This is a genomic window from Candidatus Poribacteria bacterium (assembly GCA_026706025.1).
In the GTDB taxonomy this organism is placed as follows: Bacteria; Poribacteria; WGA-4E; order WGA-4E; family WGA-3G; genus WGA-3G.
The window spans coordinates 57672-109285 of the sequence record JAPOZO010000093.1; the positions used below are offsets into that span (position 1 = coordinate 57672).

Below are 51614 nucleotides of genomic sequence, written 5' to 3' on the forward strand. Positions count from 1 at the left end.
AAGTTATTGCGGTAGAAGATGTGGTAACACCCGCGGGGTCATTTGAGAACTGCCTTAAAGTTCAGCTTGATTCAAGGACTGTCTCTACGTCGATAGGCCGTTCTACTTCTTACCAATGGCTGGCACCGAATGTTGGGATTGTTAAAGTCGAGACGGATCAAGAGCTTGTTTTTAATTTGATACGCTCCAATTTGGTTCCTGGCGCTTCCCCTTATGATGTAACGGGTGATGGCGTTGTCAATATATTAGACCTTGTCTTTGTTGCTTCCCGTCTTGGGGAGGTGGATACGGATGGGGATGTGAATGCGGACGGTGTTGTTAATATTTTGGATTTGGTGCTTGTCTCACAGAATTTGAGCGATTAACTTATCGCGAGCACAGCCTATCGCGAGCACAGCTCGCTCCTACAAGAGAAAAAAATTACATAGATAAAGTAAATATGTAAAACCAAATGCCCCTGTCTGGGGTGTGGAAAGAGATTCAAAACCTTCTGAAATGTGCAAAATCTGTCAGTAGCAACTTGGGTTACTTTAGAGGAACATCCTTCACACAGCGGAATCCGCGGAAGACGCTGGTGTAATTCTGTGGTCCCCAGTCCCGGTAGGCGACCCGCAGGAATAACCCGTTATCGCTCCAGCAGCCGCCCCTTAAAACGCGGTTCTTCTTCTTGATGACTTTGAAACTATTAATAACTTCTTGGCGTGTGCCATTAGAAACTGGGTTTTCTCGCGGGGAGGTTGCATAGAAATCAGGATCGTATTCATCAAGACACCATTCGGAGATATTTCCTGCCATATCGTATAAGCCGTAGCCGTTGGGTGGGTACTGCCCGACAGCGATCGGGGCATTGAAATGCCGTGCGTGGTTTGCGCGGGTTGCATCAATAGTATTGCCCCATGGATATGCCTCCCCAGCGAGGCCGCCGCGTGCGGCTTTTTCCCATTCTGCCTCTGTCGGTAACCGTTTGCCTGCCCATTCTGCGTAAGCCATCGCTGCGTACCAACTGACATAAATGGCCGGATGGTCCGCTTTGCCTTCGGGATAGGTGTTCCCGTCCCAGAGCCGGAGGTATACACCATCGTGATATTCCTCGGGAATGTTATCTTTTTGCCACTGCGGATTTGCATCGACGAAAATTTTGTATTGTGCGTTTGTTACCTCGTAGATGTCCATATAGAAGGCATCAAGATAGACGGTATGCACTGGACGTTCATTGTTTTTCCCGGTGTGGCTCCCCATTTCAAATTCGCCTGCAGGTATTAGCATCATACCGTCAGGGGTATCATCGGCAGAGGGGATGTGTTGTGTACCGTAGCCCCATAAAATGGTAAGGATTAGGAGGGACGTGATTCTTTTTTGCGTCATTATGTAAAACTTCCTTCGTATCTATTGGTTTATGGACGGATTAAGGCTGTCGATTCACAAGATAGATGCCCACTGCCACCAATCCAGTGCCTGCTAACAAGTCGAGTGTCAGTTCATCACCTAAAAATAGATGACTAAACAAAACGCCGGACAGGGGCATCAGGAAGGAAAAGACGACCAATTTACTCGCCTTGTATTTTCTGAGCGTCCATGTCAATCCTAAAAAGCAGAACCCTGTGATAATCCAGCCCTGATAGATGAGCCCAGCAGTGCTTGCCAGCGTCCATTCAACGGATTGCTCACGCTCAAAAATGTGGCTGAGAATGTAGAAGCAGGGAATGTTTAAAGCCAACAACCAGACGAGGAGTCGGTACGGGTAAATGTCCGGAACGAACACCTTTGTGAGTGTGATGCGGAGCCCTAAGAAACATGCGCTAAGAATGACGATGAGATCGCCGATGAGGTATCCTGTGACGCTCCCACCTTGCAGATTTGGCATGATGGCGAGAAAAACACCACCGAATGCCGCGATAATTCCGAGTGTTTTCGTCACAGTAAGTCGATCATTTGGAAGCCAAAAGTGTCCAAACAAGACTGTAAAAAGCGGATAGAGACTGAAAAAAATAGTTGAACGCGCGGCTGTTGTGTGTTGGGTGCCGATGTTCAGCGTGATTGTATGCAAGGTGTAAAGGGCGGCGATCAGGAGGAGCCGACGGAATTCCTCGAAGCGCATCCGCATTGACATCCCATAGTAGAACCCTGCGCCGCCAACAAAAATAACGCCCAATATACAGCGAAAGAGTGCCATTTTTAAGGGTGGAATGCCTTGGAGACCGAGTTTAACGGCGAATGCCCCGCCGCCTATGAGCGAAACAATGAGCAACATGAAGGCAATAATCTTGCCTGATGGGTCTTCGTTCCTAAATTCTTTTTCAAGCATAAATATAAATAAGCCCCGAAAAGAGGGACCAAGTTGTGATTTTGTGGTATATTTATTCTACGCTGTGGTGTAAAATGGATATTGATTTTCACTAAGGATACTACGTTTATCTTTGTTGGTCAAGGAAAAAGTCGTCATGATTTTTTGATATTTTTTTCGGACTTATGTGCTACCCTATTATAACTAAACGCGGATGGGACAGCAGTGTTATGAGGGTCTTCTATCTCATCATTTCATTATTTTCACCCAAGTTGTCACTTTTTTATTCACATAGCACTCCGCTGGAGTGCCGGGGTTTGACGACGCGATTTTCTATAGACATACCACCCCTACGGGGTGTGAAGAGATGCTTTTCATTAAAAAATCTGTGTTTATAGTAGATTTCAGAATTAAGAGGGCATTCTCAAACAATTCTTAGTGCTCTCATCGTCCTTGAAAGTGCCGCAGGAAACCAACGGTCTCTTATGCTACAGAGGCACACAGGCTAACAGCCTATGCTACGAAAACGTGACACAGGCTACCAGCCTATGCTACGAAAGCGTGCCACTATAAACACCCAAAACCTATTCGGCGGCAACTTGGGATATGTTACCAGAAACCGTCACCAGATTTAAAGTAAAAAAAGGAAAGCAGAAATTAAACATGAAAATGAAAAGAATCGTAATATTCGCATTTGCTTTAGCAAGCATTGCTTTGACTGTCGGACTTTTGAGTTGTGGTAGAGTCGTCTCGGTAGTATCTAATGGCGAAATGCCTCAGATGATGAGCGAAGAGATTCCCATCGGTGTTGTTGTAGCACTGACAGGACAGCACGCCGAACCGTATGGGTTTCCTATGCAACGCGGTTTTGAATTGGCACGCGAAGAGATTAACAGCCGTGGTGGTGTGAATCTCACGTTTATCACTGTGGACGATCATAGCACCCCGGAGGGTGCGAAGGCAGCCGTACAACATCTGGTTGATCAAGGTGTCCCTGCTATAGTCGGGCTTGCTATCTCGACGCACCTTAAAGCGGCTGCTCCAATTGCGCAGGAAAATCGGGTCATCGCTTTCAGTTCGGTTTCCTCCGCTGCAGGTTTGAGCGGGATTGGAAATTTTATTTTTCGCACCAGCCTTGCCACAAATATAAGCATTCCGAGTGGGGTAATGGTGACGCAGCAGAAACTCGGCTATCAAAAAGTCGCGACGATCTATGATGAGATTGATGTCTACGCCAGAAGTAGCAACGAAGTGTTAGAGACAGTACTTGCGGCAAACGGGGTTGAGATACTCACGCAGGAAACCTTTAAAACCGGCGATACCGATTTTTCTCAGCAATTAATGAATATAATGGCGGTGGAGCCGGATGCGCTCTTTATCTCCGCCCTCTCACAAGAAATAGCGCAGATTGTTGGACAAACATCCGAGGTAGGTTTTCCAGATACGCTTCGCGTAATTGCGCCTGATTTAACCATGGATGAAGTCCAAAAGGCGGGCGATGGTGCTGAAGGGACGATAGGTTTTATCGGATGGTCTACTACATCTGATGCCCCCGGAAACCAAACCTTTATTGAGAATTATCGGGCGAAATACGGTATTGAACCTGAACCGTGGGCGGCACAATCGTATGTGACGCTCCATGTTCTCGCCAATGCGATTAAGATAGCACAATCGGCGGATTCGACCGCCATTCGGGACGCGCTTGCAGAGACGAAGGATTTCTCCACGATTTTAGGCGACTTCTCTTTTAACCCTGACGGAGATGCCCTGTATGACCAGATTGTTCTGGTTGTTAAGGATGGAGAATTTCAGGTGCTTGAATGATCTTCAGCGTTGAGTCAAGATATAGCAATCGCGAGTAAAACTCGCTCCTACAAGATCAACCAGAGAGAAATCGCGAGTAAAACTCGCTCCTACAAGATAATCCGCCGACAGCGTGGCATCGAGACGCGCGCTAAATACTTTCTACCCATTATCTTCTCTTGAATTGGCTCCACATTGTGGTTAATTTGACTTCTGGGGTGACGTTTAGTCCGGAGATGGTGAAGGTATCTGCCCATGCCTCGCCGACCCACTGGTTTGCGATATTAAGACCTTCCATGACAAAACCGAGAATCTCAATTTTATCAAAGTTCACGTCTTGGAATGCGGTGCGGAATTCGCCGTCCGCAAACAGCAGAAAATATCCCGAATGAAAGTACAATTCCATCTCTGTGAGGACATCCGTCTCCCAGCGGATGCGTGGCTCTCTGGAGAGTCGGTATCGGAAGGGTTGACTGCTCCCTTTGCCATCAAAACGGCGTGCTCTGATTTCATCGGGGAAAAAGACGTAAAAGAAGGGATCTTCGCCGGGTGTATCGGCAAAATGCCGTCCGACACAAAACCCGAAACGCGTTTTGTCGCCGCCGAAATCCGTTATCTTGATTACAAAATCTCTGTAGGGTGCTGGAATTGCGGTGAATTGGTAGAGTTCGTATTGCACGTTCCAATCGCGGTTCACCTCTGCGCGTAGAAATCCGTCGTTTATTTTCCAGACAGCATCGTTTCCGACGATGTTCCACGCTTGCGGGTTTTCGGTATCGAAATCGTCGTGCCAGACCTCGGCGGATACGGAGAGGGTGCAGCTGACGAATATGTAGAGGAGTATGAAGGTGCTTAGGTTTTTGTGTGGCATAGAAAGATATTTTGGTTAAGCGAGATTGGAAACCTCGCTAGCGAAGATGGCTCAATCGGGCGACGGGCGATGAATCGCCCTACTACAAACCCGCATACTACGACGGGCGATGAATCGCCCTACTACGAACCGATGTGTTGACGAGGTTCCCGTTATATGGCTTAAGGTGTCAGTCCTGTTCCAAAGCGCACCTACCGGACCTGGTGATGCACAGATTAATTGATTTTTATGCAGTCGTACCAGCGTTGTGTTTTCTTTCCTCTTCGGCTCAAGACCCCGGGTTTGCGTTCGACAGGGGGTCCGAAGTCTCCGTCGTTCTGTTTCAAAACGTCCCAATCGGGTGGGAACCAAGTTCTGAGGGTTTTACAGTTAACTTCAAGGGGTTCACCTTCCCATCCGCCGACTTTGTAATACATCGGGCAGACCCATCGTTCCACGCCGCGTGCATAGCGTCGCCACCCGATGACGAAGGTTTGGGCGTGGATAATATCGCCGTCGCGCCAGTGTCGCTCAACGCCGCTCCATGGGTAGCCTGTTGTGCCGCCACCGACACTAATTTCACTCCATCCCAAATCGTCGCGGAGGGTAATGTAGGAGTAGTTTGTGCCCCAGGGTGTGTCGTCTGTAGCAAAACGCCACTGCTGTCCGCGGTACCAATGGAGGGCACCTCGGATACTTGAACGGGAGACCGCTGCACTCTCAATGGTTTCTACGATGTCAAATTGCCCTCTATTGTTGTAAAGGTTATGGACCCCTTCGCAGAGCGTGAGGGAGTTAAGCTCAGGTCCGAACCATTTTCCGTTTACACCGGGGGTTCTATAGTAGGCACCTGAACTGGCGGGTTGGGCGCGCTCACCGGGATTCAAGCGTGCTCTGGCGTAAGTGCTCCAAAACCCGATGGCGAGGACTGTTATGAGTAAAAGTGCGTTGAAGATGAGGTCTAAATTTTTTCGGAGCATTTATTAATAGTTATCAGTTGTCAGTAAGATAGTGATTAGCCGTCAGCGATCAGCGGTCAGAACTGGTTTTCAGATGTGCCCATGTTGTTGCTAATTTTCGTATGGGTGAAACTGCGAGTCCGTCAATTGTAAAAGTGTCTACCCATGCGGTGCCGACATTGAGGTCTTCCGTGACAAATCCAGCAAGCACAAAAGCGATGGTATCAATGTGATCGAAGTTTGCGTCGGTAAAGTCGATACGGGATTCGCCATCAGCGGAGAGTTGGAATCTGCCGTCATTAAAGTGTAATTCCATCTGTTGGAGTTCGTCGGTATTCCAACGCTGTCCGGGTTCGATGAATAGGTTGTCGTCTCTTGATGTATACATATCGTTTGTGAAAAAGAGGTAGTAGCCGTGTTCTTCTATTTCAGTCACAGGATCATAGAAATGCTTTGCGAGAGCGATGCCGAATCTGGCATGCGTTGCGCCGACGGTTTCGAGCGTAATCGTAAAGCCGTTATAGGGGCCTGGGTAAGCGATGAATTGGTAGCGTTCAAATATCATGCTCCACTGTTCTCGCGCTTGAATTTTTGTCTTTAAAAACCCGTCCTCAACCGTCCAGACGGAATCGTTTCCGGTGTGCTGCCAATCCGCTTTTGCTTCTTGGTCAAAATGGTCTTCCCAAAGGACGGCATCCGCGCGCCACGGTGGCAGAAAAAAGACGCAAATGATTATGATTGCTATTAGAATGTGTGCGATGTTTTTCATAAGGTCTTTAGTTTTCATAAGGTCTTTAGAAAGAGTGAACGGCACGCGGAGCGTGCCTACTACTTTGCAAAAGGGGTACCGTCTCGTTTTCCCAGATAGATACGGCATGCAGTGTTAGGAGCCGGAATTGTGATCTGTTTGTGAATGCGCGTCCGTTGATAACGTTCTGTGGTATCCTCAAATACCGCGCGAACAGCACGGATGTGTAGTTGATAGTGCGTTTCGGTAAGATTCCGGAACTTAAACTTGCCGTGCGCGTCTGTCTCTACCTCAAATCGATCCAGTGTCATTGACATATCGGACGGATGCAATTCCCAGGGATACCACGCCCGCGAAACAACAGCATTGCGGACAGGTTCGCCAGTATCCGCCCAGAGCACTTGACCCTGCAGCGTTGCAGTGGGTCGATCCGCTATGATAAGGAGCTCTTCAGGATTCGTTGATGCGTCCACATCAATACGTGTTGCCGAGATACCGTCTCCGCTGATATAGAGGGTGTATTCTTCTGCAAACAGTCCGTCAATGTGGAAAGCGGATTCTGTTACAGGAAAATATCTTGATAAGAGCGGTTTATGTAACGCCAGCGGATTCAGGCTCGGTTCGATCTGTGTATCCAGGGGCTGTGTATCGGCGTGGAACACTCTTACGGTGAACTGTGCATCCGCGGGGAGTGCCTCTGGCAGGATAACGCGTCCTTTAACGGTAACTCCTTTTTCAAGTCGAACAACCGACGGCATCTTTTCGATATCCACGTTCTCGTAGATTCTGGAAAAGTAGCCCCTCTTGCTTATCTCAAGCGATAGAAACTGCGATTTGGTTTCTACGACTTGCATCTGAAAGTTGCCAGCGTCGTCTGTCTGCGCTGCTGCGAGAATAGCACTGTGTCCGTGTGGTGTTTCGGCGTGGCGCGTTGCGTAAATCAACGCGTTTGCTATCGGATGTGCCCGTCCGTCAACAACTGTCCCGCGTAATGTCTCCAGTTTCGGTAAGCGAATAGAAACCTCTGCTTGTTTTTCTGGGTTAATAGATTCTACGTAGGCTATAATAACATCGTTTCGGGAAATTGTCAAGGTGTACGCAATCGGATAGAGTTCAGCGAAGTGGAAATTGCCCGTGGTGTCAGTTTTCGCTCCGTGTTCAATTGGTGCGGCGGCACGAAAGAAGTCCGCCGACTTGGCGTGCATTTTTAGGTTCACGATAAGTCCAGCGAGATTCTTTTCTCCAGAAATACTGCCTTTCAGGGATAACGTGTGTTTCAGTGCGATTTTTCCTAAATCATATTTCCTTTTTCCGGGGGACATCTCCTGCCGCAAGCGTTTCGCCTGATACTTCGGATGAAGTGCCATGAGTGAGAAGGCGTAGTAGGTCTGTGGGTCATTCGGGATCGTTAGTGAAAAAGTGCCATTAGCACGGGTTGCTGTTGCGTGCTCAAAATCTCGGTCGGGATAGACACTTGCGATCTTTTCAGCATCGGCACGGACAAGGACATCGGGAATCGGTTGCCCGTTTTCGGCATCAACGCATGTGCCGTGGAGGGATGCGCCGTCTGGTGTTTGGCAGATGCCAACGGCGGTAGTAAAAAAGAGCAGTAGCAAAATCAAATAGATAGTATTATTCATACAATATATTCGCTTGAAGGGTTTGATGAACAATTGTAGCATGAAATGGGGAAAAATGGTAATTAGTTGTCAGTTATCAGTTATCAGTTGTCGGTAAAGAGTCCCCTCGTATAGGCGCGCGTTATCTTAATAGCAAATTACAGCATGGTTCCTTTTTTGATGTAACCTTTTTTTGGGATTTGCATTCTTAACTTATGATGAAGTTCCAAAATCGGGGTTACAAACCCTTCTGACAGTGTTGACCTCAACAGAGGATGTAATGGCAATGGATGAGTCACGCGACGAAGAATTGGTGTATCAAAGTTTAGACGATGAGAATGCGGATGCTTTTGAAATCCTCTATCACCGCTATGAGATGTCGCTTCTGAATTTTTTCTACAGACGCGTTGGGAGCTGGGAAACCGCGCAAGATCTGATGCAAGAGACGTTTATCAGAGTGCACAAACACCTCGGAACCCTGCGGGATCGTAAAAAGTTTTCAAGTTGGATGTTTAGCATCGCGAAACAACTCATTGCCACACACATCCGAGAGAGTCGGAGAAGCGTTGAGACGGATCCAGTTGATGAAATCTTTGAAACCTACACAATAGCACCTGCGCACCGCTCGCCTATAGCGTCAATAATTGCCGAAGAGCAATTAGAAATCGTCCGTATGTTGGCGCAGCGGCTGCCGGAGTCAGAGCGTAGGGCGTTTGAATTAAGACTTGATAACATGACGCTTGAAGAAATCGCGAAAACATTAGACATTAGTTCATCGGCGACAAAGGTGCGGTTGCATCGGGCAAAACAGAAGTTAGTTGCTTGGATGAAATCGGAGTATCCGGACGAATTCAATCATATACTCGGTGATAAAAGTTAGCCGTCATAAAATATCGAAAAAATTTGATTTTTATATGTAACCTTTTCTACGGATTTGCATTCTTAATTCACAAAAGGAGAATCCAACATGACACCGACGGATGTCAAGGAACTGCTGAAGCGATTACTTGTGGAGGAAAGTTTTCCAATTGACATAGTAGATATGGCATCCTTGCAAGATTTAGAGGCAAAGTATTCTACGACAGAGGCGCGTATTAAGGATGTTATTAACCAATGGAACAAGGACGGTAAAATCCATGTGCTTCCGCCTGGCCGCCCCGATATTATGGAATTCTATACGAAAACCGATGCGTCTTCACCTGCGAAAGAATTGCTGGACTTCTTAGCGATAGAAGCATTTATTGAATCTATCATAGCGGAACAGTCGCTACCGATCCGTTTCAGGGACGGGGGTTTCCGGTTGATTACATTTGCAGTGGATGACCCGACGCAGTACCCAGTTAAAATCCTCCACGGCGGCTTTCGGTTAGGAAAAAGAACAGGTACTGAGGTCCAACTCCCGCAACTTGAGAAGGTTGTAAACCGATTTGAGGTATTACTCAAAGAGAAGGGGGTCAAGGCAAAAATGTTCCATCGAGGCTTCCAACTCGAAAAAGATGCGGAAACTGAAATACCGCTTTCAACAGTGAAAAAACTTGCTGAACAGATAGATACAACCTTTGGGATTAATTATGTGCTGAATGCTTATGAATATGCGAACCCTGAAAAAGCCTCGGATACGAGTTGGACGAGTGCAAGTATTTGCGTCTCTCTGTGGCGTTTTCCGCGGCGTTAAATTGCAAAACGGACAAAAAATTTGATTTAGAGAAAGGAGAAAACTCATGCGTCCAAATGATGTCAAAGAACTATTAGACGCTTTAATTGCTGAACTCAAACTGCCTCTTATTGCTTCCGATAAAGGTCCATTAGTGGTTAGTGAGAAGTCGGACCGTTCAACGCAGTCGAGGATAGAGCGAGTCGTAGAGCAATGGATGAATGAATACAATCTAAGTTACGGTATCTACGTAGGTAGATCAGCCTCTGAGAGGGATGAAGCAACGACTCGACTCGCCTTAGAGACGAACCGTGCCCCGGAAATCAAGGAAATTCTAAAGTCATTAGTGGCGGAACAATCACTCCCTCTGAACGTTGTTGATTGGGGTTTTCGACTGGAAATCCTCGCGGATGAAGGGGTGGACTATCGCTACGACGATATGATACACCTGGAAACATTGTTGGAACAGGAGGGCTTAGATGTCCCCGTACGCCATAGCGGTTTTAATCTATGGCAGGAAGATCGTACTGACCTCGAGTTCTCACAGTTTCAGGCGCTGGCGAATCGCCTCGCAGCTGCCTTAGCAGGATATGGATTACACGTGAAATTGCTTCACAAAGGCTTTGAACTACAGAAGAACGCAGACGACGAGGTGGCTATCGCAGAGGCGAAGGAGCTCACTTACCGATTAGAAAACATGGTAGGCATCCGCTATGTCCAAGGTGGTCATAGGTATTCAAACGATGCGCTGAACCCTGAGATTCATTGGACATCTGCCGACGTGACGACTGCCCTGCCGTTTTAGAGTAAAGTCCGCAAATAAGTTTACACTCCACGATAGTATTGCCCGCTCACACGATAGTATTGCCCGCTCGTAGGACTGGGCGACCCAGCCCCTACGGCCCGAGTGTGCAAATCATAAAGTAATGGATTGGCATGCCCCCCGATACACACGACTTGGAACTTAGGACACGCTGCCTATCCGATCAAAACACAAAAAGGAGAAAAAATGACGTACGTAATTTGTGAACCCTGCATCGACGTAAAAGACAGCGCGTGTGTTGATGTCTGTCCGGTGGATTGTATTCATCCGCATCCGACAGGTGCAGCCGATGAATTTGCGGAAGTTAACCAACTCTACATTGATCCTGAAGAGTGCATCGATTGTGGTATATGTGAACCGGAATGCCCGGTTGAGGCGATCTTTATAGAGGATGAAGTCCCTGAAGAGTGGGAAGATTTCATAGACATTAACGCAGCGTATTTCGAGTAAGAAAAAGGACAGGACTTACGCAAATTGAACATAGATTTAACCCCCTAAATCCCCCTTATCAGGGAGACTTTAAAAAGATAAAAGACAAGCCCCGCGAAAACCGGGGCTTGTCTTTTTTGCTTGCTCTATTTTGCGTTAGAATACCCCCGACGAGATTTGAACTCGTGTCGCCGCCGTGAAAGGGCGGTGTCCTTGGCCAGGCTAGACGACGGGGGCAACAGAATGTGAGCCGTACAGGGATCGAACCTGTGACCACCTGATTAAAAGTCAGATGCTCTACCAGCTGAGCTAACGGCTCGGAGTCATCACAAATTTTAATGATACCATACTTTTAGGTGGATGTCAAATTAAAACGAAAATTTTTTAGTAGAAGGCGTTGGGTTTCACTCAATCTCTCTTTAATGTAGATCATAAGGAGATTGGTGTATGCTCTTTAAGTTTCAAGGGTCTTGATGGAATCCGTTCAACCCAACCTACAAGACTATTCAACCTATTTTACAAAATTTATCAGTTACCAGAGGGGTTGTCCTAACTGTACAATTTGATCTCTATCGGGTCCAATAGAGATAATCGGGATCGGGACGTTGAGGTAATCGGAGACATAAGCGACATAGTCTTTGGTGCGTTGCGGAATATCCGCTGCGGTGCGTGCTTCGGTTAAAGGTTGTTCCCATCCGGGCAGCGTTTCATAGACCGGTTCGCACTCTTCTAACACTTGTAGGCTACTCGGGAAACGGGTGGTTTCTTGTCCTTTATAGCGGTAAGCGACACAAACCTGCAAATCGGTGAGTGTATCAAATACATCGAGTTTCGTCATTGCGATAGCGGTGAGTCCGTTAATTTGCGTTGCATATCGGAGTGCGACGAGATCAAGCCACCCGCAGCGTCTGGGACGTTGCGTCGTAGCACCGTATTCTTTTCCGATTTGCCGAATCTCTTCGTCCAAGTCGGGTGGCATCTCCGTAGGGAAGGGTCCACCGCCGACGCGCGTTACGTAGGCTTTGGAGACCCCCAACACCTCTTGAATCGCTTTGGGTCCGATGCCGAGTCCGGTACAAACGGCACCTGCGGTGCAGTTAGAGGATGTGACGTAGGGATATGTTCCAAAATCTATATCCAGCATTGTTCCCTGTGCGCCTTCAAAGAGAATCCGTTTTTCAGTCGCAAGTGCCTCATGCATGAATGCGACGGTATCGGTCACATAAGGCGTAATCCGCTGTGCGTAGGCGTAGTAGGTTTCGAGAAGGACGTGTCGATCGGGGCCGCCTATCTGGAGTGCTTCGGCTTTGGTTTCGAGGTTGTAATCCAATTTCTTTTGGAACTGGTCAAACTCAAGGAGATCGCCGACGCGAATGCCAGCATGTCGGTTCATCTTATCGGAGTAGGTGGGTCCAATACCGCGCGAGGTGGTGCCGATTTTGGTAGCACTTCCCATCTGTTCCCACTGCTCAACCGCCTTATGGTAGGGGAGAATAAGGTGGGCGCGGTCGCTGATTTTCAAGTTATCACTGCTGACCTCAATACCCTGTGCCTGCAACCGGTCAATTTCACCGAAGAGCGTCTCCAGATTGATGACGACTCCGTTGCCGATAACGTTCACGGTGTCGGGTCTGAGGATACCCGATGGGATGAGATGAAGAATAAAGGTCTGATCACCGAGAACGATGGTATGCCCAGCATTATCGCCGCCCTGATAGCGTGCGACGACATCCGCATCTCCGGCAAAGACATCGGTCAGTTTACCTTTACTCTCATCGCCCCACTGTGCACCTAAGATGACAATGTTTGACATACAAAACCTCTTGCTACTCACAAAGACGTGTAGACGCGGTATTCGGCCGCGTTCGTGCTACGCGTTCCGCGTGCCTTTTACGTTATGATAAAATCCGTGATTAGGGGGAACGCTGTTGGTGGGTTTCAATATCCGCCCAACGGTGAAATGTGCGAGGGAGCCGACAATTCTAACGCTTAGAGAATTGAAAGCGTGCGCGTGCGCCTTTTTGCCCGTATTTCTTCCGCTCGACCATTCTCGGATCGCGAGTCAAAAACCCTGCTTTTTTCAGGGAAGACTTCAAGGATTCATCAGCTTTAACGAGTGCGCGTGCGAGTCCGTGTGAAATCGCGCCAGCCTGCCCGGTATGCCCGCCACCTTTGACGTTGACGAGTACAGCAAACTCACCGCTTTTCTCAACATGCTCGATCGGGCGTTGCGCTGCCTGCCAGTGGTCGGCACGTTGGAAGTATTCCTGAATCGGTTTCTTATTGACGATAATCCCAGCTTCACCACCGGGGATAATACGGACCCGCGCCACTGAGGTTTTACGTCGACCGGTTCCCCAGAATTGTTCAATAGCCATACTGCTCATACTCTCCAAAATCAATCGGGGTTACAAACCCCTCCTACCATTTATGAGGTAGTCAATCGGGGTTACAAACCCCTCCTACCATTTATGAGGTAGGTTGTAGGCACGCTCTGCGAAGGCGGCACCTCAACTGAATTAAAACGTTAAGACTTCCGGTTCCTGTGCTTGATGCGGGTGAGACGGTCCAGTGTAAACTTTGAGTCCCTTCATTAATTGCCTGCCGAGGCTATTCTTGGGGAGCATGCCCTTGACGGCATCCATGATAATCGCCTCTGGCTTGAGTTTCATCTGCTCATTGAAGGTTCGGTATTTATCACCACCCGGGTAGCCGCTATGCCTAAAATAGGTTTTCTGCTCACGCTTGTTTCCCGTGACGTGTACCTTCTCTGCATTCACAACAGCAACGCGAAAACCTAAATCGGCGTGGGGCGTAAACCGCGGGTCATTTTTTCCGCGCAGTACTTGTGCGATGCCGGATGCTAAACGCCCGAGTACCTGCCCCTCCGCGTCTACCACATACCATTTAATGTCTTTACCCGTTTTCGGAAAATAGGTTTTCGTTTTCAGTACCATGATTTCCTATCCCTTTACTAATAACCAAACTTTTTGTAGTCTCTTGTTCGCATGCACTGCTCTCAATAGCATGTGTATAATTGCAAACACAACCGCATAATATTATATCATGAAAGATGGCATTTGTCAAATTTTTGTTAGTCGTCAGCCATCAGCAGTCGGTTATCAGCAATCAGTTGTCAATAAGCGAGGTTCCATGTAGATTAAAACTTGAGAACAATTAATCCACGGGCATTGCGTGGGTTGGGATTTCGATGCCTTGTTCGCTCCAAAATTTGTATGCCCCGCGATGTAATGGAATTACAAACGCCTTTGATCCGTTTTCTATTGTCATATCTGCTGCTGCTTGGTTTACGAGCAGCATTGCCTGATGCCCTTCCGGTGCGTAAACGTGTTTTAGGATGGTATAGATCGTCTTCTCGCTGACATCCTTGTGTGCGATGAGTAGCGTTGGCATCAAAATAGTTTTTACAGGTTTAACTTTGCCTTCATACGCGCCTTCAGGCAAAGAGCCAGAGAGGTAGAACGGGTATTTCTCGTAGAAACCGTACTTCTTAGCAGGTGTGTCAAGGTCCAACATCCGGATGGATTTAATCGTTGTCAACTCAATGACGGCACTATTTGGCACACTGACAAGCCACTGGAATCCATCGACTTGTCCGTTTTGAAGTGCCTCGGCGGCTGCAGTGCCGCCCTTGTAAATCGGTGTGAACTCGCCCCAGATACCCGCCAATTTCGATAACCGCTCCAACGTCTGTGCGGTGCCGGAGCCGCTCGCGCCTACGGCGATTTTCCTGCCAACGATGTCCTCAAACTGATGAACATCACTGTTCGCTAAGGTTGAGAACTGGTCATAGGCGACAAAGAGCAGGGTTACCACGCGGATATTGGTTTTGGGTCCCTCTTCTGCGAAAATATCTTTGCCGTGATAGCCGAGATAACTTTCAGCGGCAAAAACGACACCGAGGGCTTCCGGGTCTTCGTTGACACGCCGCGTATTTTCGACAGAACCTGCGGAGCCGTCAACAGATATTTTCAGATGTGGTTCGTGTTTCGTGACGACTTGACGCACGCCTCCGGCGAACTGCGAAAAACTACCACCGATGGTGCCTCCGAGAATTGAGAGCCATTCCTTTTCCTGAGAAGCCGTGTTATCTGTTTTCGGTTTTTCAGCCGATTGTTTATCGCTACAACCACAGAAAACAACGGATGCAATCAGTACAAGGCATATAGATATATGTAACACGAGTCGCCACCTATTTACAGACATAGCACCCCTCTGGGGTGCGACTGTTTGAACATACCGTTTTCTATAGACATAGCACCCCTCTGGGGTGAGGAAAGTGCCTGAAAGTCCTCTTTGAAACGTCCAAAACCTGAGAGTAGCAACTTGGGTTATATGTAATAAGACGCGGGACACGAATTTATTCATTGTAAACATAGAATTTCCTTTTTCGTTTGTATATTGTATAGCCAGTTTTGGCTTGTAGATGGTGCGCATTAACTCATAGAAATGATACCAAATGTTTTGAGACATTTCAAGTCTTTTGTAGAGAGACAAGTTTTCGGATGTTACGGCACGCGGAGCGTGCCTACTACTTTGCAGTTAAATTTCCTTGATAAATGTTCAAACAATTGTTAGACTATAACCGTGAAGGTGAGTAAACGAAAAGGAGGCAAAAATACAGTGAAACGCTTCTTCTCATATCTATTGCTGGTAGGATTCAGTTTAGGTTTTATCATTAGTACTGCTGCCGTTAGCGAAGCAGCACCGAAAAAACGGGTTGCGGTGCTCTATTTTGAGGACAACAGCCGCTTTGATTCTCCGACGGGATGCGGTTGTATACCAAGTTTTATCGGCAATATTTTTAGCACAAAAAAACGCTGGGACTTGGAGGCAGGCTTTGCCAAAATACTCAACCGGAAGTTAGTGGAAACGAACGTGTATGAACCGATTCCGAAAGACGAACTTTTAGATGCTATGGCACTTATGACGCTCTCGCGACATAGTTTGAAAAAATTAGATCAGGCGCAGCGCGCCACGCTTGCGAAACATCTCAATGCTGATGTAATTGTGTTAGGTAATATCCGAAAGTTTAATCAGGAACGGCTCCGCACGAACGCTTCTCGGACGCTGCGCGAAGGGGGCCGCGAAGCACGGCAAGGCACAGCCAGTTACACGGCGCCGGTCATCCTGCGCGGGTCGCTGCACCGTGTAACGATCCAACTGAATATGAAATTTTACAATGCGTCGGGCGATTCGGTTGCTGAGCCTCGGATTTCCGCTACCCGTGATCACTCGTACGCTGGCACGAGATTTGCCTCTCTTGAAGCAAGCGTGACAGAAGAAGGGACGAATCTTTCGTTTGGTCAGACATCGGAGAAGCAGCGAAAGAACCCGCGCCCAATTGTTAAGCCGACAGAACTGAATGAAATCCAGTTTGCGAGTGCTGAATACGATAGAACACTTTTCGGCATGGTGACAAATGAAGCACTGATCAAAGTGGTTTTGGCACTCCGAGATAACATTGGACCGAACTTCATTACCCGTTGGGAACCGCAACCCGCGGCCTCCGAAAAAGGCGCGCAAACAGTTTCAACGCTAACGGATGGACCGGTCAAAGGGAAGATTACGTATCTCGATAATGAAAACCCGGATATGATCTACGTCAATATCGGTTCCGATAAGGGGATAGCGATCAACCAAGAATTTACTGTCTCTACCAAGGGCAAGCCGGTTCGAGATATAGATACGGGTGAAATTCTGACATACGTACCGAAACAAATTGGGACCTTGGCGGTCTCCGAGATCCTGACGGGTAAGGTCTCCATTTTTCGCGTCGTTGAAATAGCAGAGCCTCTGAAAATTGGTGATGTCGTTAGCGAGACGACTCCTGAACTCCCCGCTTCCGAAACGGATACCCCTGAAAAACAAGAGTAAATCTTGAAAGGAGTGTTATATGAAGTACCGCTCGACTATTAATAGCAAGGTTTATCTGAAATTGCTCCCCATTTTCTGCGTTTTGACAGTGTGTCTCGTCATGTTATTCGGATGCGCGGATCCGAGTGCGCCGAAGAAAAATGAAGAGGCAGGCGATACTACTGCTGAGAAGATTAAAATCGGTTTGTCCATGGATTCGTTGCGTGTAGAACGGTGGCAGAAGGATCGTGATATTTTCACGGCTGAAGCGGAAAAACTGGGTGCCGAAGTTATCGTCCAATCTGCCGATGGCGATGAACGGCGGCAAAATGAGCAAGCAGAGAACATGATCACGCAGGGCGTGGATGTCCTCGTTGTTATTCCGAAGGATAGCGTCGCTGCCGCTCAAATCGTTCAAGCTGCGCATGCAGAAGGGATCAAAGTGGTCGCTTATGACCGGTTGATTCGCGAGAGTTCACCCGACCTCTATATCTCCTTTGACAACGAGCAGGTTGGGTATCTGCAAGCCGAATATCTGCTGCGTCAAAAACCGAAAGGTAATTATTTCCTCCTCGGTGGTGCGCCAACGGATAATAACGCGCAACTTCTACGGAAAGGGCAGATGCGCGCTTTGCAAACCGCGATTGACGGTGGCGACATCCGATTGGTAGCAGAAGGCAAACATTGGGCAGTCAATTGGGATCCGCGTGATGCGCTGAAGAAGGCGGAACAGGTGTTGACACAGACGAACAATAGGGTCGATGCTGTGGTTGCGTCTAACGATGGCACGGCAGGTGGTGTTATTCAAGCACTCGCAGGACAGAATCTGGCGGGGCGTGTAATCGTTTCAGGACAGGATGCCGAGCTTGCGGCGTGTCAACGGATCGTTAAAGGCACACAAACGATGACGGTCTATAAACCGATTCACCTTATTGCAACAAAGGCGGCACAAGCGGCTGTCGCACTCGCAAAAGGTGAAACGCTCGCTGAAGCCACACAGACAGTGAATAACGGTAAAATTGACGTTCCATCCATTTTGCTTACACCCATCCAAGTTGACAAAGCGAATCTCGATGAAGTTGTCATTAAAGATGGATTTCACACGCGTGAAGCCGTGTATCAGGAATAGTTATCAGTACGATTTTTCTGCGAAAAATCTTGACCAGTAACCAGTAACCAGTAACCAGTTTAAAGAGGTTTTTTGTGGCAGTCGCAGGAAAAGTAAACACCACAAGGTCTTAACTGACAACTGACAACTGACAACTGATATAATATGCCTATTTTTTTATTCGGAGTGGATACTGAAGGCATCGGAATTGGTGACCGGCTGAGTTGGGTCTGGTATTCCGATGCGTATCAGAATATAATCGTTATTGCATGCCTTGTCGCTGCGGGGTGGCTTCTGCGATACGCCGCGCGGCAAGAGCATTGGCGGAATGCCGCGCGACAGATACGTGGCAACCGTCTTGCCATGGTTTGTCTGTTCATCCTCTTGGGGTATCTCCTCATCGGCGTATTGGATAGTATCCAGTGGCGCGACCCATTGATACGTCAGACGGATCAAGTGCTTACCCGAAACGAGAACGGTGCCGTCGTTTACAAACCGAGAAGTTTGAGCCTGCTTGATAGGCTTTGCACGCCGCTTCGCGAACGGACCGAGAAAACCTATTCCGCGCCTTTAGCGACCCGCCTATATGCTAAGACCAACGTTCAGACCGCTGATGGTCGAACAATTCGGGACTATCCACCGCTTGAACATCCGCGGACACATCTTTTGGGTACTGATAAGGTCGGCAGCGATGTCTTTTATCGTGCTTTAAAGGGGGTCCGTACCGGTCTCATTATCGGTGGGTTTACCACCCTGATTGCTGTGCCGTTTGCCATGCTTTTTGGTGTGATTGCGGGCTACTTCGGTGGTTGGGTAGATGATGCCGTTCAGTACATCTATGCTACGCTTGCTTCGATTCCGAGTATCCTACTCATTGTCGCTTTCATGCTCCTGTTTGGACAAGGTTTATTCAATCTCTGTCTTATTATGGGGATCAGCAGTTGGACGGGGTTGTGTCGTATCCTGCGCGGCGAAACTTTGAAACTCCGAGAATTGGAGTATATCCAAGCCGCTGAAGCCTTCGGTGTGCGGCGTGGACTCATTATTCTCAAGCATATCATTCCGAATCTCATGCATATCGTCCTGATTACTGCTATCCTACGATTTAGTGGATTGGTGTTGACGGAGGCGTTGCTGAGCTACCTCCAGATCGGTGTTGACCCGACGACTGGAAGTTGGGGGAACATGATTAACACGGCGCGTTTGGAACTTGCGCGCGATCCGATTGTGTGGTGGAATCTCACTGCAGCGTTTGCTTTTATGTTTGGGTTGGTGCTGCCTGCGAATCTGTTCGGTGATGCTGTCCGTGATGCTCTGGATCCAAGGTTGCGGACGGAGTAGGTAAACAGTGATTGTAGATACAGATATCCAACACACAGAAGTAAAAGTTGTGAATGTAGGCGGCCCCTTGGACAACTTTATCACACCTCGAAGCCAGCGTCAGGATTTCAGACATGTGGACTTGAATCATGGACCAAACACAATCGTCGCGAATGTCAATGAAGTGCAATTGAGAGATATTTTGGGGACACATGTTCGATTTTTGCGAGCATCAAATGTTCCTTTCGTTCCAGTTCCAACAGGAGCATTTGTCGAACCAAACGCCTTCATCAAGCAGGCCCAAAGCCTACAAGTAAAGCGAATTGTTATTACAACGGGACAATTTAGTGAGCTTGCAATAAGTAATGCTCTAAATAAAGCAGGTTTCTCAGTACAGCGAAGAGTCATTCACCAACGAACATTCATTACAGCAAGATGTTAATACCAAGGAGATCTAAATGTCGGTACCGCAAATCATACACCAAATAGACGAACTGATTAGGGATATGCACACACCTCGAGAAAAAAAGGTCGAAAATCTGAAAAACCTTGCAATGACATGCTGGCAGGAAGTTATACCAGAATACGAAAACCCAGAAATCTTTAACAAACTTGAAACGGATGAAGTCCAGAAGCGTTGGGCAAGTGTCCGTAATGAAGTCGAGAAATATGAGACAAAATCTCAAATTTTGTATGTTCTTGATTGGCCGGCTTCCAGCGGCGATTTCTATTGGGTAAAGTAAATAACGTTTGAATTGCACGAGATCCGTTACATATAGGACTTACACAAGTTGAAAAAATATCGGACATTTAGACACAAAAAGCGGTAATTTTCGCCCTTTAAACCCCCTAAATCCCCCTTACCAGGGGGACTTTAAGAGGAATGTGTAAGTCTTAACATAATGCTCCTCACCATCATCAAGTGAATCTAACCGGCAGGAGAGGCTTATGAAGACGGTATTTAAGTTTACGTTTTTTGTTTTGTTAGGTATCTCTGCTTTGGGTTTCGTGGCGACGGCTTTCTTGTATATTTTCAATCCAGATAAAGCGGAATTGGCGGAAGAACCAGAACAAGTAGCATCTGTATCCGATGCGGCAAATGAAGTATCGGCACCGATAGAAACATCGGATCAGGAAGGCGAACAACCCGCACCTACAGAAGCGATTACGGCACCAGAGTCGGAAGCCTCGTCCGAGCAGGCACCGGTGGATACCGAGGAAGACGCTGAAGCACTATCGCTGTTAGATGCGAAACAGGTTGATTGGGATTTAACACCTGCAGAACAGGAACTGGAGGTCGGTGATTGGATCTCGATTGAAGGGTATCAAGATGATCTTATAGGCGCGACTGTTGCGGAACACGCTGCGACGCGTGTTTTGAAATGGAACGAGCCAAGTGCGTTATACGGGACGAACGGGATGGTAGCCATCACCAGTCAATCGACACGGATCCCTGCGCCAAGCGACAGAATTGTAAGCATCGTCGGACTCGTTGAAAACCCGCGCGAAAATGAGACGGTGGTTCAGATTAATAAGGCATTACTGCAGGAGCAGACCGTTCTGATTCGTGCAACAGGTCAGATTGATCACATCGCCGGAGATAAAACGCCAAAGCGGTGGACGGTGTTCCTAAAGAAGGGCGTTCATGTTGATTTCGCGAGACAACAAAAGGAAGAAAATGATAGTCCGTGAAATTTGGCCGTTGACCACAACGAGAATAACCTACTAAGGAGACAACTATGCAAAAGTTAATCTACCTTTTCATATCCGTGTTAGCTATTGCTTCGCTTTGCCACAGCGGGTATGCTGAGCAGGTGGTGACAGATGGACTTGTGAGTTATTGGACGTTTGACCGACAAGACATTGCTGATAACACGGTTAAAGATGTCTGGGGCAAAAATGATGCGACAATTGTTGGGGATCCGAAGGTTGTTGCTGGACGGACGAAGGATGCTTTGGAATTTGATGGTTTGGACGATTATGTGAATTTGACAAATCTTGGTGATTTTGGAAATCAGATGGGTTCAGCGACGTTTGAAGCTTGGATCAAACCGAGTTTCAAAAAAGGCGATATGGCACTTTTCAGAGTCATTGACGCAGATTGCATGGGTTGGGGCCTGGAATTTATCGTAAACATGGAACCGCTTACTATTCTTGATAATGTTGTTATTGAAGATATCATCTTTTCTCATACCACGTATCGAACAGGAAACGGTTCATGCAGGTCTACTATGTCTGTAAAGTCGGTTCGGATCCTTGATGGGAAATGGCATCACATTGTTTACGCATATGAACCTTATGTAGACGCAGCCGGAGGCGAACGAAGCAGAAAAATGATCCATATAGACGGTAGGCGGTATCGTTTTGGTAAACCTCTTGTATCAGGTGCCATTTTCGCCCCGTTTACAGAACCTGTCTATCTTGGCGCGAAAAACAATCGTGGCAGCGCAGAAGATTTTTTTCCGGTATAATCGATGAGGTCCGTATCTACAACCGCCCTCTCACGTATGATGAAGTCCGGCAAAATTTTGAAATCGGGCTTGATGTGGAACCTGTGCAGAAGTTGCCGACGGTCTGGGGCGCGCTAAAGATAAACTTATAAAGGTCGCGAGCACAGCTCGCTCCTACAAGAAGCGTCCGTTGTTGGAAAAATGCAAACCCACATCTCGCGGTCGCGAGCCCAGCTCGCTCCTACAAGAAGATTAGCGGAACGCGCAGAAACCAGGCGCAATACTATTACTGTGAGGAAAATGGTCTTGAAAAACTTTGTTATCCCAGTCCTACTTTTTGGTATGATGTTTTTAGGCGTGGTCGGCTGCGGTGACGATTTGAAAAAACCTGAAGAGTTACTGAAAGAAAAAGCTGAAGAATCCGCGGCTGAATCGTCTGCTTCGTCGTTGGCAAATGCAGAATTGCACGGTTCTTGGGAGGTTGTTTCAATTTTCGGTAAAACGCCTAAAGAATACCTCGAATCTTTTACAGTTGGCGGCGAAGCAGAAATCACGGTAAAACAACTTAACTTCGCCTTTGCCGCTGATGATTCGTGGACTTGCGATCTTGTGGAAAAAACTGTAATTGATTTCCCAGATATACCGCCTGCCACTCTTGAGACGACTGGCACATGGTCGGGGACTTACGCTTTCGATGGCCAGACACTCTCGATATTTACAAAAGAAGCAGAGGTGCATATAGCCACTGAACCGAAAGATTTTTTTCAGGTCGTATTTGATCGGGCACTCGCGGAAGCAGAGCAAGATTATGACGAGGACTTCAGGTCTGATTTCGTCAAACCGTTTGCGCGATCCACTTGTACGAAACAGGGGAATACAGTCGTCCTGATAACTGATACCGGTGAAGAGATGGTGCTTGAGAAGCAGTAATTTTCCTTTTCGACGCAGGCACTGGTATTTTCATACATTCTACCAACAAAAAAACAACGGGCAATAATGCCCGTTGTTCGTTTTTCTCAGAAACTATCTTCCACCCGTTTTAATGGGATTAGTCGTTCTCGTATTCTTTGAGGAAACCTCTGAACTCCCGACGATGCTTTTCTTCATCGGCGAGGAGTTTGACGCAGAGGTCTTGCGTGACGTAGTCTATCCCATCGCATAAGCGGATAATTTTGTTGTATTGTTCAATCGCGGCGTTTTCGGCTTCGATGACCCCATGGATCGTTGCCACAACATCCGTTGAATCTTCAGGCGGTTGAAGTGATGCCTGTTCCGGTTTAAAGGCGAACGAACCCGGTACGCGCCCCTCGATTTCCTTGATGCGAGCGGCAAGTTCTTGTGCGTGTGTAATTTCTGTTTGGATATCTGCTGCCAAGGATTTTTTAATTTCCTCAGCGCGGATGCCGTCCAAGTCAACGGAGATCGCCAAATAATTAATGGTGGCTTCCAACTCTAACCAATAAGCACGAGTCAGTTCCTTGATAATTGCGTCTCTGTTTCCGTTTTCCATTGTTTTCTCCTATCGTAGATGATTGCGTTTAAGATTGAATTATTGTTCTATTCATTAGTATACCACACCTTGGTACGGGTTTCAATCTTTTCCGCCTCTGACGTATGAATGAACCCTTATAAAACACTCAAGCTCGGCATCACCCACGAATAGCCATCTGGATGCAGCAATATATCAAACGGGATACCATAACTCTCTGCTAATAGCCCCAGGGTCAGGACGGTTTCAGGGGGCCCGCACGCCACAGAAACCCCATCTTTCAATAGCAATAGTTGATCTGCATACATTGACGCAAGATTCAGGTCGTGAATTGCGGTAATAACGGTTTTGCCTCGACTACAAATCGATTTGCAGAGGTTGAGTATTTGCACTTGGTATCTCGGATCAAGATGATTCGTGGGTTCATCTAACAGAAATAGGTCCGGGGCTTGTGTGAGGATCCGTGCAACGTCAACACGACTCGCTTCACCACCAGACAGTGTTGGATAGAGCCGTTCCTCGAATATATCGGCATCGACTTGCTGGAGCGCCCCTTTGGCGATGGAGATATCCCTGTCAGTCTCTTTTGTGCCGTTGAGATAGGGGTGCCGCCCGAAGAGGACAATCTCCAAACTGGTAAACGGGAAGTTCATATCCCGTTTTTGTTGGAGATAGGCTCGGATGCGTGCTAATTCCTTCGGTTCATAACTATGAATAGGTTTACCGAAGAGCCGGATTTCCCCAGTCGTTGGCAAGAGTTCCCCTGAAATCAGACGCAGGAGTGTGGATTTACCAGCACCGTTGGGACCGACAAATCCGCATAACATTCCGCCCTTAATTGTAACGTTAATATCCTTGACTAACCAATTTCCGCCAATACAGTAACCAATGTCTTCCAATTCAATCATTGTATTTTTAGTTATCGGTTGTCAGTTATCAGTTTTCAGTTAAAAAGGGTTCTGGTGAGTGTTATAGTAAAACCCATAATTACTTGTCCACCTATTGGGTGCCGTAGAGGTTAAGTACCCTAATCCGGGCTATGCTGACAGCAGATAACTTCTCCTATAAAAAAACTTCACGTTTGAATCTGAGTAGCAGCCACAGGAAAAAAGGACCGCCAATCAATGCAGTGACGATGCCAACGGGTAATTCGGCAGGCGCGACAACGGTTCGTGAGAACAGGTCCGCCGAGACGAGTAGTATTGCGCCACCGATTGCTGAACCGGGTAGGACATACCGATGATCCGCTCCACCCAAGAGCCTGAGAAGATGTGGAACAACAAGCCCAACGAAACCGATGCCCCCAGCAGCGGAGACCGCTGCGCCGACTGTCAGCGCGACCCCAAAAATTGACCATCTTTTCAGCGTTTCGGTTGAAACACCGAGGTGATACGCTTCAGACTCTCCGAGACTCATTGCATTTAGTGCAGCTGCTTGCCGTGATAATACCAGAAGTCCTATAATTGCAATTGGGAGTGTTATAAAAACAACGGGCCACGTCGCGCCCCCAAATCCGCCGAGCAGCCAAAAAGTTAGGCTGCGGAGCTGCTCATCGTCAGCGAGGAACGTCATTAGCCCGATGCCTGCGCCAGCGAAACTGTTGAGGGCAATACCTGCGAGTAATAACGTTAATGTGCTGACTTTTCCCTCTCCCTCAGCGATCTTCCATACACTGATAGTCACGAGCATTCCACATGCAAAAGCGGCGATAGGGAGTCCCCATATACCGAGTGCGCCGCCACCTATTAGGACAATCCAGAGCGTCGCGCCCAATCCTGCGCCTGCGGTGACACCGATTAATCCGGGGTCTGCGAGTGGGTTGCGAAAAATACCTTGTAGCGTCGCGCCTGAGATTGCTAACATTGCGCCAACAACAGCGGATAGAATGACACGCGGAAAACGGACGTGGACGAGGACAGCGAAGCCATCCTTCTGGGACAATAGAATCTCAGGGATACGCCACGGTAGAATTTGATACGCGCCTACCCCCGCCGCGATGCACATTGATATCGGAAGTAAACCGATCAGAATGAACAGAATTTTCGTTCGCTTTTGCATATTGCTTAAAAGAACGACATAGCAGGATCATTCGCCTGTGGCAATAAAGTGCCCATCCTTTTCGTAGATGCCTTGGAACAAGTCAAGTGCGGCGCGTCCACAACGGGGGCCGAATCCAGAGAGATATTGTCCATCCAGCGTCACAACGCGTTTGTTTTTTCCCGCCGGTGTATGTGCTAAGCCCGGTAGTTTGAGTAGTCCGTCAACACCACCGATGGATTCCAAACCCGTAGTAAACAGTACATAGACATCGGGCTGGGCAGCGATCACCGCTTCCGCCGTCATCGGTTTGTTCCCTTTGATGTTTTCTGCGGCATTTTCAGCCCCAACAATATCAAACATCGCCCCCGGGGCAGTATTTGTTCCTAAGACCAGCGTGGTTTGTGTGCCGCGCAGATAGAGAAAGAGTGCTTTCTGTTTCGGTTTCCCTTTTCGTGCCGCGAGTTTAGTTTCCAACTTCTTGATGTCTGCCTCTAAAGCCTTCGTCAATTCCTCAGCCTTTTCTTCGTGTCCGACTGCCTTACCGATTGTTAGCAGCCGCTGCTTGGCAGCCTCAAAAGAGCGAGGTTCTTTAAGCAATAGAACCGTTACACCCGCCATGCGGAGTTGTTGTACGACTTGTGGAGGTCTCACATCGTCCCGCCCAATGACCAACGTTGGATTTAGAGAGAGAATCCCTTCAGCATTGAGTCCATATTGATATCCAACGCTCGGCAACTTTTCTTTGATACCTTTCGGATATGATGATGAGGCATCGCAACCGACGACTTTATCTCCAACACCGAGTGCGAATAGGATTTCGGTCGTGCTGCCGTTGAGACTCACGATACGTTCAGATGAGGTGATAACGACAGTTTTGTCGTTTGCATCTGTGACCTCAGTTGGATCTGCGACAGCAATACAGAGCATAATGCCGAAAAATATAAAGATTGAAACGCTTAACATCCACGCCTTGAACAAGTTTGAGCGTAAGATCTGCATTGTTTCCTCCGTTATGGAAATGAGTCGTTGGACATGGCACCCGTTTTAGTTTTTTAGGAGATTTATGATGCACGGGTATTCCATGCCCAACATCTCATGAACGCGTTGTTCAGTTGTTCTGTATAGACGATGGATAGGGGTATCCTTAGCGGCTACCTCTATAAGATTTTTAATAACAAATTTTGGTCTTCAAGCAGTACCGCACATTAGAAATTAGGACTTCCATCGGGTTGGTGGACGTATTCAAACGTCACGAAACCGCTGTCCTGTTTGTTCTCGTTATCCTTGTAATATCCGATAAAGCGGATTTTGGCGAATGTTCCGTCTGCGGCTTTTATCACAAATACTCGATCTTCCAAAGGGAGTACCCAGTGCGTTGGGGGCCCTGTGTAGATATACCATCCGTTTTCACTTCCTGTGACGATGCCGTACGTGTCTTCTGTATCCGCCTTGTACCCGTCTGCCGGTGCTTCGGTTACCGCCGCAAAAGTTGTCTCGGTGAGCATAACGACACTTCCCATTCCTGGCCCGCTGATACCTCCGTTCAGTTTGACCGTTGTTCGCTGAAAGCCGATATCCCATACATCCGAATTTTCGGCATCTTCGACTTCAACAACGTTTCCGGTAGCAAAAGAGAAGTATGCCCACGCCTCTCTGTTCGTCGCGTCAATTGTGAATGTAAATGCTTCCAGTCCGACGGGGTCTTCAACCAGTGCCTGTGTATCGGTATCTGGGGTCCCAGATGGTGTTGTGTCGATGGTCTCCTCTGGTTGAAGAAGCTTTTCAACGTCTTCTTCACCAACGGGACCACAGCCGAAACTGAAAAGAACAACAATCCCGAGTATAAGCATAAGAAAGGCAATGGCGTGTTGATTGACAAAATCTCTGATGTTTTTCATGATAATTCTCCTGTCAAGTAGCGGCACAAATGCTGTGCCTATCTTTTAGAAGGTTAAATCGATGGTTTTCTTACACTCTGGGTTAAACTTTCATAAGCGTATCCATGTTTTTCAGGTCTACCTCTTCGGTTACCGGTTCTTTGACCTTCTGTAAAACACGCAATGCTTCAACAAAGACTTCGGCAACTTGGTGGAAATCGCAGTGATCCATAGCGATGTCTAAAGTGCGATATTTCAGGTGGATATGTCCATCAAGACATTGATAAATGGCGCATACCTCGGCTTGCGACAAAAATTCTGCTTTGTAACCCATTTTTAGTCTCCTTACAGCAACGGCACAGCAGCGCGTGCCTACTACTTGTTTACGGCATGACGGCGCATGCCTACTACTTGTTTACGGCATGACGGCGCATGCCTACTACTTTAATTTAATGGATGCCCATGTTGTTGTTAACTTTCCTCGGGCATCAACACTTGTGAGTTCAGATTCGACAAAGGTACGGGTGCCATCATCCTGTAAAACATATTCTATACTGATGTACCCGGAGCCTTCTTTGGTTTCGTTGTTTTCGTAGTAACCGATAAACCGGACTTTCGCGTAATGATATGGACCTTCAGGTTCTGCCCTTGGGTCTTCAGGAATCCGTAAGATATAGACTTTTGGATTTGGCAAAACCCAATGGTTCGGTGGTCCTGTGTAGGTGTACCAACCGCCGCCGCGTGCGAATGTCGCAATCTGTTCGGTGTCCGAAACGTACACCCCTTCCGGGGCTTCGAGGACATCTTCAAAAGAGATGTCCTTCAAAGCCAATGCCCCAATTTTCCCGGGGCCGCTGACACCCCCATTGGCGATGACCCCAGTCCGTTTAAAACCGAGGTCCCATGCCATTGAGGTTGCCGCGTCGGCTATATCAATCGTTTCGCCTTCAGTGAGATTGATATAAGCCCAGTTTTCACGGTTGGTTGCATCAACCGTGAGAGTATTTTGATGAAGTTCAGCAGACGCTGTAAAGACAGCAGGGATGCTGACGGTGATGAACAGTAAGGTTGTGTACATGAGCCGTGTCATGCTTAGTATCCTTTCTCATATCAATAGGTTAAAGAGAGTCCACCATAAAATGAACGCCCTATAAATGTATAAAATGTAGGAATTCTGAAGTCAAAAATATTGTTACATCCGATTGAGGCTTTGAATATTTTAAAAAGAGTTTTTGAAGCGCGAAGGTTCCAGACCCAATAACCCGGTGCCAATTCTTCAGTCTCAAGCACTTTGTCGCCGTCATCAAAGAACCCCCAAGGACTGGCGTATCGTCCGCGTAAGTCAACCTGAAAATCGCTATTGGCATGTAGATACGCCAATTTAAGTGTGCCGCTGTGTGTAGAACGGTTCAGCAATGCCAATCCGGTCTCTTTATCTGCCCCCCGGAGGTAAGCATAACCGAGCGTCGAAGTGAACCCACCCACACTACCGATAACGGCTTCAACATCAACTCCCTCTGTATACGCCCTACTGATGTTTTGGTATTCAAATTTGCTTCCGCCTGCCGCGCTCTGTCCGATACGCTCGGCTTCAATCAGATTGTGTAGGTCATTACGATACACATGGATTCTGCCAAGCAAACCGTCAAGTAGCTGATACTCTGCGCCAAGATTATAGTTGTGTGAGGATTCGGGTTGAAGGTTCGGATTGCCCAACACTTGGTAGCCGGCTGTCACATTGGTAAAATCGAGATAGAGATTTTTGAAGTCTGGTGAGCGGAACCCTTGTCCATAGGAAAAGCGAACCCGAAGATTGTCGGTTATCCGATACATGGTGCTCAACTTTGGGCTGAAATGGGTACCGAACTCGGAGTGGTTGTCTAAACGCCCACCGATGACGAATGCGAATGCAGAGATAGGACGGAATTCATCCTGCATAAAGAGAGCGTTGGTTAGAATTCCACGTTTCGCACCTGTGATTCGTTGAGACTGGAGATTTTCAAAAACAATCTCCGCACCGAGGGTGATTTGGTGTTTCTCCCAGAGCGTTGTGTCAAATTGCGCTTCGCCCTTGAGCAAGTCTTGGATGGTGATATTTTGGGAACTTACTGCTGCAGTTTCGCGATCAACAACTTTTGATTCATCGTCATATCGGGTTGCGTAAAGTTTGCCGGTCAGTAAAGTTGCGGGTGTTCTCTGTGTACCATTTTCAAATTCATGTTCTATGCCTAAACTTCCACTGAAGTTTTCGATATCGCCAAGCCTCTCAAAAACGATGTCTCCGCTATCGCTGATACCTTCTTGGTTCTGCATGAAATATTGTCCAGAAAACACGAGGTCCGTCGCTGGTGTGAGTTGATAGGCTGTCCGTGCCGAGCCTGTCACATTGGCATAACCGTCGATTGTGGTTGTGAGATCAGACGTGTCCAAATCGATCGGATCGCGCTGGTTCCTACTGAGTGTTAAAAGCGCGTTAAGTTTATTACGTTGCAATTCAAGCGTGCCTCGGCTGTCGAGTGCACTGTTTTGCTGAAAATTTTGGGAGAGTTGGACGGAAAAGGGCGAAGTCGCTTTACGGGTAATAATGTTGATAACCCCCCCGAGTGCATCACTCCCGAAAAGCGAAGCTGTTGCCCCTTTGACGATTTCTATCCGTTCAACGTTTTCGACAGCGAGTCGCGCCATGTCAAGCTTGCCTGCGATACGCCCAACCTGCGGTTCGCCATCAACGAGAATTAGGATGTACTCAGAGTCGAGTCCTTGAAGTTGCACCCCGTCGCCGTGTCCATCACGGTGGATAATGATGCCCGCTGTATGTTCGAGGACCTCTCCGATGTTCTCTGCCCCTGTCGCCTCGATTTCCGCGCGTGTAATGAGATTTGTAATAACAGGTGTATCTTCCAGATGTTGCGGTGTTTTTGTTGCTGTCACGACAACAGGCTCTAATTCTACGGCACGGTCAGTTTCGGGGGTATCATTGTGATTCTCTGCAGAACTCAATATTGTAAACAGAAGCAGCCCGAATACGAGGTTGATCAGTACTCGCAAAATCCAAATTTTCGTGTTTGACATCATAATTTTCCTCCTGTCTTTGTTAGAAGGCTCGCCAAACAAAGAAGATGGCAAGCGTTAGGGATCCGAGTCCGATGCTCGCAGCGAGCAGGCGCGGTCCGTGTAAACGGGTCCAAAGCAAGATACCTGTAAGTGAAAGGATGATGAAACTCCCCGCAATCGTATCAGCAAGCAGTATCCATGCAACTCCTATTCCACTCGCCATGTGTAACCGATTGAGAAAGGCAAACACATTCCGGTCAAATTGTCTGACTGTGGTATAAGCGTTGCCGACCCAATATTCTGCGCTGTAACCGCGTTTCGGGTTGCTCAAACTGACACTCCATTTTTCAGGTTGCGTGACAGATGCTCCACCCCAACTAATTTCTCTGGGCTGCTGTGAACGGACACGACTCCATTTTTCATCAAGACCGAGTTCCACTTGCAACCACGCTGCGAACATCTCAATATTTTCAGGCTTGGGGTCCGGCAATGAAAGTTCTCGCTCTATCCGATCAGTTTTCGCGGCGTTAATTTTCAGGGTTCCGCGGTGATTGAGCAGAATACCGGTGACACCGAAGAGGATTCCCAAAGCTGCGCCCCATAATCCGAGCCATGCGTGTGTTCGTCGGAGCCATTTGAGAAACGCGCCTCTGCTCCATGAAAGTGGTAAAAAGGAATATGGTGAACGCCTGCGCTGTTTTTCGGGTTTTTTTGGTGCTTTGTCAACGGATACTGAACCTGTAGCGTTTGGCATATTCGCCTCCGAATTCTCTTGACAATTCCAACGTTAACCGCGTATCCTAATTAAGGCAGAAAAGGCACCGGGCATGAAACGCGCCAACACATGCGCGTGAGAAGCCTGCGAAACGCGAACCGCTGTCGATTCGCAATCGACGTGTGTTGATTTTCCTCAGAAACGTGGACAGTCGCTAACAATGGGCAGTTGGGAGCCTGTCCTGTTTCTTGCGTGGCTTTTTCTGCTACTATTTTGCTTTAGTGAACCTTGAAGGGTCCACCGCGTGGTTCTTCTTTTAAATCTGACCGATCGGAATCGAGAAACACCTCGTGAAGTTCGAGTTTGTTTGATTGTGTGAATGCCTCTTTCGGCAACGTGCCGGATTGGGCATGTCCTTTGCGGAATTCCTCAGATTCTACCCAGTTTTCAAAATCCTTTCGTGATTCCCAAAGTGTAAAAACAACATACGGGTCGCCATCATTGACAGGGCGGAGGACCCGGTTAGAAACGAATCCGGGCATGCCATCAACAAGACGTGCTCGGTTTCGGAACCGTTCCTCAAATTCGTCCTGATATTCAGGTGCGACATAGATTCGATTCGCAACAGTTATCATAACCTCTCCTTATTGAGAATGAAACTCATTATCAAATTATGGTAAGGCGGGGTATTCTGTTCCCCGCCAACCATAAAGAACATGCTATACTGTGGTGGATATGGTCTTGCTCCTCCTTCAGTAAGCATCCGCCTTAATTACCACTCCCGGAGGAAATTGATATGCCCGAACACTACATTCTTTTAAATTGAGAATGAGACTCATTATCATATTAAGAGATGTGCGCTCAGACGATTGTGTGTATCAAACACATATATATTATACTATATTTGTTAATGCATGTCAAATTTTTTTCTGATTTTTTTCCGTTTCTTGTGCCTTTTGGATATATTGGATCACGATATACGTCGCGTTATACATAATTTGAGTTTTATGATCAAGTTTAAGCATTTGTAATCCGTTCTACCACTTCCTTTCCAGTTTTAAATAGATCATGCAGATGCAGGTACCGGAATAGAGAGCTCCTCCCAGTCAGATACAGATTCTCAAACGTTTCAAAATAGGCGACGAGGCGCGCCACGTTCTCTTCAAATCCGACTTCAAGTACAGGATATGCGAATGGTAGTTTATAGATTTGATAGTGAATAACCTCCTCTTGTGGTAAGGGTTTGACGCGCTGTAATGCTTTCCATACCTCGGTTTGCAGTTCCAACGCTTGCATATTCCACACGGCATCATCACTGTAGCAGGGGAGCTCCAACACGATGACTGTCTGTCCTTCGGGTGCCATGTGTGAACTCCGATTTTTTGGCTCATATAGGCGCGTAAACGGAAATTCCTCACTCGGAAAATAGATCGAAGCATTCGGCGAAAAAGTATCGCGGTTCAAACAGAAAACACAAAGCATAAGGTGTCGGTATTTAATTCGCTCCGCAATAGCCCGTAGATCCGGTGGCGGCGGCGGATCTAACATTCGCATTGAAAGTGTTAGCGGTAGCGTATTAACCACTGTGGAGACGGGTATTTCAATATTATTTTCTCCCGCTCCGTTGTCTACGATGATACGCTCAATCCTCCGATCTTTATGGATTAATCGACTCACCCGGTGTTGCAACTTGATATGTTCAGCACCGATGCATTCGCACAACTTATCGTTAATCATGCCGATGCCGTATTTCGGATAAAAGAACGATCCATCTAAGTGCGTCGGGTTCTGCGGTGTACCGAGCAGCATCGAACGGAGGAAACTCCGCAAATCCAACCCTTTGAGTCGGTTCCCTGAAATGGCGGTAGAGAGTTTGTGCGAGGGCTGTCCCCACAATTTTTCGGAATAGTTGAGTAAAAAGCGTTCAGCCAGCGTTTTTCCGTACTGGTTGATCGCAAATGTCGCAAAGTTTTCTGCCTGTTTTTTCGGTCTATTATAGAGTTTCTCCCACGCAATCCTTAGTAAGGTTTTCGTTTCGAGTTTTTGGACCAGGTCGCTGAGCAGAAGTGGAAACCGGTAAAATTCGCCTCCAAAAAAGATTTCACTCGGTGCCGTTACGCGTAACAGATCATCGCCAAGGAGGTTCTTTACCTCTTCGGTAACCTGCGGATCTTTGTCGTGGAAGCGATGTGCACCGGTATCAAATCGGAAATCACTTTTCTGCCAGATGCTATATTTACAATCCGCCCCTTTGATTTTGAGCGTACGGCAATTTCCACCGGTGTGTTCACCCGCTTCAAAGATGGTAAAATTCGAGAGCCCCTGTTTCTTGGCGTAGTACCCAGTAGTCAATCCAGCGGGACCGCCACCGAGAATATGAAGATGAGTATTTTCCATAGGTTCTGTCCGCACAGATTTAGTATTCAAATAAAGGGATTTCGGACCACATCCGATTGACATACGGGTTGTGGTAGAACACCTTTTCGGCTTTGGGCTCTCGATTTGGTAATCGACTTCCGATAACAACGAATCCGGTCTCTAATGTATCAAGTTGGTCGAGGTCTGCCTCGCTTTTAATCGGTATATAAACTGCTTCTATTGCTTGGGAAACTAAATAGTATTTTATCAGCGGCACGGACACAATATATAGTTTATCCCGCCGTTCATTCTGTTTGTCGCGTAGATATTCGTGTACTTGGGCAATCGCTGTCGGTTTTGTGTGTTGGACGACAGTATGTAGGGTGACATAACTATAAGAAAGAAAAAAGATGATGACAGTACACAAGGCAAACAGATGACGAAACCGGTTCTGTGTTCCTATGATTCGGCTGCACGCGAATGCAATCCCTAAGCCCAGAAAAGGCAATAAAGGTAAAACGTGTCGGCTCTTATGGATAACGTTCTGTCCTAAGAATATCCATAGGCAATAGACAGCACACCCAATAAAGATGGGGTTTGAAAGCGGGAAATCGTTCCCAGAAAGTTTTTCTGTAGTCCATCTCTTCAGGGGTCGCCAATTGGCTGCAACAATTCCGATTAAGATGATAGCTGAACAGGCGGTTATAGGGTGCCGACCTTGCCAATAGAGTCCAAATCCATCTGCCCAGAGGCTCTCAAAAAGTTTCGTCAAGCGAAACCACAATTCAGGGTGAGTGGAGACAGTGCCACCGAAATCTGAAAAATGCCCCTGACTCTGTGTCCGTGCGGCGGCTATGAGCGTATTCCATCCCGTAATTGAGAGCAGCGGGACAAGCCACACAAGGACACCGATAGTCCCCGCTATGATGCACTTCAAACGACCGGTGTGTTTTAATCGTAGGACCAACGCAGGCACCAATAAGGGAAAATACGAGAGTCGCACGCCGACCAAGATGCCAGCGAGAAAAAAGCCGATGGTACTCCGTAAACCAGATAGTGTATCCGTGTTATCCTCTTGTGCTGTTGTAAAATAAAGGCTTGCCAAAAGGCAAGCAACCCCCATCGCATCTGGCATATATCGGTTACCCATCAGCCAGAGTAAAGGGTTCATGAATATGACAAAGACAGCAACTTTCCCCAACAATGTGGTGACTGAAACCTTCGCAATCCTCAGTGTAAAGAAGATTGTGAAGAAGATCGATAACCCGCCAACGAGTGAAAATGCTAATGCGTAACGACGCGTGCCTGCATAGAGGAGTTTGGTAATATAACAGAAAACAGGATATGCTGGAAAATGCGGTTGCAACTTGGCGACATCGTAGTCTACTATGCTCAGTGCGAAGCGGAGGCTATCTAAATCTTCAATGTAATAGATAGTGCTAAGCAATCGAGAGCCGATACAACAGATAAATACAATACTCCAGACTTTGAATTCCGTCTTCATGTTTTAGGTAATTTGGTAGGTGCGTTTTACACGCACCTACCAGTGGACAGGCACCTTTGTAGTTAAAACCCGCCCTACATCAATGCCTACCAGTTTGCCATGTTACCGTTGGAGAACCCGTATGCCGCCTGCATGACAGCCTTAGCGCGTTCGTAATTGGCAACCTGCGTTTTGTAGCTGTTACTGCCGGGTTCGTCATATATGGGTGCTTCTCCCATGATACCATGCAATTCGGCGAGTTGTCCATCACCAATCAACCGGAACGGGTTGTACTGCAAAGCGACCGTATACCCTTTCATTTCTGCCCAATGTTTATTTAAGTTGGCAATGTTTTCTTCGGCTGTCCCCAACTTCGACATATCACTGAGCGTATCGTTAATGTAGTGTACCACAGTCGCTGCGATAACCTTTTCCATGCCTTCTGCGGCGGTTTGGCGGTGTGCGCTAATTTCCGCGACCGATCCTTGATTCGTGATCGCGGTTCTGCCAGCAAGGAAAGCATTGAAGATTTGTTGTGTGAAATCGACACCTGATCCGCCTTTATCCCGCTTCCCAGCGTTTCTGGAAAGCCCGAAGTTATATTCCGATTTGAAGTCGATGCTTCCATCACCGTTAGAATCGAACGTGAAATCATCGACCTTTCCAGCGAGCTGTTCATCGCTGTAGCGGGAATAGTCACGAGCGGCACCGAAGTAGCCGAAGGCTTCATCCCATGCGTGTTCCATTGCGGTATACGGGTCGGTACCATCTCGTGCTTCACTGTTATCGCGTTCAAGCAAGCCGCCGAGATAAACACCTGTCGCTTGGTAATACGGAACTGCGCCGATGAGGACTTTATTAACCATCTGGGACATATCGACGCCGTCATCAGTGGTGTAAGCCATTGGTGTGCCGAGTTTATCAGAATCTTGCGAGTTGTCCGCAATAGCCTTGAACCATTCGCGCACCAAATCATCGGCAGTCCGGTTGTACCCGATGACAGGCTCGTCGGAAATCTTACCGACAAGATTTTTTCCTGTCGAAAGTGCTGAATAGTGGCTCTCGCTTGCGGATAATGCGCCTGTAGTCGTTAGTGTTTTCAGGTTAAGCGCGTCATCGTATTCATAGAGTTTAAGCATATCGGACACGGCAATAGGACGTGCGCCATCTTTTCCGACGCTGTCAGTGGTTGCTTTCAAGTCTTGCAACAGCAAGTTACGTACGACCTGCCCTGAATAGGAGACGCTGCTTTCACCTTCCATAAAGCGGCTGTCAAAGACATACGCCTGCGGAACTTCGATCATCGCCCCGGCTTCTCCCTCCAAATCACCATCCTCCGTGTCTTCGTCGCTTCCACAAGCGACCAGAAATAGACTTGCAACAGTTAGCAGTAGAACTAACCATTGGAATTTTTTTGTCAGGTAATTCATGTTTACTCCTTTAGGGTTTATAGATAATGAGTCTCATTATCTATGAAAAATTATTACTTAACATTGTTAGTTGGTAGGCGTATTTTGAAATGGTTTCAAAAGTGGAACGTATTCCCAATTGAATTGCGCCATTTTCAACCTACGCCAGCATTAGAAACCTTGTTTAATACCGAAAAGTATCTGTCGTCTGGGTCCGATGAGGATACCCGAACTGAGGTTCGCTTCGGGCTGCCCTGCATTTGAATGCAGCCGTGACCCGATGTATACGTGATCGAAAATGTTTTTGGCAGTGAAAAATATCTGCCACTGTCTGGTTATTTTGTAATCAATACTTGCGTTGACAATTGCGTAACTCGGAATAGGTCCGGTATCGCCGCGGTTGAAAGTCTTCTGGAGATTTTCAAAGTCGGTGAAGACTTCGTCCACAAACCGCATATCTGCGCGCAAACGGAGGCCATCACCAATCCGTTTCGCCAATCCGACGGTGAAAGTGTGCCGTGGCGCGTAAGGTAATTCATTGCCGTTTAGTTCTACATCAACGTTACCGGCGATCGTAGCGGATTTCACGATGCCATCAACAATTTCTGTTTGGAGGAATGTATAAGAGAGGTTGATGTCAGGCAGTACCGACACAAACTCTGATACCCCTAAAGTCATCGCCATCTCCACCCCTGATAGATCAACTTTGCCTAAGTTTTTGAAGGCAGTGCCGCGCCCCGCTGCGACTAAATCTTCAACCTTAACGAAGAATCCGGAAGTTTCTAAGATGACTCCTGGTATCCATGAGCGGAATCCGAGTTCCACGTTCCAACTTTTTTCGGGTTCGAGGTCGAGTCCACCGACATCAACATCCTGTCCGAAGTTGGTAATCTTCAACGCGCCGCTGGAGGGTGCTGTGTACCCTCGATGTACACCGCCAAAAAAGTTAAATTGCCCAAACTCGTAGTTCACGCCGATCCCCGGCATCAGTACTGATGAAACCTTGTCTGCGAACACCGAGCCGCGTAACCGGTCCACGCGATCTTGCTTAAACACCTCAAAACGCAAACCGGGTGTGACAGTTAATCTTTCAAAACGCATCTGCTCCTTAGCGTAGAGTGCCAAGGCAATGGTCTCATAATGATGGCTTTGCCCGACAATTTTCACTGGATCTTCTTCGGAACCGGGAGTGCCGGTATAGTAAACGCCATCCCGAGCATCTGGTGCGTCCCCGGTTTTCTTATCGTCAATAAAGCGTTCCCAATGTACTCTGCCTCCGATTTCAGCACGCCCTATATTTCCAGCAAGTCCGTGGGTAAAGGTATAATTCTGCTCAATCCCGCCGACGTAGAAGGTGCGGAGGATACCGAAGTTGCTTTTTCCGTTGCCGATTCGGACAAGGTCGCCCGTTTGGAAATAGGGTACCGGTACCAGATTCCCAGTTTCAAGAGTTACAGGACGCACGAAAATATCGTCCTCACGCCACCACCGCCGATCAAACACACTTGTATACATCGTTGTATTGCTGACAAGATTCGTCGAAATTTTGTTGGTGTAGATGAGATCGAGTGAGGTCCTGAGAACCTTGAAATTGTCGTGTTCTTTCGGATTGAAGTTCGGATCGGTTTGGAAGGAGTACTCTGTTAAACCGGTATACGTTGCGTTCGAGTTCTCAAAATTACCGTTTAGTTTGAGGTAGAGCGTTTTTTCTTCGCTCAATTGAAAAAGCGTTTTTACTGTGCCATTTGCCTGATCGAAGGTGTTATTCTCTCTAAAACCGTCCCCGTGTTTGTAAAGCAGTTGTATGTCAGACACAATTTTTTCAGAATTACCGATACCTCTTAACTCTGAAAATGCGCTGTAGTAACCATTGTTGCCAGCCGTTAGTTGATTCGCAAATCCCTTTGCCCCGTCGGGTTTTTGTGTTGTATAATTGATAACACCCCCCATCGTTTGTGGTCCGTATCGGAGCGCAGCACTACTTTTAATCACCTCGACTGCATCGATCCGGTCTGCGGGTGGGTTATAGTAAGCATTCGGATAGATGTAAAGGGCAGGTTGTATCGGCACACCGTCTTCTAATATAAGCACGCGCGCACTTCGACGAGGATTTAATCCTCGGATGCCGATACTCAAGCGCGAGTTGCCGAATCCGTCGTCTGCATAGCCGTTGATACCGGGTATTAATTCAAGCAATTCTTGTGTGCCGACAGGTTTAATAAGATCAACGATTTCTGGTTCCAACATGCTCATCGTGCCTGTGAGTTTCCGATGCCTACGCGATGATTTACCGATAATTTCTATCGGTGCGAGCTGGAAAGTTTGGCTGGACAACGCAATTTCTAAATTGTGTGCTGAATCAGAGGCAAGTGCAAGCATTTCACTGTAGCGATTATATCCGATTGAACTGACCTGAATCTGTTTCTTCCCTTGAACAGTTTGCGTCAGATGGAAGGTGCCATCTTTTCCGGTTGTTGTCTCAGCCAAGATTTGTCCATCGGCTTCAACCTTAACAACAGCCCCTAAAATCGGTTGCCTTGTCTCTTTATCAATCACTTTTCCATTAATGTTCGTTGAACTCTGACAAAAGTGTGTCACACCTAATAGTAGGTTAAAAATAATGAAAATTAGTATTGTTCTGGTATACGTCTCTGGCTTACAAACTTTGTGGGAAAAAAGGGGCATGGATACTACTTCCTACGTTTTCAAAAGCGTTTTGGATTGATAATTGTGGTGCGGTCCGCTACGGTCTTACCATTTTGCTCATCTTTCACAGCGTTTTGCGTGTTGTTGGTTCCACCGACCGGTAGATTCGTATTGCCGTAACTGCCGCCGGACTCTTCAGCAACTTCGGCTTGTGGCGCGAGTATAGGGTCACTCTCGCAACCGAACAAGGCGAGACTGGCTGCTACAGTACACATCAACAAGATCCTGAATATGATAGGGGTTGAGTTCATCATCTAAATCCTTAATCTGATACCGTTATATTTTCAAATTGGGACCCATTCTCAATATATGTCTGCACCAACCGATATTGGTGCGAAAGTAATGCTTTACAAAGACTCCAAGAATGCAATAAGCGCATCCCGTTCTACTTTTGACATCCGCTCAACGGCTTGCCGTGATGTCTCCGCCTCCCCACCATGCCAGAGGATCGCTTCCATCAGGTCTCGCGCTCTCCCATCATGGAGGAAGTTGGTATGTCCGTTGACCCTTTTTACCAAACCGATACCCCACAAGGGTGGTGTCCGCCATTCACGCCCACTGGCGTGAAAATCAGGGCGGTTATCCGCTAATTCGGGTCCCATATCATGTAATAACAGGTCCGTATACGGATGTATTGTCTGGTTGCTAACTGAGGGAACACCAGATAAAACGCCGGTTCTTAGCGTCGGTACGTGACAACTGGCGCATTGTGCTTTAGCAAAAAGTTTTTCTCCGTGCTTAACCTGTGGATCATCCACATTGCGTCGCGCTGGCACCGCCAACGTTTGGACGTAGAAGGTCACCACGTCTAAAATCTCGTCGCTAACTTCTGGCGTTTCACTGTGTGCAGTGAGTTGCGGTTGCCCTGCCGAGTTTTCCGTTCGGAACAGTGAGGTTGTTATCCCCATATCGTCGTGATACGCCGCAGCGACCTGCTGAAGCAGTGTCGGTTGATTCGCTTTCCACCCGAAACGACCGAGGTTGTAACGCTGCTCTACGACATCCCAGACATAGTTGGGCTTGCCCGATATGCCATCGCCATCAGCATCTGCCTCGTCTGCATACGCGAGGATAACGTTTTCAGGAATCGCTTCCAACAAACCGAGCCCAAAAACAGCGGGTGCGACGCGTGGTGATAATTCAACCTCTTCTGGTAGGGGTTGATAGGTTTCCGTAAATGTGTAGTTCGGATAACGTAAATGTACACGCGTCCCGTCTGCTGTCGTGAGTGTTTGTTCGGTATAATCAATTTTAATCTTACCCTCTGGGGCTGTTCCGAAAATGGCGCGGTTGTTAAGTTGTGTGCCGAATCCTGGTACGGGAATAGGCGGTTGTCCATCCGTTGAATCTGCCTGCTTCGGAAGACTAAGTCTAAAGAGCATGGACACAAATTTCTCATCAACTTTTGGGGGTCGTCCACGACCATCCCGACTATGACAGTTGATGCACGAAATGTTGTTGTAGATGGGGCCCAACCCGGGGTTCACTACCGCAGGGGCTGTCACAAAATTGGCTTCAAATTCGACATCACCTTCCAGATGCTTTTCAAATGCTGCGGGGGAAAGATTGGGGGCGGGAGTTGAGAACGCGTGGCTTGACGCATCAAAGACAGTCGTCTCACCACCAGAGAACTCACTCGTCGAAAATACCGGTGTTGATTCTACTGCCACGGGCGATTCGGAATCACATGCACTCAGTAGAATTGCCACCAAGGAGGTTAGGAACAGTAAACTGTGAAAATGTTTCATCTCTTTCCCTATTGACATGATAATAAAGCTATAAATGTGTAGTGAGGGAACAGCACAACGACTGTTCCCCGTAAAAACGAAATAGCCCTTTCGTGTTTACATGAAATTAAGAGTTTACGGCACGACGGAGCGTGCCGACTACTTTAATTAAACTCGCTTAACGTAACAAGTGTGAGTATATCTTGCTCGAGTGTTTGTTGAACCGTTCTAACTGCATCAATTGCAGTTTGGACAGCACCGCGATTTGCTGTAATCGAATCGCGGAAGGGGTCCGGAATCGCACCAATAGCATCAATCCCTGCTTGTACCTCTTGCTGGAAACGAGCGTCTAACGCTGCATCGTGACCGTTTACGAATCCGTCGAGACCTTTTCTATAGACGTTCTGAATCCCACGGATATTGTTCTGGAAATCCGCGATGGAGTTGAAACTAAACTGAGATTCAACAAGGGTTGTGTCAGATTCGTTGTAAGGGTCAGATATTTTACCGTTCGCGACTTCATCTGCGATGACAATCATGCCGTTAACGATTTCTTGAACCGCTGCGCTCTGTGAGGGATAAACGTCACTACCCGTGCCGGCCTGTGAAACTTTACTGGCGAAGTTTTCACCGTCTGATGCCCACGCTGACCGAAGTTGGGAGGTACTCGCCTTGAGATTCTCTGCCGTCGAAAGGAGGTACTCCAGTTCACGATCAGTTATATCCGCCGCTTTGCGTTGGTTCCCTTCACGGAACAACAGGAATTCAATTGTGTGAAAACCTTTCTGTGTATCTTCTAATCCACCGACAAAATCCACTGTTAAGGAATCGCCACTGTCCAGAACGGATTGTAGATTGACATGATCAACGGGCCAGCTATCCAGTGCTGGATCAAGACCTTGCGTATCTACGGGGCCGAACAGAAATGCTTCGCTCTGTTCCCAAGGTATTCGAGCCGCCACCCATGCTTGTTGTGCTTTTTCGAGATTCCCTTGCGAGGTATCGCCTTGCAGTGCTTTAACAGCAGATAAAAGGGCACCCGCTTTATTATCCAGATCGGTATAGGTGGGTACCACGATGCTATTCGCAAAATCGTTGAGCATCGTGGTAGCATCAAAGGCTTCAGCGTGGTCGTGATCGTCATGCTCATCTGTTTCGTCACTTCCGCATCCGACAACAAAAGCGGATGCAAGTAGCAAACAACACAGTAGTGTCCAATGAAAGCAAGCCTTTAGCAACTTGCGAGATTCTAATGTATAGAGTTTCATAGAAACCTCCATTGAATGGTTATTAGTTATCAGTTGTCAGAGGAAATAGTTATCAGTTTTCAGTTAAGAGGGTTCTTGTGGCAGTTAAGGTAACTGTTCAAGTAACAGCAACCTCTTTAACTGACGACTGAAGACTGAAAACTGAAAACTCTTATCAATATTGAAAACCGAAACCGAGCGAAAAGGTATTTTCTCGGTTTTTATCTTCTGCCGCTAACCGTCGGAGGGAGTAATGGCTCTTGAAAACCATCTTTGGATGGACGTGGTAGTTAATCCCAAAAGTCCATGTAGTTCTTTCCCACCGCGGATTGTCGAAGATAATTCCCGCGACACTCGCCATCGTATCGTAATAATCGTAACGCGCGAAAACATCTAAAACCGTGTCAGGCGATGTATCCTTTTGGTCCTGATGTTCCGGTTTATTGTTTGGTTGTCTGAAAAATGATAAGACATCGTAGCCAGCTTCAATATAGTACCCTAAGGCTGAGCTGCCTATCGGTGTCCGTTTTACATTAAGGTTATTAGAGAGGGTCCGGTTGACTCTGGAGAGTTGATCAGCGTTTTCGAGTGCTCCCCAAAGGAACAACCCACGCACCTTCACTGCATCCATCTCGTAAAATCCGTGAAGGCTGACAATGCCGACGTGCGCATCAAAATCCACATCGGGTTTTGGTCGGTTCGCCGCGGTGTCTCCGTAGTAACCAGAGATACCGAGGGTTGCGTTTTCGTTAAACGCATAATCGATCCGTCCAACGAACGCCGGTGCCTCAGCATTTACAGTTTCGAACCGCAGTTGGTGTCCGCGAACGATCCAGTGCCGTGAACTGAAACCGGTTGAATCCAATCCGTTGACGATTTGCGCTTGGTATTTCAACGGACCGAGCGCACCGAAAAGTTCGACACCGGTTTCGTGCCAGATAGTTGGGATGATATGTGCCTCCGCTTCGGGACGCGTTGTTGTAAAGTAGTGTTGTGGTCGGTGCCGTTTGGCAACAAGTCCGACTGGAACGATGATGTGTCCAACGCGGAGGTTGAAGGATGGTTGGAAAGAGAAGACAGCAGCGAGTTTTTCGACGATCACTTTACCGCCTTTTTCAATCTCTGTCTCAAATTCTCCAAACTCTTCAAATTTGTCGAATTCCATAGTGCTGCCGGTGCCACCGTGCTCAAACTCAAGTTCTGATTCGAGTCGGATAGTATCGTTGATACGATATTTCGGTGCAATGACAAAACGTTCTATGTCAATAGCGGCACGCCTCCCTGGGTCGAGTTCCCAATCGAAATGGGAGTAGTGGATCACTCCGTATCCAGAGACAGAGAATGGATTTGATTCAGCAACAGCCCCAATATTTAGCAAGATAAACAGTCCCCAAATGACGGGGAAAATTAGTTGTTTCTTCATAGACACCATCTTAAAAATGATATTGAGACTCATTATCATTTTTAGTTATTCGGGTGAAGTGAAAACTCAAACATTTACCAGAGAGTGCACCTTAAAAATTGATAACGAATCTCATTATCCTTTAATTATACCCAGAATTCTCGCGAATGTCAAAAAAAACCGCGATAAATTTGTAGATAATCGTCCGAATTGCTTTAATTATACTCACAATTTTCATAGATGTCAAAAAAAATCTGCAAAAAATGTGAGAATCTCTTAACTGAACTGTGATTTCTGTGATTTTTGTGATAATATCTCTGAGGAAAAATAAGATGCTGATTGTGGGGTTGAAATTTTTACAGAGAAGGCGTTCCTGTGGAACTGATCAGTCGTCAGAACTGGGTTTTCAGTATTCAGTTGCTTGTGATGGGTGCTCTTATCATGGGGATCATAGCAATCAGAGAAATCACAGTTCAGAACGCAACAATGGCAGGCGTGTGTCCGTTTAAAGAAAATATTTTCTGTGTCATTTTTTTAATCTTTTGCCTCTAACAACCTACGCATTGCCGCTTGAAATAGAGCTTTACCTTGGTTTCCAAACGGTCCTGGATTGGATAGGTTTTCTGGGAATTCCGAGAACAACTTCGCTTCACTGACTTCGTTAAGGTCCAACGGACTCCCTAATTCTTTGATCTCCCCTAAATAGACAACCCCCCAATATTCGAGGTTGTACATGAAGCAGTGGATGTAGCAGAGAACTTCCAGATTTTCCAGCGTCGCACCCGTCTCTTCCAAGAGTTCACGGTGTGCGGTTTCTTCTGCTGTTTCCGCGGGTTCGGTACGTCCACCGGGTATCACCCAGAAGTTATTGTCGCGCCATTTGCAGAAGAGTATTTGGTTTTGTTGATATGCAACGCAGTTGACAAATTCAATTTTTCCTACATCTTCTGGTGGATCGCCAAAGTGGAGAAACATGTGTCCGTCTTGTTCTTCAATCTTTTGGATCAATGTGTGCGCTCCTAATGGTTCGGTTCTTTTTTTCTTGGGGATTAAGGTTAAATTAATTCGGTAATTTTTTGACGAAGCCCAGAGCGGTTAGGAAACCGCTCCTACCGCCTGAGGATTACCAATTTCTATTTTACTGTTTTTCCCAGATTTGTACGTTATGTCCCGGCAAATCGAAAGGGTATTCGCCGTACGCAAGGGTTGGTAACCCATTATCATCAACCGTGACGACAACATAGAGTCGATGCGGAGAGACACTTGTGTCCACGCGTTCAAGGAACTGCCACTGGTCACCACTGGCGGTCGTTACCCGTATCTTTGTCCAGAGGATACCTTCTCCATCTGTGTATGTGCCATCCGATATTTGGATGCTATGCGGATCATCTGGCGGTAAGGTGAAACTTTCGCCGATTGTAGAGGTTGAGTTTAAATGCGTGTGCGATACAAGCACCCATGTCCCCGGGACAGGTACCTCAACGCTGTTCTGATCGACGACCCAAACATGGTCGCGTACGGGAACATCTGTTTCAGAAATCTCGGATTCTATTATTTCGTGAACACGCTCGCAAGCGGAAAGTCCAATAACAAATGCCGTAATCGTCAATATGAATGTGAGTTTTGTGATGTGTCTGTTTTTGATGTTCATGGTGGATTCCTTTAGAAAAAATTGGATTAGAAAATCAAACGCTTGTATAGACCGCGGAAAAATCGCTGTTTAAGACTTAGGAGTTGTAAAAATCGTAGAATGTCTCAATAGAACATTCGGGGCGTAGCACTTGGTACGGAAAGCATTGGAGGCAGCCTTCAACAGTTTTCTGCGCTTTGAGACACGCCAAAAATTGTGCAGCGGCGGGTTGCCGAACGGATCCGTGTCGGGCAACAAATTGACCCCACAACGCCCAGAATGTGGTTTCATAACCGACCGGTTTCGCTGTTTTGATATAGTCCGGTGGGAAGAGTCTCAGGTAGGCTGGGATGTTATAGAGCCACGAACCACCGCGCACCGTTTCTACATCGGGATGGCTGGCTTGGATGTATTCAAACATCACTGACAACTCCGACTTTCGGAGTGCCATTCTTTCCTTGCTCAATGCACCATGTTCAGAAGTCTCACGATTTTCAAAGTGGAGCCGGAGTTTTTTTGTGCCGCGCCATGGGTAGACATAGGAGAAACACCCAAAAAATCGCCTTTCATCAGAAGCATCTGGCTCCGCAGTTGTGCGTTGAAGATAGAAGGTATATGTCCAATCTTCGGAGTTATCGGACGCGCAAAGACCTTCGATGAATTCATCCCAGAGTGGATTCGGAAGGTCATGAGAGACTCGCAAGTTGAACAAGGTTCGCAATATTGTATAGTCGATGAGTACGTCTGCCAGTGCTTGATTGGAGACTTCGGCGATTTTCTGAGCGAATCTAACTTGCATGACCAAGAATTCCTTTGCGTATTGTATCAACGGATTCTCCTATATTGTTCCTGATCGACATCTCAACCGACTGTTCCATCCTTTCGCTGATGGAGGATCACACGATTGCCATCAGGGTCTTCAATAATCGCCCAAAAACATACAGCGGATTCACCCAAAGGCGAATGGGCATGAATTCCGGCTTGTTCTAATTCTTCTAAGGCAGCTTTCACGTCCTTGACAGCAAGCGCGACCGTTCCCCCACCGGGCTGTATAAAATCGTAACCCTGTCCTAATACGAGTGTGCCCGGATTTATCTCAAATTCTGCCCATGTGCCTCCATGTACCAAACACGCCAGTGGCATCCCAAGTAGATCACGATAAAAGGTGAGCGATTTCTGCATATCGCTCACCGCAAAGAAAGTAAAGTCGATTCCGAGTACATTCATGGTTACTATCTCCGCAACATCAACCCAAATGTTGCGCTAAGCAGCAAGGATTTGGATCGGATACTCAAGGAGATGGGACAGAGCGTACTCGTCGGACGGTGGCTGGTACTCACCATCGTATTCGGGGGCTGTCCAGAAAGTCTGCCAATCCGTGGCTTGATCCCGCCCGATGTAAAGCGTCTTTCCAATAACTGCCCACGCTGTTCCATCGGATGTGAAAGTAATACAGCCCGTGCTAATCCGATCGGTGGATTCTGTGAGTTGATCGTTGAGTTGTGTCCACGTTGAGCCGCCGTTCTCCGAACGACAGAGCCAAGCCCCACCACCTCTCGGTCCGTTTTGAACTGTGGCGATCAGTAGGTCTGGGTTTGCTGGATGTACAGCGATAGCGGTGCCGTAGCGACGCGGTAAACCTTCGATCCGATTTGCCCACGAGTTCCCGCGGTCTCTACTGACATAAACACCGTTTTGCGTGTTCGCATAAACTCGATTATCGTCTGCAGGACACGTAGCGACCTGATGGACATCTTTATGAAGTTCCGGCGTGACGGGTTCCCAAGAAATCCCTTCATCGTTGGAACGCATGATACTTCCGACATGGATATCTGCGTAACAAAAACCGTCTTGGGTTTTGGCAAGCGTCCGTACGGCGGGTGGGCCGCCCCACGGCGTGTACCAATCTTTTCGACATTCTAATTCATCAAAGGCGACGACCCGTTCAGCGGGTCCCTCTTCTCCAACGAGGCGATAGACATAAGCCCCCTCATCCGTTCCAATGAGCAGCGTCAACGGATCCTCACGCACAACGAGCAACGAAGCGATTGGGTCCTCTATACCTGTTGGAATTCGTTTTTCACCACCTTCCGATAAAATCAGTAGCGTTCCATCCGACAAGGCGGACACCAAGGCTTGACCGTTTGAGAGTGAAACCATTGCGCCATGGGGAGCCATTTGATGATCTGTGCCTTTATAGACTACGGTGGGTTCACTATTTCCATCGTCTCCAACGGTATAGATAGCATTGTAAGTGGCAATAAACATGATGTTCCCTCCTTTTAATGGTTCTCCTATATTAACCCAAGTCGCTACGGACAAAATTTAGGCAACGAGGCTGATTATCCATGGCATTTCATAGCGTCCATTGTTAGTTTGCGGATGCAAAAGCACAGACTAACAGTCTATGCTACAAAGATGGCAACTTGCGTTATATTATAACTGGTGTGTCAATCGAATTTATCGACAAGGCGATAGTATTTCCATAGGTCGCCAGATTTATACGTTTCAACTTTGTCTGGTGTTATCTCATCCTCGGTTACAGCAATCTGCCAGGGATCAATGTAGATTTTCTTGTCGTCTGAAATTTTTGTGAGGTTTACAAAATAGATATAAATCGCCTCATCTGGCGCAAACTGATCGGGATTGTCAAAGGAGATGAGCCGTTTTGTCATATCTATATTAGAAGTTCCGGGTGGACGTGCAGCGGAAGCCAATGCGAAGAGAAAGTCCGGCGTGAGATAGATTGCTTCCAAGGCTTCTTCGGGCGGTCTTCCGGGTGGTGCGTGCGCCTTCCGTTTTTTCAGTTTGGAAAACGACTGCTTACTTCCGTGATATAAATACATTTTTATCTCCATGCGTCTGCTGGATATCTTACTGAAGTGTTAGGTTTGCTATGTGGGATATTATACTTTAACCGTATCACTTTGTCCACCTTTTCTGTAGAGACTTTCCATTAAAAGATTGTCACAGCGTATATAAGTTGCTATAATAATCATGTCTGGCGGAGGTGCTTTTTTGTGTTTTGTGTGATATAAACACTTTATCTGGAGATGCTTTGGCGATTGAGATAGAATGTCTCTTTCTTCGCACGAATACGTGAGAAAAAATGAATAAAAGACAAGCCCTTTTAGGTTTTATGCTCATTGTGATGGTAACACAGCGATGGGCTCTGTTTGCACAAGAGATTTCCCCGGTGTTCGAGCCAATCCACCCGTATCTGGCGACCCCTGCCCCCGGTCATATTTATGAAATTCCTGTCGTCATCATGAGGTTTTTACCGACGGCAGATGGAAAAAATTTAGATGTCTCCATGGCAGCGGATTATCGGAGCCTCGGTGAGATTTCCTTGGAGGCACTGAAGGAAAGAATTGATGTTTTTGACAAGCGCATTAAGTTTATGCTCGAGGAAGGCAGTCGATTTAGAGGCTATAAAACGCCTTCGGCCGCGCCATCGATAGGTTATCGGGTGGTAGCATATATTACGGTTTATGAACAAACACCTCGCGGTCCTGTTATTGGAGAGGTAAATGGATTCCCTATCTATGCGCCTGATTTTTATCAGATATTCGAGAGATTCGATATGGCACATTATGTCAACAGCTTAGGTGTCAAAGAGATTTGGGTATGGATGGGCGGAGTTTCGCCTGATTTTCCGAGTTATGATCCAAGGCTCCATAAGCCTGAAAATTTCAGAAATTGGTGGGAATCCAACATGTCAAGTCCTCTGACTGGTGACATTTCCAACAGCAACCGGGATAACACTGATTTACCTGTGTATAATTCAACCTATACGGTTTATGGACAAAATTTCAGGCGGACCCAAGCGGAAGCCGTTCATAACCATGGACATCAATTGGAAGCGATATTGAGCCATGTCAATCATTTACAGCACGGTAATACAAACCTTTTTTGGAAAAAATTTGTCGGTCAAGACGAAAATGAAGATTTCATCACAGGGCGTGTGGGCTGGACACACATGCCCCCGAATACAACCAAACACTACGATACCCAAAGCTCCGCACATGTCGAGAGTGATATTGAAGATTGGACCCCTGATAATAACGGTTCAAAGAAAGTGGTTAATGTTGATACTTGGGGAAATTTGACCTATCAGTGGCCCGACGCGAACCTTGCTAAGATTCCGCAACGTGTGGAGTCACAATGGTATATCTACTGGATGCAGAATATGCCCGGGCATGGAAATCAGATTCGATACGGAGAGAAAACCATGACAAATTGGTGGGTGTTCACCGGGGATTGGGATATGGCTATTTCGTCCAAACTGGGGCTTACCTCCAAGTAATGCGTGAGCCGTGTCAACCGCTTTCATAACTATAAGAAACGATAACTATTGGCGCGGAAGATTGCAAGCCAGAAGCGAAAAATAACACTTATCTGGTTACTACGATTTTAGACATGTAGCATTTTCGTGAATGTATCGTAACTCGAAAAGTCTTCAACCCAATATTTGCACTTTCCCTTTAGGCGCGCGCCGACACCTATGAAGTGCCATCCGAGTTCTTGGGTCGCCTGCATATCCCATTCAGCATCGCCTATGTATACGACACGTTGGAAGCAAAGCCCTAACTGCAATAGGCACTTCTTCATAATCGTTACGCGCTCATCACCATCGTCACTGGAAGTTAAGACTATATTCTTCCAGTCAAATCCTACATGTTGGAGTTTCATTTCGGCAGTATGTCGCCAACCGCCTGTCGCGCATCCGACTTCATAGCCATCTACAGTGGTAAGTTTATTAATCAGATGAATAGCTCCTTCTTTTGGGAGGCATTTGCCACCGTTTTGAAGGTACTGCCGAATCAATTCGCCGAATTTTGTGCGAACTTCCTCAACTTGTCCTTTTTCCTGAATGTTATTCTCCTCCATGATTTGTCGCAAACTACCTGTGTCGGTGACGTTTTTGTATTTGCTCCAATCACTATGGATATAAACTTCACCCAGGACTTCTCTTATCGCGGAAATGTAACAGGCATCATCGAAACCGAAGTTTTCGACCAGTGTGCCATCAATGTCAAATATCGTAGCGATCATTTGTTACTTTTCCCTGTTTTTTCGGTTGTTATGTTCAGGAAGGTCCCTCTCTGTGCGTGGGTATAGTTCACCTTCTATCCGTGTAACATCGCTGCGTTCAAGTGCTCGTTTTCTCGGCGTATTTCAGTGAAACGTTTGGGGGTCAGTTACTCGTCTCCGGTGGAATTCACGAGCAGTTTTCGTTCATTCAAGGGTTGTACCGGCCGGTTGTTATCATGGATAATCGCTTTGAATGCTTCGATTTGCGATTCAGACATCTCAATCGGCGTTGTCAGCACAATCCATTTAACCCCTTCTGAACAAGGCGGGGTCGTCAACGAACCGTCATAACGATAGTAGTTCCAAAAACGCGAGGGGGCTTCGTCGGTTATCTGGTCATTTGGTGAAAACATAAAACGAGGATCGACGATCAAGCTGCCATCCTCAGTGACATTCTCAATACGTTGCGTTTCACCTGGAACGGCGGGTAGATGGGACCAGATAGGGTCAAATACGCCTTTGTGACGACCGCTCTCAATTAGCAATCCAACGACTGCCAACGCGCCATCTTCACTTTTATGAACGAAGTGAGCCTCCATTTCAAAGGGTTTACCTACCACCGTATGTTCGCTCGGTGCATGGAAATGGAATTGGAGCAACTGATACCGCGTGCCATCAACCTCGATCCAGCTCCCTTCCGGGCATGCGATTTCAATTGTATGACCCGTGTTGCGGATGTTCATGCTTGTTAGGTGGTAGTCGTAGGGAATAGGTGGTAGTTCAGCTGGCGTGGGGTTCACAAGATCAATTGGCGATTGGTGCCTCCCCTCAGCACACAAGAAGTATTCCGGGCTGAGCTGCGCCCAAACATCCGGTCCGTTTTCTGCTTCGTAGCCCCATTCTATCTTCTCAGTGTCGGATGGGACATTCCGTGTCTTTCCACAACCTGTTATACACATAAGTACACACATAATAATAATCAATGAATTTGCAATATGATACCAACTACGTCCTAAAATCAACTTCGCATAGTTATCCATAATTGTCTGTATCCTCTAACGCAATTTGACAATCAAATTTACTCTTTTGTGGCATCGCGCACGACTATCCCAAGTCCTATAAGAAACACCACAAACGCGGAAATTGGAATCCATTCCATCACAATTCCTCCAATTTATTAATCTTTCGACGTGCAACGCGATTACCCCAAACAATTATGAATGTAACCAGAAACGCCCCGATTAGACCGATTAGAAGAAGAAATAACCTGACACTTCCGTAATTCTGAACCAGCCAAGCAATGAGGGAAATATCAGTAGCAAGCAAAACAGCAAAGACCACTTTCAACCAGCCAATTTCTTCCTTCACCTTATCAATATGAGCCATAAATTAACGTCTCCATGTAGTATACCGTCAAACGCAGTCGTCGTGCCATAAAAAATCATCTAATCTTCGGGCAGGAGACCCATCCTTTAGGTTTGGGAGGAATGCCCGCTCCTGTAGTTAAAGTTAAGGCGTC

52 protein-coding genes and 2 tRNA genes (1 of these 54 only partly in view) are annotated in these 51614 nt (G+C 47.2%); 15 read left to right on the plus strand and 39 right to left on the minus strand.

The genetic code is table 11. The annotated features are described in order from the left end of the window. Positions 1-365, plus strand: partial view of a hypothetical protein gene (locus tag OXH00_23990; protein MCY3744086.1) — the 3' end only. Its footprint begins 457 nt before the window's first position; the window shows 365 of its 822 coding nt (coding positions 458-822); its start codon lies beyond the left edge, outside the window; it ends in the stop codon at positions 363-365. A gap of 160 nt (positions 366-525) precedes the next feature. Here the strand turns inward: OXH00_23990 and OXH00_23995 are convergent, their stop codons facing one another. Next, positions 526-1365 (minus strand): formylglycine-generating enzyme family protein, encoded by an 840-nt coding sequence (locus OXH00_23995; protein ID MCY3744087.1) that lies wholly within the window; start codon positions 1363-1365, stop codon positions 526-528. A 40-nt stretch (positions 1366-1405) separates the two neighbouring features. Then, positions 1406-2305 carry a DMT family transporter gene (locus tag OXH00_24000; GenBank protein ID MCY3744088.1) on the minus strand — a complete coding sequence of 300 codons (900 nt, stop codon included), beginning with the start codon at positions 2303-2305 and terminating at the stop codon, positions 1406-1408. Positions 2306-2947: 642 nt separating this feature from the next. Between OXH00_24000 and OXH00_24005 the strand changes: the two genes are divergently transcribed. Further along, a complete protein-coding gene (locus OXH00_24005; GenBank protein MCY3744089.1) occupies positions 2948-4108 on the plus strand; it encodes an ABC transporter substrate-binding protein in 1161 nt (386 codons plus the stop codon). Between the two features lie 148 nt (positions 4109-4256). On the opposite strand, the gene OXH00_24010 is transcribed toward OXH00_24005, so the two are convergent. From OXH00_24010 to OXH00_24025, 4 genes are all read right to left on the minus strand, one after another. Then, positions 4257-4958 (minus strand): hypothetical protein, encoded by a 702-nt coding sequence (locus OXH00_24010; protein ID MCY3744090.1) that lies wholly within the window; start codon positions 4956-4958, stop codon positions 4257-4259. Between the two features lie 215 nt (positions 4959-5173). Continuing rightward, on the minus strand, positions 5174-5917 hold the full coding sequence (locus OXH00_24015; GenBank protein ID MCY3744091.1) for a hypothetical protein: 744 nt from the start codon (positions 5915-5917) through the stop codon (positions 5174-5176). 49 nt (positions 5918-5966) lie between these two features. Continuing rightward, a complete protein-coding gene (locus OXH00_24020) occupies positions 5967-6665 on the minus strand; it encodes a hypothetical protein (GenBank protein MCY3744092.1) in 699 nt (232 codons plus the stop codon). Positions 6666-6724: 59 nt separating this feature from the next. Next, entirely contained in the window at positions 6725-8284 is a 1560-nt protein-coding gene (locus OXH00_24025) for a carboxypeptidase regulatory-like domain-containing protein (GenBank protein MCY3744093.1), read from the minus strand. 265 nt (positions 8285-8549) lie between these two features. Here OXH00_24025 and OXH00_24030 point away from each other — a divergent pair, with 265 nt between their 5' ends. The 4 genes from OXH00_24030 (at position 8550) to OXH00_24045 (ending at position 11190) form a co-directional block, all read left to right on the plus strand. Then, a complete protein-coding gene (locus OXH00_24030) occupies positions 8550-9143 on the plus strand; it encodes an RNA polymerase sigma factor (protein MCY3744094.1) in 594 nt (197 codons plus the stop codon). An 87-nt stretch (positions 9144-9230) separates the two neighbouring features. Then, on the plus strand, positions 9231-9938 hold the full coding sequence (locus tag OXH00_24035; protein MCY3744095.1) for a hypothetical protein: 708 nt from the start codon (positions 9231-9233) through the stop codon (positions 9936-9938). A 46-nt stretch (positions 9939-9984) separates the two neighbouring features. Beyond that, positions 9985-10722, plus strand: coding sequence for a hypothetical protein (locus OXH00_24040; GenBank protein ID MCY3744096.1), 738 nt, complete (start codon positions 9985-9987; stop codon positions 10720-10722). 204 nt (positions 10723-10926) lie between these two features. Further along, complete coding sequence (locus tag OXH00_24045) at positions 10927-11190, plus strand: 4Fe-4S binding protein (GenBank protein ID MCY3744097.1); 264 nt, start codon at positions 10927-10929, stop codon at positions 11188-11190. A gap of 141 nt (positions 11191-11331) precedes the next feature. Here the strand turns inward: OXH00_24045 and OXH00_24050 are convergent. From OXH00_24050 to OXH00_24075, 6 genes are all read right to left on the minus strand, one after another. Continuing rightward, positions 11332-11406: transfer RNA gene (locus OXH00_24050), tRNA-Glu, on the minus strand. A gap of 9 nt (positions 11407-11415) precedes the next feature. Continuing rightward, positions 11416-11488, minus strand: a tRNA-Lys gene (locus OXH00_24055). A gap of 213 nt (positions 11489-11701) precedes the next feature. Continuing rightward, positions 11702-12982 carry an adenylosuccinate synthase gene (locus OXH00_24060; protein MCY3744098.1) on the minus strand — a complete coding sequence of 427 codons (1281 nt, stop codon included), beginning with the start codon at positions 12980-12982 and terminating at the stop codon, positions 11702-11704. Positions 12983-13151: 169 nt separating this feature from the next. Then, the gene (gene rpsI, locus OXH00_24065; protein MCY3744099.1) at positions 13152-13547 is read right to left on the minus strand and encodes a 30S ribosomal protein S9; all 396 of its coding nucleotides are present in this window, start codon (positions 13545-13547) and stop codon (positions 13152-13154) included. A gap of 141 nt (positions 13548-13688) precedes the next feature. Beyond that, positions 13689-14126 carry a 50S ribosomal protein L13 gene (gene rplM / locus OXH00_24070; protein ID MCY3744100.1) on the minus strand — a complete coding sequence of 146 codons (438 nt, stop codon included), beginning with the start codon at positions 14124-14126 and terminating at the stop codon, positions 13689-13691. A 220-nt stretch (positions 14127-14346) separates the two neighbouring features. Further along, complete coding sequence (locus tag OXH00_24075; protein MCY3744101.1) at positions 14347-15372, minus strand: TAXI family TRAP transporter solute-binding subunit; 1026 nt, start codon at positions 15370-15372, stop codon at positions 14347-14349. A 441-nt stretch (positions 15373-15813) separates the two neighbouring features. Here OXH00_24075 and OXH00_24080 point away from each other — a divergent pair, with 441 nt between their 5' ends. The 8 genes from OXH00_24080 (at position 15814) to OXH00_24115 (ending at position 22854) form a co-directional block, all read left to right on the plus strand. Then, a complete protein-coding gene (locus OXH00_24080) occupies positions 15814-17067 on the plus strand; it encodes a hypothetical protein (GenBank protein MCY3744102.1) in 1254 nt (417 codons plus the stop codon). A gap of 19 nt (positions 17068-17086) precedes the next feature. After that, positions 17087-18175 carry a D-xylose ABC transporter substrate-binding protein gene (xylF, locus tag OXH00_24085; protein MCY3744103.1) on the plus strand — a complete coding sequence of 363 codons (1089 nt, stop codon included), beginning with the start codon at positions 17087-17089 and terminating at the stop codon, positions 18173-18175. 144 nt (positions 18176-18319) lie between these two features. Next, positions 18320-19495: an ABC transporter permease gene (locus tag OXH00_24090; GenBank protein MCY3744104.1), complete on the plus strand. Its 1176-nt coding sequence runs from the start codon at positions 18320-18322 to the stop codon at positions 19493-19495. Between the two features lie 7 nt (positions 19496-19502). Beyond that, the gene (locus tag OXH00_24095; GenBank protein MCY3744105.1) at positions 19503-19916 is read left to right on the plus strand and encodes a hypothetical protein; all 414 of its coding nucleotides are present in this window, start codon (positions 19503-19505) and stop codon (positions 19914-19916) included. 16 nt (positions 19917-19932) lie between these two features. After that, positions 19933-20217, plus strand: coding sequence for a hypothetical protein (locus OXH00_24100; protein MCY3744106.1), 285 nt, complete (start codon positions 19933-19935; stop codon positions 20215-20217). A 205-nt stretch (positions 20218-20422) separates the two neighbouring features. Next, complete coding sequence (locus OXH00_24105) at positions 20423-21166, plus strand: hypothetical protein (protein MCY3744107.1); 744 nt, start codon at positions 20423-20425, stop codon at positions 21164-21166. A gap of 47 nt (positions 21167-21213) precedes the next feature. After that, positions 21214-21945, plus strand: coding sequence for a hypothetical protein (locus OXH00_24110; protein ID MCY3744108.1), 732 nt, complete (start codon positions 21214-21216; stop codon positions 21943-21945). Between the two features lie 285 nt (positions 21946-22230). Next, positions 22231-22854, plus strand: a complete 624-nt coding sequence (locus OXH00_24115; GenBank protein MCY3744109.1) for a hypothetical protein — start codon at positions 22231-22233, stop codon at positions 22852-22854. A gap of 118 nt (positions 22855-22972) precedes the next feature. On the opposite strand, the gene OXH00_24120 is transcribed toward OXH00_24115, so the two are convergent. The 24 genes from OXH00_24120 to OXH00_24235 all read right to left on the minus strand — a co-directional run bounded on the left by OXH00_24120 (position 22973) and on the right by OXH00_24235 (position 47907). Then, complete coding sequence (locus tag OXH00_24120) at positions 22973-23434, minus strand: ferritin-like domain-containing protein (GenBank protein MCY3744110.1); 462 nt, start codon at positions 23432-23434, stop codon at positions 22973-22975. Positions 23435-23550: 116 nt separating this feature from the next. Continuing rightward, complete coding sequence (locus OXH00_24125) at positions 23551-24321, minus strand: ATP-binding cassette domain-containing protein (GenBank protein ID MCY3744111.1); 771 nt, start codon at positions 24319-24321, stop codon at positions 23551-23553. 154 nt (positions 24322-24475) lie between these two features. Next, a complete protein-coding gene (locus tag OXH00_24130) occupies positions 24476-25471 on the minus strand; it encodes an iron ABC transporter permease (GenBank protein ID MCY3744112.1) in 996 nt (331 codons plus the stop codon). Positions 25472-25498: 27 nt separating this feature from the next. Next, the gene (locus tag OXH00_24135) at positions 25499-26452 is read right to left on the minus strand and encodes a hemin ABC transporter substrate-binding protein (protein MCY3744113.1); all 954 of its coding nucleotides are present in this window, start codon (positions 26450-26452) and stop codon (positions 25499-25501) included. Positions 26453-26658: 206 nt separating this feature from the next. Beyond that, positions 26659-27351, minus strand: coding sequence for an HmuY family protein (locus OXH00_24140; protein ID MCY3744114.1), 693 nt, complete (start codon positions 27349-27351; stop codon positions 26659-26661). An 82-nt stretch (positions 27352-27433) separates the two neighbouring features. After that, positions 27434-27664: a hypothetical protein gene (locus OXH00_24145; protein ID MCY3744115.1), complete on the minus strand. Its 231-nt coding sequence runs from the start codon at positions 27662-27664 to the stop codon at positions 27434-27436. A gap of 105 nt (positions 27665-27769) precedes the next feature. Further along, entirely contained in the window at positions 27770-28420 is a 651-nt protein-coding gene (locus OXH00_24150; GenBank protein ID MCY3744116.1) for an HmuY family protein, read from the minus strand. A gap of 20 nt (positions 28421-28440) precedes the next feature. Continuing rightward, positions 28441-30405 (minus strand): TonB-dependent receptor, encoded by a 1965-nt coding sequence (locus tag OXH00_24155; protein MCY3744117.1) that lies wholly within the window; start codon positions 30403-30405, stop codon positions 28441-28443. Between the two features lie 19 nt (positions 30406-30424). Then, positions 30425-31138 (minus strand): PepSY-associated TM helix domain-containing protein, encoded by a 714-nt coding sequence (locus OXH00_24160; GenBank protein MCY3744118.1) that lies wholly within the window; start codon positions 31136-31138, stop codon positions 30425-30427. A gap of 239 nt (positions 31139-31377) precedes the next feature. Then, positions 31378-31734: an antibiotic biosynthesis monooxygenase gene (locus tag OXH00_24165; GenBank protein ID MCY3744119.1), complete on the minus strand. Its 357-nt coding sequence runs from the start codon at positions 31732-31734 to the stop codon at positions 31378-31380. 382 nt (positions 31735-32116) lie between these two features. Further along, positions 32117-33496 carry an FAD-dependent oxidoreductase gene (locus OXH00_24170; protein ID MCY3744120.1) on the minus strand — a complete coding sequence of 460 codons (1380 nt, stop codon included), beginning with the start codon at positions 33494-33496 and terminating at the stop codon, positions 32117-32119. Positions 33497-33515: 19 nt separating this feature from the next. Next, positions 33516-34961, minus strand: a complete 1446-nt coding sequence (locus OXH00_24175; GenBank protein ID MCY3744121.1) for a hypothetical protein — start codon at positions 34959-34961, stop codon at positions 33516-33518. A gap of 86 nt (positions 34962-35047) precedes the next feature. After that, positions 35048-36370 (minus strand): DUF4856 domain-containing protein, encoded by a 1323-nt coding sequence (locus tag OXH00_24180; protein MCY3744122.1) that lies wholly within the window; start codon positions 36368-36370, stop codon positions 35048-35050. 150 nt (positions 36371-36520) lie between these two features. Then, positions 36521-39034: a TonB-dependent receptor gene (locus OXH00_24185; GenBank protein MCY3744123.1), complete on the minus strand. Its 2514-nt coding sequence runs from the start codon at positions 39032-39034 to the stop codon at positions 36521-36523. 20 nt (positions 39035-39054) lie between these two features. Then, positions 39055-39270 (minus strand): hypothetical protein, encoded by a 216-nt coding sequence (locus OXH00_24190; protein ID MCY3744124.1) that lies wholly within the window; start codon positions 39268-39270, stop codon positions 39055-39057. 132 nt (positions 39271-39402) lie between these two features. Next, complete coding sequence (locus tag OXH00_24195; GenBank protein ID MCY3744125.1) at positions 39403-40803, minus strand: c-type cytochrome; 1401 nt, start codon at positions 40801-40803, stop codon at positions 39403-39405. A gap of 143 nt (positions 40804-40946) precedes the next feature. After that, positions 40947-42050 carry a peptidase M75 gene (locus OXH00_24200; GenBank protein MCY3744126.1) on the minus strand — a complete coding sequence of 368 codons (1104 nt, stop codon included), beginning with the start codon at positions 42048-42050 and terminating at the stop codon, positions 40947-40949. Between the two features lie 154 nt (positions 42051-42204). Further along, a complete protein-coding gene (locus OXH00_24205) occupies positions 42205-43452 on the minus strand; it encodes an autotransporter outer membrane beta-barrel domain-containing protein (protein MCY3744127.1) in 1248 nt (415 codons plus the stop codon). Positions 43453-43965: 513 nt separating this feature from the next. Continuing rightward, a complete protein-coding gene (locus OXH00_24210; GenBank protein MCY3744128.1) occupies positions 43966-44439 on the minus strand; it encodes an NUDIX hydrolase in 474 nt (157 codons plus the stop codon). Positions 44440-44569: 130 nt separating this feature from the next. Next, positions 44570-45082 carry a hypothetical protein gene (locus tag OXH00_24215; protein MCY3744129.1) on the minus strand — a complete coding sequence of 171 codons (513 nt, stop codon included), beginning with the start codon at positions 45080-45082 and terminating at the stop codon, positions 44570-44572. Between the two features lie 76 nt (positions 45083-45158). After that, a complete protein-coding gene (locus OXH00_24220; protein MCY3744130.1) occupies positions 45159-45890 on the minus strand; it encodes a hypothetical protein in 732 nt (243 codons plus the stop codon). 32 nt (positions 45891-45922) lie between these two features. Then, complete coding sequence (locus tag OXH00_24225) at positions 45923-46288, minus strand: VOC family protein (protein MCY3744131.1); 366 nt, start codon at positions 46286-46288, stop codon at positions 45923-45925. A 36-nt stretch (positions 46289-46324) separates the two neighbouring features. Beyond that, a complete protein-coding gene (locus OXH00_24230) occupies positions 46325-47329 on the minus strand; it encodes a hypothetical protein (protein ID MCY3744132.1) in 1005 nt (334 codons plus the stop codon). Between the two features lie 182 nt (positions 47330-47511). Continuing rightward, positions 47512-47907 (minus strand): hypothetical protein, encoded by a 396-nt coding sequence (locus OXH00_24235; protein MCY3744133.1) that lies wholly within the window; start codon positions 47905-47907, stop codon positions 47512-47514. Positions 47908-48170: 263 nt separating this feature from the next. Between OXH00_24235 and OXH00_24240 the strand changes: the two genes are divergently transcribed. Further along, positions 48171-49367, plus strand: coding sequence for a hypothetical protein (locus OXH00_24240; protein ID MCY3744134.1), 1197 nt, complete (start codon positions 48171-48173; stop codon positions 49365-49367). Positions 49368-49474: 107 nt separating this feature from the next. Here OXH00_24240 and OXH00_24245 read toward each other — a convergent pair whose 3' ends face one another. The 3 genes from OXH00_24245 to OXH00_24255 all read right to left on the minus strand — a co-directional run bounded on the left by OXH00_24245 (position 49475) and on the right by OXH00_24255 (position 51481). Beyond that, positions 49475-50116, minus strand: coding sequence for an HAD family hydrolase (locus OXH00_24245; GenBank protein MCY3744135.1), 642 nt, complete (start codon positions 50114-50116; stop codon positions 49475-49477). A 146-nt stretch (positions 50117-50262) separates the two neighbouring features. After that, entirely contained in the window at positions 50263-51135 is an 873-nt protein-coding gene (locus OXH00_24250; protein MCY3744136.1) for a carbonic anhydrase family protein, read from the minus strand. A 118-nt stretch (positions 51136-51253) separates the two neighbouring features. Then, on the minus strand, positions 51254-51481 hold the full coding sequence (locus OXH00_24255; protein MCY3744137.1) for a hypothetical protein: 228 nt from the start codon (positions 51479-51481) through the stop codon (positions 51254-51256). Positions 51482-51614: the final 133 nt, after the last annotated feature.

Coding starts and splice junctions, on each gene's coding strand:
- OXH00_24025 (MCY3744093.1), bottom strand. CDS start 8,284: ATGAATAATACTATCTATTTGATTTTGCTACTGCTCTTTTTTACTACC.
- OXH00_24125 (MCY3744111.1), bottom strand. CDS start 24,321: ATGATTGAATTGGAAGACATTGGTTACTGTATTGGCGGAAATTGGTTA.
- OXH00_24200 (MCY3744126.1), bottom strand. CDS start 42,050: ATGAAACTCTATACATTAGAATCTCGCAAGTTGCTAAAGGCTTGCTTT.
- OXH00_24180 (MCY3744122.1), bottom strand. CDS start 36,370: ATGAATTACCTGACAAAAAAATTCCAATGGTTAGTTCTACTGCTAACT.
- OXH00_24110 (MCY3744108.1), top strand. CDS start 21,214: ATGCAAAAGTTAATCTACCTTTTCATATCCGTGTTAGCTATTGCTTCG.
- OXH00_24165 (MCY3744119.1), bottom strand. CDS start 31,734: ATGATAACTGTTGCGAATCGAATCTATGTCGCACCTGAATATCAGGAC.
- OXH00_24215 (MCY3744129.1), bottom strand. CDS start 45,082: ATGAACATCAAAAACAGACACATCACAAAACTCACATTCATATTGACG.
- OXH00_24155 (MCY3744117.1), bottom strand. CDS start 30,405: ATGATGTCAAACACGAAAATTTGGATTTTGCGAGTACTGATCAACCTC.
- OXH00_24185 (MCY3744123.1), bottom strand. CDS start 39,034: ATGCCCCTTTTTTCCCACAAAGTTTGTAAGCCAGAGACGTATACCAGA.
- rplM (MCY3744100.1), bottom strand. CDS start 14,126: ATGGTACTGAAAACGAAAACCTATTTTCCGAAAACGGGTAAAGACATT.
- OXH00_24250 (MCY3744136.1), bottom strand. CDS start 51,135: ATGGATAACTATGCGAAGTTGATTTTAGGACGTAGTTGGTATCATATT.
- OXH00_24235 (MCY3744133.1), bottom strand. CDS start 47,907: ATGTATTTATATCACGGAAGTAAGCAGTCGTTTTCCAAACTGAAAAAA.
- OXH00_24145 (MCY3744115.1), bottom strand. CDS start 27,664: ATGGGTTACAAAGCAGAATTTTTGTCGCAAGCCGAGGTATGCGCCATT.
- OXH00_24170 (MCY3744120.1), bottom strand. CDS start 33,496: ATGGAAAATACTCATCTTCATATTCTCGGTGGCGGTCCCGCTGGATTG.
- OXH00_24190 (MCY3744124.1), bottom strand. CDS start 39,270: ATGTGTACTGTAGCAGCCAGTCTCGCCTTGTTCGGTTGCGAGAGTGAC.
- OXH00_24005 (MCY3744089.1), top strand. CDS start 2,948: ATGAAAATGAAAAGAATCGTAATATTCGCATTTGCTTTAGCAAGCATT.
- OXH00_24140 (MCY3744114.1), bottom strand. CDS start 27,351: ATGAAAAACATCAGAGATTTTGTCAATCAACACGCCATTGCCTTTCTT.
- OXH00_24255 (MCY3744137.1), bottom strand. CDS start 51,481: ATGGCTCATATTGATAAGGTGAAGGAAGAAATTGGCTGGTTGAAAGTG.
- rpsI (MCY3744099.1), bottom strand. CDS start 13,547: ATGGCTATTGAACAATTCTGGGGAACCGGTCGACGTAAAACCTCAGTG.
- OXH00_24230 (MCY3744132.1), bottom strand. CDS start 47,329: ATGTTTATTGCCACTTACAATGCTATCTATACCGTTGGAGACGATGGA.
- OXH00_24240 (MCY3744134.1), top strand. CDS start 48,171: ATGAATAAAAGACAAGCCCTTTTAGGTTTTATGCTCATTGTGATGGTA.
- OXH00_24105 (MCY3744107.1), top strand. CDS start 20,423: ATGAAGACGGTATTTAAGTTTACGTTTTTTGTTTTGTTAGGTATCTCT.
- OXH00_24245 (MCY3744135.1), bottom strand. CDS start 50,116: ATGATCGCTACGATATTTGACATTGATGGCACACTGGTCGAAAACTTC.
- OXH00_24135 (MCY3744113.1), bottom strand. CDS start 26,452: ATGCAGATCTTACGCTCAAACTTGTTCAAGGCGTGGATGTTAAGCGTT.
- OXH00_24015 (MCY3744091.1), bottom strand. CDS start 5,917: ATGCTCCGAAAAAATTTAGACCTCATCTTCAACGCACTTTTACTCATA.
- OXH00_24195 (MCY3744125.1), bottom strand. CDS start 40,803: ATGAAACATTTTCACAGTTTACTGTTCCTAACCTCCTTGGTGGCAATT.
- OXH00_24090 (MCY3744104.1), top strand. CDS start 18,320: ATGCCTATTTTTTTATTCGGAGTGGATACTGAAGGCATCGGAATTGGT.
- OXH00_24060 (MCY3744098.1), bottom strand. CDS start 12,982: ATGTCAAACATTGTCATCTTAGGTGCACAGTGGGGCGATGAGAGTAAA.
- OXH00_24175 (MCY3744121.1), bottom strand. CDS start 34,961: ATGAAGACGGAATTCAAAGTCTGGAGTATTGTATTTATCTGTTGTATC.
- OXH00_23995 (MCY3744087.1), bottom strand. CDS start 1,365: ATGACGCAAAAAAGAATCACGTCCCTCCTAATCCTTACCATTTTATGG.
- OXH00_24030 (MCY3744094.1), top strand. CDS start 8,550: ATGGATGAGTCACGCGACGAAGAATTGGTGTATCAAAGTTTAGACGAT.
- OXH00_24035 (MCY3744095.1), top strand. CDS start 9,231: ATGACACCGACGGATGTCAAGGAACTGCTGAAGCGATTACTTGTGGAG.
- OXH00_24225 (MCY3744131.1), bottom strand. CDS start 46,288: ATGAATGTACTCGGAATCGACTTTACTTTCTTTGCGGTGAGCGATATG.
- xylF (MCY3744103.1), top strand. CDS start 17,087: ATGAAGTACCGCTCGACTATTAATAGCAAGGTTTATCTGAAATTGCTC.
- OXH00_24130 (MCY3744112.1), bottom strand. CDS start 25,471: ATGCAAAAGCGAACGAAAATTCTGTTCATTCTGATCGGTTTACTTCCG.
- OXH00_24150 (MCY3744116.1), bottom strand. CDS start 28,420: ATGACACGGCTCATGTACACAACCTTACTGTTCATCACCGTCAGCATC.
- OXH00_24120 (MCY3744110.1), bottom strand. CDS start 23,434: ATGGAAAACGGAAACAGAGACGCAATTATCAAGGAACTGACTCGTGCT.
- OXH00_24160 (MCY3744118.1), bottom strand. CDS start 31,138: ATGCCAAACGCTACAGGTTCAGTATCCGTTGACAAAGCACCAAAAAAA.
- OXH00_24010 (MCY3744090.1), bottom strand. CDS start 4,958: ATGCCACACAAAAACCTAAGCACCTTCATACTCCTCTACATATTCGTC.
- OXH00_24040 (MCY3744096.1), top strand. CDS start 9,985: ATGCGTCCAAATGATGTCAAAGAACTATTAGACGCTTTAATTGCTGAA.
- OXH00_24000 (MCY3744088.1), bottom strand. CDS start 2,305: ATGCTTGAAAAAGAATTTAGGAACGAAGACCCATCAGGCAAGATTATT.
- OXH00_24205 (MCY3744127.1), bottom strand. CDS start 43,452: ATGAAGAAACAACTAATTTTCCCCGTCATTTGGGGACTGTTTATCTTG.
- OXH00_24020 (MCY3744092.1), bottom strand. CDS start 6,665: ATGAAAAACATCGCACACATTCTAATAGCAATCATAATCATTTGCGTC.
- OXH00_24045 (MCY3744097.1), top strand. CDS start 10,927: ATGACGTACGTAATTTGTGAACCCTGCATCGACGTAAAAGACAGCGCG.
- OXH00_24100 (MCY3744106.1), top strand. CDS start 19,933: ATGTCGGTACCGCAAATCATACACCAAATAGACGAACTGATTAGGGAT.